This is a genomic window from Pseudooceanicola nanhaiensis, from assembly GCF_020171315.1.
Taxonomy (GTDB): Bacteria; Pseudomonadota; Alphaproteobacteria; order Rhodobacterales; family Rhodobacteraceae; genus Pseudooceanicola; species Pseudooceanicola nanhaiensis_A.
The window spans coordinates 56044-113092 of the sequence record NZ_JAIUZP010000011.1; the positions used below are offsets into that span (position 1 = coordinate 56044).

46 protein-coding genes (1 of these 46 cut by a window edge) are annotated in these 57049 nt (G+C 68.2%); 21 read left to right on the plus strand and 25 right to left on the minus strand.

The window, feature by feature from the left end; translation table 11 throughout:
* Positions 1-153: 153 nt before the first annotated feature.
* Together LCM32_RS17820 and LCM32_RS17825 are read right to left on the minus strand one after the other, a co-directional pair.
* Complete coding sequence (locus LCM32_RS17820) at positions 154-2454, minus strand: xanthine dehydrogenase family protein molybdopterin-binding subunit (RefSeq protein ID WP_224822447.1); 2301 nt, start codon at positions 2452-2454, stop codon at positions 154-156.
* Positions 2455-2658: 204 nt separating this feature from the next.
* Positions 2659-2964 carry a phasin family protein gene (locus LCM32_RS17825; protein WP_224822448.1) on the minus strand — a complete coding sequence of 102 codons (306 nt, stop codon included), beginning with the start codon at positions 2962-2964 and terminating at the stop codon, positions 2659-2661.
* 421 nt (positions 2965-3385) lie between these two features.
* On the opposite strand from LCM32_RS17825, the gene LCM32_RS17830 reads away from it, so the two are divergent.
* Genes LCM32_RS17830 through LCM32_RS17840 form a run of 3 tightly spaced genes read left to right on the plus strand, consistent with a single transcriptional unit; the run spans position 3386 to position 6624 of the window.
* On the plus strand, positions 3386-4777 hold the full coding sequence (locus LCM32_RS17830; RefSeq protein WP_224822449.1) for a bifunctional enoyl-CoA hydratase/phosphate acetyltransferase: 1392 nt from the start codon (positions 3386-3388) through the stop codon (positions 4775-4777).
* A complete protein-coding gene (locus LCM32_RS17835) occupies positions 4774-5937 on the plus strand; it encodes an acetate/propionate family kinase (RefSeq protein ID WP_224822450.1) in 1164 nt (387 codons plus the stop codon). The genes LCM32_RS17830 and LCM32_RS17835 overlap by 4 nt, the downstream gene beginning before the upstream one ends.
* Positions 5938-5994: 57 nt before the next feature.
* Positions 5995-6624 (plus strand): TetR/AcrR family transcriptional regulator, encoded by a 630-nt coding sequence (locus LCM32_RS17840; protein ID WP_224822451.1) that lies wholly within the window; start codon positions 5995-5997, stop codon positions 6622-6624.
* 15 nt (positions 6625-6639) lie between these two features.
* On the opposite strand, the gene LCM32_RS17845 is transcribed toward LCM32_RS17840, so the two are convergent.
* The 7 genes from LCM32_RS17845 to LCM32_RS17875 all read right to left on the minus strand — a co-directional run bounded on the left by LCM32_RS17845 (position 6640) and on the right by LCM32_RS17875 (position 14462).
* The gene (locus LCM32_RS17845) at positions 6640-7785 is read right to left on the minus strand and encodes an iron-containing alcohol dehydrogenase (protein WP_224822452.1); all 1146 of its coding nucleotides are present in this window, start codon (positions 7783-7785) and stop codon (positions 6640-6642) included.
* Positions 7782-9170 (minus strand): aldehyde dehydrogenase family protein, encoded by a 1389-nt coding sequence (locus tag LCM32_RS17850; RefSeq protein WP_224822453.1) that lies wholly within the window; start codon positions 9168-9170, stop codon positions 7782-7784. Before LCM32_RS17850 ends, LCM32_RS17845 begins: the two co-directional genes overlap by 4 nt.
* Positions 9171-9191: 21 nt before the next feature.
* The gene (locus LCM32_RS17855) at positions 9192-10556 is read right to left on the minus strand and encodes a glutamine synthetase family protein (protein WP_224822454.1); all 1365 of its coding nucleotides are present in this window, start codon (positions 10554-10556) and stop codon (positions 9192-9194) included.
* 86 nt (positions 10557-10642) lie between these two features.
* Entirely contained in the window at positions 10643-11677 is a 1035-nt protein-coding gene (gene dctP, locus LCM32_RS17860) for a TRAP transporter substrate-binding protein DctP (protein ID WP_224822528.1), read from the minus strand.
* Between the two features lie 97 nt (positions 11678-11774).
* The gene (locus tag LCM32_RS17865) at positions 11775-13109 is read right to left on the minus strand and encodes a TRAP transporter large permease (RefSeq protein ID WP_224822455.1); all 1335 of its coding nucleotides are present in this window, start codon (positions 13107-13109) and stop codon (positions 11775-11777) included.
* A complete protein-coding gene (locus LCM32_RS17870) occupies positions 13106-13660 on the minus strand; it encodes a TRAP transporter small permease subunit (protein ID WP_224822456.1) in 555 nt (184 codons plus the stop codon). Before LCM32_RS17870 ends, LCM32_RS17865 begins: the two co-directional genes overlap by 4 nt.
* Before the next feature lie 46 nt (positions 13661-13706).
* Positions 13707-14462, minus strand: a complete 756-nt coding sequence (locus LCM32_RS17875; protein ID WP_224822457.1) for a DeoR/GlpR family DNA-binding transcription regulator — start codon at positions 14460-14462, stop codon at positions 13707-13709.
* Between the two features lie 197 nt (positions 14463-14659).
* Here LCM32_RS17875 and LCM32_RS17880 point away from each other — a divergent pair, with 197 nt between their 5' ends.
* The 3 genes from LCM32_RS17880 (at position 14660) to LCM32_RS17890 (ending at position 18860) form a co-directional block, all read left to right on the plus strand.
* Positions 14660-16054, plus strand: a complete 1395-nt coding sequence (locus tag LCM32_RS17880) for an NAD(P)/FAD-dependent oxidoreductase (protein ID WP_224822458.1) — start codon at positions 14660-14662, stop codon at positions 16052-16054.
* Positions 16055-16227: 173 nt separating this feature from the next.
* Positions 16228-17430: an NAD(P)/FAD-dependent oxidoreductase gene (locus tag LCM32_RS17885; protein WP_263618231.1), complete on the plus strand. Its 1203-nt coding sequence runs from the start codon at positions 16228-16230 to the stop codon at positions 17428-17430.
* Positions 17427-18860: an FGGY family carbohydrate kinase gene (locus LCM32_RS17890; protein WP_224822459.1), complete on the plus strand. Its 1434-nt coding sequence runs from the start codon at positions 17427-17429 to the stop codon at positions 18858-18860. The genes LCM32_RS17885 and LCM32_RS17890 overlap by 4 nt, the downstream gene beginning before the upstream one ends.
* 79 nt (positions 18861-18939) lie before the next feature.
* Here the strand turns inward: LCM32_RS17890 and LCM32_RS17895 are convergent, their stop codons facing one another.
* Together LCM32_RS17895 and putA are read right to left on the minus strand one after the other, a co-directional pair.
* Complete coding sequence (locus tag LCM32_RS17895) at positions 18940-19779, minus strand: fumarylacetoacetate hydrolase family protein (protein WP_224822460.1); 840 nt, start codon at positions 19777-19779, stop codon at positions 18940-18942.
* Positions 19780-20062: 283 nt separating this feature from the next.
* On the minus strand, positions 20063-23500 hold the full coding sequence (putA, locus tag LCM32_RS17900) for a bifunctional proline dehydrogenase/L-glutamate gamma-semialdehyde dehydrogenase PutA (RefSeq protein WP_224822461.1): 3438 nt from the start codon (positions 23498-23500) through the stop codon (positions 20063-20065).
* A gap of 110 nt (positions 23501-23610) precedes the next feature.
* Between putA and LCM32_RS17905 the strand changes: the two genes are divergently transcribed.
* A complete protein-coding gene (locus LCM32_RS17905; RefSeq protein ID WP_224822462.1) occupies positions 23611-24102 on the plus strand; it encodes an Lrp/AsnC family transcriptional regulator in 492 nt (163 codons plus the stop codon).
* A 312-nt stretch (positions 24103-24414) separates the two neighbouring features.
* Positions 24415-26280 carry an ABC transporter ATP-binding protein gene (locus LCM32_RS17910; protein ID WP_224822463.1) on the plus strand — a complete coding sequence of 622 codons (1866 nt, stop codon included), beginning with the start codon at positions 24415-24417 and terminating at the stop codon, positions 26278-26280.
* A 120-nt stretch (positions 26281-26400) separates the two neighbouring features.
* Here the strand turns inward: LCM32_RS17910 and LCM32_RS17915 are convergent, their stop codons facing one another.
* Together LCM32_RS17915 and LCM32_RS17920 are read right to left on the minus strand one after the other, a co-directional pair.
* Entirely contained in the window at positions 26401-27135 is a 735-nt protein-coding gene (locus LCM32_RS17915; RefSeq protein WP_224822464.1) for a hypothetical protein, read from the minus strand.
* Complete coding sequence (locus tag LCM32_RS17920; protein WP_224822465.1) at positions 27132-28511, minus strand: hypothetical protein; 1380 nt, start codon at positions 28509-28511, stop codon at positions 27132-27134. Before LCM32_RS17920 ends, LCM32_RS17915 begins: the two co-directional genes overlap by 4 nt.
* A 481-nt stretch (positions 28512-28992) precedes the next feature.
* On the opposite strand from LCM32_RS17920, the gene LCM32_RS17925 reads away from it, so the two are divergent.
* The 4 genes from LCM32_RS17925 to LCM32_RS17940 all read left to right on the plus strand — a co-directional run bounded on the left by LCM32_RS17925 (position 28993) and on the right by LCM32_RS17940 (position 33529).
* Positions 28993-29853 carry a GAF domain-containing protein gene (locus tag LCM32_RS17925; protein WP_412070696.1) on the plus strand — a complete coding sequence of 287 codons (861 nt, stop codon included), beginning with the start codon at positions 28993-28995 and terminating at the stop codon, positions 29851-29853.
* Positions 29854-30032: 179 nt separating this feature from the next.
* A complete protein-coding gene (adh, locus tag LCM32_RS17930; protein ID WP_224822467.1) occupies positions 30033-31556 on the plus strand; it encodes an aldehyde dehydrogenase in 1524 nt (507 codons plus the stop codon).
* A gap of 281 nt (positions 31557-31837) precedes the next feature.
* On the plus strand, positions 31838-32203 hold the full coding sequence (locus LCM32_RS17935) for a DUF779 domain-containing protein (RefSeq protein WP_224822468.1): 366 nt from the start codon (positions 31838-31840) through the stop codon (positions 32201-32203).
* A gap of 300 nt (positions 32204-32503) precedes the next feature.
* Positions 32504-33529 carry a hypothetical protein gene (locus LCM32_RS17940; RefSeq protein ID WP_224822469.1) on the plus strand — a complete coding sequence of 342 codons (1026 nt, stop codon included), beginning with the start codon at positions 32504-32506 and terminating at the stop codon, positions 33527-33529.
* A 93-nt stretch (positions 33530-33622) separates the two neighbouring features.
* Here the strand turns inward: LCM32_RS17940 and LCM32_RS17945 are convergent, their stop codons facing one another.
* The 6 genes from LCM32_RS17945 to LCM32_RS17970 form a co-directional block, all read right to left on the minus strand.
* A complete protein-coding gene (locus tag LCM32_RS17945; protein WP_224822470.1) occupies positions 33623-35194 on the minus strand; it encodes an SPOR domain-containing protein in 1572 nt (523 codons plus the stop codon).
* A 78-nt stretch (positions 35195-35272) separates the two neighbouring features.
* Entirely contained in the window at positions 35273-35905 is a 633-nt protein-coding gene (upp, locus tag LCM32_RS17950; RefSeq protein ID WP_224822471.1) for a uracil phosphoribosyltransferase, read from the minus strand.
* A complete protein-coding gene (locus tag LCM32_RS17955; protein ID WP_224822472.1) occupies positions 35902-36882 on the minus strand; it encodes an adenosine deaminase in 981 nt (326 codons plus the stop codon). The genes upp and LCM32_RS17955 overlap by 4 nt, the downstream gene beginning before the upstream one ends.
* A 56-nt stretch (positions 36883-36938) precedes the next feature.
* A complete protein-coding gene (locus tag LCM32_RS17960; RefSeq protein WP_224822473.1) occupies positions 36939-38150 on the minus strand; it encodes a phosphopentomutase in 1212 nt (403 codons plus the stop codon).
* Positions 38150-39454 (minus strand): thymidine phosphorylase, encoded by a 1305-nt coding sequence (locus tag LCM32_RS17965; RefSeq protein WP_224822474.1) that lies wholly within the window; start codon positions 39452-39454, stop codon positions 38150-38152. Before LCM32_RS17965 ends, LCM32_RS17960 begins: the two co-directional genes overlap by 1 nt.
* Before the next feature lie 4 nt (positions 39455-39458).
* Positions 39459-39851 (minus strand): cytidine deaminase, encoded by a 393-nt coding sequence (locus LCM32_RS17970; protein WP_224822475.1) that lies wholly within the window; start codon positions 39849-39851, stop codon positions 39459-39461.
* A 286-nt stretch (positions 39852-40137) separates the two neighbouring features.
* On the opposite strand from LCM32_RS17970, the gene LCM32_RS17975 reads away from it, so the two are divergent.
* The 4 genes from LCM32_RS17975 to prpE all read left to right on the plus strand — a co-directional run bounded on the left by LCM32_RS17975 (position 40138) and on the right by prpE (position 47506).
* Positions 40138-42429 (plus strand): NADP-dependent malic enzyme, encoded by a 2292-nt coding sequence (locus tag LCM32_RS17975; RefSeq protein WP_224822476.1) that lies wholly within the window; start codon positions 40138-40140, stop codon positions 42427-42429.
* Between the two features lie 553 nt (positions 42430-42982).
* Complete coding sequence (rimK, locus tag LCM32_RS17980) at positions 42983-44377, plus strand: 30S ribosomal protein S6--L-glutamate ligase (protein ID WP_224822477.1); 1395 nt, start codon at positions 42983-42985, stop codon at positions 44375-44377.
* 248 nt (positions 44378-44625) lie between these two features.
* Complete coding sequence (locus LCM32_RS17985; RefSeq protein ID WP_224822478.1) at positions 44626-45396, plus strand: DUF4239 domain-containing protein; 771 nt, start codon at positions 44626-44628, stop codon at positions 45394-45396.
* Between the two features lie 199 nt (positions 45397-45595).
* Positions 45596-47506, plus strand: coding sequence for a propionate-CoA ligase PrpE (gene prpE / locus LCM32_RS17990; protein WP_224822479.1), 1911 nt, complete (start codon positions 45596-45598; stop codon positions 47504-47506).
* Positions 47507-48016: 510 nt separating this feature from the next.
* Here the strand turns inward: prpE and LCM32_RS17995 are convergent.
* The 3 genes from LCM32_RS17995 to LCM32_RS18005 form a co-directional block, all read right to left on the minus strand.
* Positions 48017-48214, minus strand: coding sequence for a CsbD family protein (locus LCM32_RS17995; RefSeq protein WP_224822480.1), 198 nt, complete (start codon positions 48212-48214; stop codon positions 48017-48019).
* A 95-nt stretch (positions 48215-48309) separates the two neighbouring features.
* The gene (locus LCM32_RS18000; RefSeq protein WP_224822481.1) at positions 48310-48789 is read right to left on the minus strand and encodes a GNAT family N-acetyltransferase; all 480 of its coding nucleotides are present in this window, start codon (positions 48787-48789) and stop codon (positions 48310-48312) included.
* Positions 48786-49547: an NAD kinase gene (locus tag LCM32_RS18005; protein ID WP_224822482.1), complete on the minus strand. Its 762-nt coding sequence runs from the start codon at positions 49545-49547 to the stop codon at positions 48786-48788. The genes LCM32_RS18000 and LCM32_RS18005 overlap by 4 nt, the downstream gene beginning before the upstream one ends.
* A 174-nt stretch (positions 49548-49721) precedes the next feature.
* Here LCM32_RS18005 and glyA point away from each other — a divergent pair, with 174 nt between their 5' ends.
* On the plus strand, positions 49722-51005 hold the full coding sequence (glyA, locus tag LCM32_RS18010; protein WP_224822483.1) for a serine hydroxymethyltransferase: 1284 nt from the start codon (positions 49722-49724) through the stop codon (positions 51003-51005).
* A 35-nt stretch (positions 51006-51040) separates the two neighbouring features.
* A complete protein-coding gene (locus LCM32_RS18015; protein WP_224822484.1) occupies positions 51041-51946 on the plus strand; it encodes a DUF817 domain-containing protein in 906 nt (301 codons plus the stop codon).
* Here LCM32_RS18015 and LCM32_RS18020 read toward each other — a convergent pair.
* The gene (locus tag LCM32_RS18020; RefSeq protein WP_224822485.1) at positions 51885-52259 is read right to left on the minus strand and encodes a hypothetical protein; all 375 of its coding nucleotides are present in this window, start codon (positions 52257-52259) and stop codon (positions 51885-51887) included. The two genes, LCM32_RS18015 and LCM32_RS18020, sit on opposite strands and share 62 nt — an antisense overlap.
* A gap of 122 nt (positions 52260-52381) precedes the next feature.
* On the opposite strand from LCM32_RS18020, the gene LCM32_RS18025 reads away from it, so the two are divergent.
* Complete coding sequence (locus tag LCM32_RS18025) at positions 52382-53140, plus strand: alpha/beta fold hydrolase (RefSeq protein WP_224822486.1); 759 nt, start codon at positions 52382-52384, stop codon at positions 53138-53140.
* Positions 53141-53143: 3 nt separating this feature from the next.
* Here LCM32_RS18025 and LCM32_RS18030 read toward each other — a convergent pair whose 3' ends face one another.
* Together LCM32_RS18030 and LCM32_RS18035 are read right to left on the minus strand one after the other, a co-directional pair.
* On the minus strand, positions 53144-53323 hold the full coding sequence (locus tag LCM32_RS18030; protein ID WP_224822487.1) for a CTP synthetase: 180 nt from the start codon (positions 53321-53323) through the stop codon (positions 53144-53146).
* A 106-nt stretch (positions 53324-53429) separates the two neighbouring features.
* Entirely contained in the window at positions 53430-54905 is a 1476-nt protein-coding gene (locus tag LCM32_RS18035; protein WP_224822488.1) for an amidase, read from the minus strand.
* A 358-nt stretch (positions 54906-55263) separates the two neighbouring features.
* Between LCM32_RS18035 and LCM32_RS18040 the strand changes: the two genes are divergently transcribed.
* Positions 55264-56400, plus strand: coding sequence for a M20/M25/M40 family metallo-hydrolase (locus LCM32_RS18040; protein ID WP_224822489.1), 1137 nt, complete (start codon positions 55264-55266; stop codon positions 56398-56400).
* Between the two features lie 81 nt (positions 56401-56481).
* On the plus strand, positions 56482-57049 hold the 5' portion of the coding sequence (locus tag LCM32_RS18045; protein ID WP_224822490.1) for a phosphotransferase. 494 nt of this gene lie beyond the right edge of the window; the window shows 568 of its 1062 coding nt (coding positions 1-568); its start codon is at positions 56482-56484; its stop codon lies off the right edge, out of view.

Below are 57049 nucleotides of genomic sequence, written 5' to 3' on the forward strand. Positions count from 1 at the left end.
CAATCGCCGGACACTATGCACGAAGGGCGGCGCCGTCCCGCGGGGTGGCGCGCGAGCGCCGCCCCATGGGGGCGGGTCGGCGCTGCCCGGCCTGACGGCCGGGCGGGACAGATCGAGAGGTCAGCAGGGCGCCGCAAGACGCCCCGCCCCACGTCAGCCCTTCGCGGCGTCCAGTGCGGCCCAGACCCGACCCGGGCTCGCGGGCATCGCGAAATCTTCGACGCCGCGCTGCGCGAGTGCATCGCAGACCGCCGACATGCCGGCCGCCATGCCGCCGACGGAGCCAGCCTCGCCCACGCCCTTCACCTTCAGAGGGTTCAGCGACGTCGGCACCTCGTGGAAGCCGCAGTTGAAGAGCGGCATGTCCTCGGCGCGCGGCATGGCGTAATCCATGAAGGTCCCGGTCAGCAGCTGCCCGTCGCCTTCGCCATAGCGCATCTCTTCCAGGAAGACCTGCCCCAGAGCCTGCACCGCGCCGCCGTGGATCTGCCCCTCGGCCAGCTGCGGGTTCAGCACGATGCCGATGTCCTCGATGGCGGAATAGCGGTCGAGGCGGGCCTGCCCGGTCTCGGGGTCGATCTCCACCTCGGCCACGTGGCAGCCGTTCGGGAAGGTCGGCCCGTCGGTCTCGAAGATACCGCGCCCGATCAGCTGCACGCCGCTCTCGGCGGCCAGCTTCGCGACCTCGGTCATCTCGATCTCGCGGTCGGTGCCGGCGATGCGGAAGGTGCCCGCGTCATACTCGATGTCGGCGGCATCCGCCTCCAGCGCGTCGCCCGCGATCTCCTTGGCCTGGGCGATCACCCGCGACACGCCGTCCTGCAGCGCGGAGCCGCCCAGGATCATCGCCGAGGAGCCGCCCATGCCCTTGCCGCGCTTCACCGTCTCGGTGTCGCCCTGCACGTAGCGGATGCGATCCGGGCTCAGCCCCAGCTCGGCGGCGGCGAGGTCGATCATCGCCGTCTCCAGGCCCTGCCCCGCCGAGAAGGCGCCCACGGCCACGGTCACCGTGCCGTCCGCGTTGAAAGAGATGTCGGTGGCATCATCGGACTTGCGCCCATAGGGCCCGCCCGAGGTCTCGACGCAGAGCGCGAGGCCGAAGCCGCGCAGCAGGCCCTTGGCCTCGCTCTCGGCCTTGCGGGCGGCAAAGCCCTCCGCGTCGGCCTTCTTCAGCCCGGCTTCGAGGATCGCGGGAAAATCGCCGCTGTCGTAATCGAAGATGAAGGGCGAGGTCCAAGGCATCTGCTCGGGCTGGATCAGGTTCCGGCGCCGCAGCTCGATCGGGTCGAGGCCCAGCTGCCGTGCGGCCTTGTCCACCAGCTGTTCGATGATGAAAGTCGCCTCGGGACGGCCCGCGCCACGGTAGGCGGTCACCGGCACGGTATTGGTCAGCACCAGCTCGATCCGGGCGGCGACGGAGGGGGTGCGATAGACCCCGGCGATGCCGCCGATGTTCAGGATCGCGGGCATCGAGCGGCCCGTGGCATAGGCGCCGATGTTCTGGAACACCTCGACCGAGAGCGCGGTGAAATTGCCCTCGGCATCCAGCCCGAGGCTGGCGTCGAAGACCATGTCGCGGCCACCCTCGTCGGAGATGAAATCCTCCGAGCGATCGGCGCGCCAGCGCACCGGCTGGCCCAGCATCTTGGCGGCCCAGAAGACCAGCATCTCCTCGCGGAGCGGCCCGTGCTTCATGCCGAAGGCCCCGCCCACGTCCTTGGCCACGACGCGGATGCTCTCCGGCTCCATGCCGAAGCAATTCGCGAGGTCGGCGCGCAGCGAAACCGGGTGCTGGTAGGAGGCATAGAGCGCCAGCCGCCCGCCCTCTTCCTCGTAGGCGAAGGCGTTGCGCGGCTCCATCGCCACGGCGGTCACGCGGCTGATCGGCAGGCGCAGCTGCACGACCTTGTCGGAGGCCTCCAGTGCAGCGGCGGTGGCATCCCAGTCGCCCCGGCCCCAGATCGCGCCGATGTTGCCCGGCCGTTCGTCATGGACCAGCGGCGCGCCCTCGGCGCGGGCGTCGGTGACATGCACCACGGCGTCCAGATCGTCGAAATCCACCTCGATTGCCTCGGCGGCATCCATGGCCTCGGCAAGGCTTTCGGCCACGATCATCGCCAGCGGCTCGCCGAGGTAGCGGATACGCTCCGAGACCAGCAGCGGACGCTCGGTCGCGGTGTACTTGGTCCCGTCCGGCCCCTCGACATTCAGCGGGGCCTGATAGGGCGCCACGCCATCGGCGACGAGGTCCGCCGCCGTGAAGATCGCCACAACGCCCGGCATCTCGCGGGCGTCCTCGACATTCAGCGTGGTGACGGTGCCGTTGGCGATGCTGGCGCGCAGGAAATAGGCCTTCAATGCGCCGGGCTGCGGCAGGTCGTCGGTGTAGCGACCCTGACCGGTGATCAGCCTGTCATCCTCGATTCGTCCGAGGCGGGGGGGCATTGCGGTCATGGGGCGTCTCCTGTCCTTGCGTCATCGGGCGGTGGCCCGGCGCGGCGAGGGAACAGGGGATCGGCGCAGGTTGCAAGAGGTGATCCTGCAATCCTGCCATTCATTCACGCCGTATAGCGCCGCACGCCCGTCCCGCGGGCAGCAGGACGGCGCCCGCCCCCCGGCCCCATGCGAAAGCGGGCCCGGTGGCGGGCCCGCGCAGGGTCAGATGACCTCTTCGAAGCCGATCTTGCGGCCGATCTCGACCAGTTTGCCCGCTTCGTCGTGATAGTCGTTCACGGCTTTCTTGTAGAATTCGAGCTGCGCCTGGTAGAGCTCTGCCGGCGTGCGGCAATGCAGCATCGTGTGGGTGAAATCCACGTCTTCCTTCATCCGCGCCGCGGTGAAGGTGGAGAGTTCCGACCCGAACTCCATCAATGTTTCAAAGAACTGCGCCGCTGGCCAGACCGGCATGTCTTTGCTGTCCATGAAGCCCGCAGGCTTGGCAGCGGTGGTTTTGGTGGCGCACATGGCACATCCCTTCAAACTAGTTACCCCGGCGGGAATCATAGCAGAGAGATAAAACGCCGATTTGACCGGGATCAATTTCCCGGCGCTTCCGGGACAAATCACCCCACGTTTGTCCGCTTACGCCCATTTCATCGGCGATTCTTTGCCAACGCGGTGTAAATTTCACCTGTGCATGAATAAAGACGCCCACGCCGATTGCGGTGCCCGATGCCCATCCCGGGCCGCGTTCTCCCCATCCTGAGCCGCCTCCCACGACCGTCCTGCCGAACTTCGCGGCACTGCGGCATGATCCAGCGCAAATTCGCCCGGTTCATGGACGGCTATGGTGTCACCGCAGCGTCACGTGACGGTAGCAGCTTGTCCGGCGAGACAGGCACGGGCTAGGCAGGTACCGTCGCGTAAAGGTCAGGAGTGTTGCACTATGATGATCGAGAACCGGACATTCGACGAGCTCGCCCCGGGGGATACGTCCCAGATCCGGCGGCTGTGCACCCAGGATGACCTGATCGCCTTTGCGAATGTCTCGGGCAACCATAACCCGCTGCACCTGCATGACTATGACGGGGACGGCGACGGCCTGCAGGAGGCCGTGGCCCCCGGCATGTTCCTGGGCTCGCTGATCTCGGCCGTTCTCGGCAACGTTTTGCCCGGGGCGGGCACCCGCTACCGTGCGCAGCAGTTCACCTTCCACGAACGCGCCCATGCGGGCGAGGAGCTGGTCTCGACCGTGACGGTCCTCTCCAAGGAGGCCGACACCGGAACCGTCACGCTGGAGACGACGATCCGCCGGGTCTCGGACGACGCGCTGATCCTCAGCGGAGAGGCCCTTGTCGAGGCGCCCAAGCGCAAGCTGCATTATTCCACCGTCGACCTGCCGGGCCTCATCGTCCAGCGCCACCGCCACTTCGAGGCGCTGCTGGCCAAGGCCGAACCCCTCCCCGCGCTGCGCACCGCCGTGGTTTGCCCGGAGGAGCCGAATTCCCTTGGCGGGGCCCTGCTGGGCCGCGATCACACGCTGATCGAGCCGATCCTCGTGGGCTGTGCCCGCAAGATTGCCGCCTGCGCCGAGGAGATGGGCCGCTCCCTCGACGGGATCGAGGTGATCGACCTGCCCGACCACCACGCCGCCGCCGAGAAGGGCGTGGCACTGGTGAACGAGGGCCGGGCCCATGCGGTGATGAAAGGGCACCTGCACACCGACGTCCTGCTGCGGGCCGCGCTCGACAAGGCCCATGGCCTGCGCACCGGGCGGCGGCTGACCCATGTCTTCGTGATGGATGTGCCGGGGCTCAACCATCCGCTGCTGGTCACCGATGCGGCGATCAACATCCAGCCCGACCTCAAGACCAAGGTCGACATCGTCCAGAACGCCATCGACCTCGCGCTGTCGCTGGGGATCGAACAGCCCAAGGTGGGCGTGCTCTCGGCGGTGGAGACAGTGAACCCCGACCTGCCCTCTTCCATCGACGCGGCGCTGCTCTCCAAGATGGCGGACCGGGGGCAGATCACCGGCGGGCTGGTGGACGGGCCGCTGGCGATGGACAACGCCGTGGATCTCGCCGCCGCGCGGACCAAGGGGATCACCTCCCCCGTGGCGGGCCGGGCCGAGGTGCTGGTCGTGCCCAACCTCGACGCGGGCAACATGCTGGCGAAACAGCTGACCTATATCTCCCACGCCGAGGGCGCGGGGCTGGTGCTGGGGGCCAAGGTGCCCTTCATCCTGAACTCCCGCGCCGATGACGACATGGCGCGCCTCGCCTCCTGCGCGGTGGCGGCGCTGCACCATGCCCGCATCTCCGGGGGCGGCGCATGAGCCACCTGCTGACGCTGAACGCGGGCTCCTCCTCGCTGAAGTTCGCGCTCTATGCCACGGCGACGGGCGACCCCGTCCCGCGCGCCGTCGGCAAGGTGGAAAGGATCGGCTCTGCCCCCGTCCTGTCGCTGAAGGACAGCGCCAGCGGGCGCAGCATCGCGAAGGAAGAGCGCATCGCCGCCACCAGCCACGCCGGCGCGCTGCAGGCCGCCCTTGCCGCGTTGGAGGGCGCCTATCCGAGCGCGAAAGTCCGCGCCGTGGGCCACCGCGTCGTCCATGGCGGGCGCAAGCATTCCGCCCCGGCCCTGCTGACGCCGGAGGTCATCACCGATCTCGACCGGCTTTCGCCCTTCGCGCCGCTGCACCAGCCGCACAACCTCGCCGGTGTCCGCGCCGCGGTGGAGGCCTTCCCGGAGGCGCTTCAGGTGGCCTGTTTCGACACCGCCTTCCACCGCTCGCATCCCTTCGTGAACGACACCTTCGCGCTGCCGAAGGAATATTACGACAAGGGCGTGCGCCGCTACGGCTTCCACGGGCTGAGCTACGACTACATCACCGGCGTGCTGGACGCGGAGTATCCCGACCTCCACGAGGGGCGCGTCGCCGTCGCCCACCTTGGCAACGGGGCGTCGCTCTGCGCGATCCGGCAGGGGCGGTCGCTGGCCTCGACCATGGGATTCTCGGCGCTGGACGGGCTGCCGATGGGCACACGCTCGGGCCAGCTCGATCCCGGCGTGGTGCTCTACATGCTCCAGCAGGAGAAGCTTTCGCCCGACCGGATCGCGGAAATCCTCTATACGAAATCGGGCCTTGCCGGAATTTCAGGCATCAGCCACGACATGCGCGACCTGCTCGACTCCGACAGTACGGATGCAAAGAACGCGGTGGATTACTTCACCTTCCGCATCCGGCGCGAACTGGGGGCCATGGCCGCCGCGCTGGAGGGGCTGGACGGCATCGTCTTCTGCGGCGGCATCGGGGAAAACGCGGCCCCCGTGCGGCAGATGATCTGCGATCCCATGGGCTGGCTGGGGGTTTCCGTCGATCCGAAGGCCAACGCTGCCAACGCGCGGGAGATCGGAACCGGCAAGATCCGCGTGCTCGTCATCCCCACGGATGAGGAGATCGTGATCGCACGCGCGGCAGCAGCACTTCTGTAGGGGCAATCACGTCCGCCCTGCGTTGACGCTGCCAAGACCCACCATATACTCCGCCGCATGACACGCCGCGCCGATGCCGTTAGAAACCGCGCCCGCCTGCTTCAGGCCGCGCATGAGGTCTTCCTGAACGAGGGGATCACCGCACCGCTGGATCATATCCGGCAGGTGGCCGGTGTCGGGCGCGCAACGCTCTACCGCAATTTCCCCGACAGGGGGGCGCTGGTGGAGGCGCTGCTCGAACGCTCCTTCCGGCGGATCGAGACGCTGGTCGAGGGGCGGCAGGATCCGCACGCCTTCTTCGATCTGCTGAGCGCGACGGTCAGCGAGATAGCCGACAATTGCACGCTCTACGATTTCTGGCGCGCCCAGACGGCTGAACCGCAGGCGGTGGAACGCCTGCAGGAGCGGCTGATGCGCTGCTTCGAGCCGCCGATCGGCGCCGCCAAGGGCGCGGGCCTGCTGCGCGAGGACATGACCGCCGCGGACATGGCGCTCGGCCTGCGGATGATCGGCTCGATGCTGAGCGGCCAGCCCCCCGAGGACCGCCCGGCGCAGGCCTGGCGCGCGGTGCACCTGATCATCCACGGCATGATCACCCCCGAAGGCGCCGAACAAGTGGGCCCCTGCCCGCAGCCCGGCGTGCTGATGCAAAACGGGGACGCCCAGAAGGACGCCCCCGCCGCCTGATCCCGTCTGCCGCGGTCAGATGACCGCTTCGAAGAGCGCCTTGGTGTTCTCGACCGTCATCGCAACCGGATTGCCGCCCACCGAGGGATCGGTCAGGGCCATTTCGGTCAGCAGGTCGATCTTGTCGGTTCCCACGCCAAGTGCCGAGAGCTTCGCCGGGATGCCCAGCATCTCGTTCAGCTCCACCACGCGGGCGCAGAAGCCCTCGTAGCCGCCCGCGATGCCCATGTAGGCCGCGGCCTTGTCCAGCCGGTCCTCGATCTCGGGCCGGTTGAAGTCGAGGCAGGCGGGCATGACGACGGCATTCGTGGTGCCGTGGTGCGTGTTGTAGAGCGCGCCGACCGGGTGGCTCAGCGCATGGATCACGCCGAGGCCCTTCTGGAAGGCCACCGCCCCCATCATCGCCGCCGACATCATATGCGCCCGCGCCTCAAGGTCCGTGCCATCGGCATAGGCCCGCGGCAGATACTCGTTCACCAGCCGCAGCCCTTCCAGTGCAACGCCCTGGCTCATCGGGTGGTAGAAGGGCGAGGAATAGGCCTCGAGGCAATGGGCGAAAGCATCCATGCCGGTGCCCGCGGTGATCATCCTGGGCATGCCCACCGTCAGCTCGGGGTCGCAGATCACGACCGCGGGCAGCATCTTGGGGTGGAAGATGATCTTCTTGTAATGGGTCTCGGAGTTGGTGAGCACCGTGGCGCGGCCCACTTCCGAGCCTGTCCCGGCGGTGGTGGGCACGGCGACGATGGGCGCGATCTTCGAGGCATCCGCGCGGGTCCACCAATCGCCGATGTCCTCGAAATCCCAGACCGGGCGGGTCTGGCCCGCCATGAAGGCAATCGTCTTGGCCAGGTCGAGGCCAGAGCCGCCGCCGAAGGCGATCACGCCATCATGGCCGCCGGCCTTGTAGGCCGCGATCCCGGCGGCGAGGTTGATCTCGGTCGGGTTCGGATCGACCTCGGCAAAGAGCGCGGCGCCAAGGCCCGCAGCCTCCATGATCGCCAGCGTGTCCTGCGTGATCGGCAGCGCGGCGAGGCCCTTGTCCGTCACCAGCAGGGGCTTGGAGATCCCCGCCTGCTTGCAGGCTTCGGGCAGTTCCTTGATCCGGCCTGCGCCGAACTTGATCGCCGTGGGATAGGACCAGTTTCCAACGAGGTTCATGCTTTCACCTTTCTGAAATGGTAGGAGCGCGGCCGGGTCAGGGCGTGGAAGCCCAGAACCGAGAGCGAGGCGCCCCGCCCGGTATCCTTGCAGCCGGTCCAGCACATGGCCGGATCGAGGTAATCGGCGCGGTTGAGGAAGACGGTGCCCGTCTCGATCCTGCGCCCCAGCGCCATGGCGCGGTCCACGTCCTGCGTCCAGAGCGAGGCCGTCAGCCCGTAGTCGCAATCGTTCATCAGGGCGAGTGCCTCGGCATCGTCCTTCACCGGCATGATGCCGACAACGGGGCCAAAGCTCTCTTCCTTCATGACGCGCATGTCGTGGGTCACATCGACGAGGATCTGCGGCATCAGGTAGGCGCCGCCGTCATCGGCCGGGAAATTGGCCGGGTCGATCAGCGGCTTGGCGCCCTGCGCCACCGCCTCGGCCACCTGTTCGCGCACCACCTTGGCAAACCGCGCGTTGGCCATCGGCCCCAGCGTCGTCGCCTGCTCCAGCGGGTTGCCCAGCGTCAGGGCGTTGACGAAGGCCACGGCCTTTTCGACGAAGGCATCGTAGAGGCTTTCGTGGACATAGATCCGCTCGATCCCGCAGCAGCACTGGCCCGCGTTGAACATCGCCCCGTCCAGCAGCGTGTCCACCGCCCAGTCGAGGTCCGCGTCCTCCATGACATAGCCCGGGTCTTTGCCGCCCAGCTCCAGCCCGACGCCGGTGAAGGTGCCCGCCGCCGCGCGTTCGATGGCCTTGCCGCCGCCGACCGAGCCTGTGAAGTTGATGAAGCCGAAGGCGCGTTCGCCGATCAGCGCCTCGGTCACGTCATGGGTGAGGAAGAGGTTCTGGAACAGCTCCGCCGGGACACCGCCCCGGGCAAAGGCCTTGGCCATCCGCTCGCCCACCAGAAGGGTCTGGGCGGAATGTTTCAGGATCACCGCATTGCCCGCGATCAGCGCGGGCGCGACGGCGTTGATCGCCGTCATGTAGGGGTAATTCCACGGCGCGATGACAAGGATCACCCCATGGGGGGCCCGTTCGATCCGGCGCTCGAACTTGTCCGAGCTTTCCACCACGAGGGGCGCCAGCGCCTCCTCGGCGACCGAGGCCATGTAGCCCGCCCGCTCGTTCATGCCGCCGAATTCGCCGCCGTAGCGCACGGGGCGGCCCATCTGCCAGGCCAGTTCCTCAACGGCCTCGGCGCTCTCCTCGTTCAGCGCGGCAAGGCCCGCCTCCACGATGGCGATCCGCTCTGCCAGCGGTTTCTCGGCCCACTCGGCCTGCGCGGTGGCGGCGCGGGCCACGGCGGCGCGCGCCTCGTCCAGCGGCATCGCCGGACGCTCCGCATAAACCCGCCCGTCAACGGGCGAGATACATTGGATCATGTCAGTCATGTCTTACGCTCCGGTAAAGGCTTACGCCTGTTCGAAACCGTGCCGGACTTCCCAGTCGGTCACGATACGGTCCCGCTCTTCGATCTCCCACAGGGCCGCGCGGTGGTAGTGTTCCACCACATCGTCGCCGAAGGCGTCACGCAGCATCTTGGAATTCCACAGCAATTCCGCCGCCTCGTCCATCGAGCGCGGCACCTCGCGCACCTTGTCGGCCTGGTAGACATCGCCATGGGTGGCGGGTTCCAGTTCCAGCCCGCGCTCCAGCCCGTCAAGGCCCGCGGCCAGCTGTGCCGCCAGCGCCAGGTAGGGGTTCAGGTCCGCGCCGCCGATGCGGCATTCCACCCGCACGCCCTTGGTCCGCTCGCCGCAGACGCGGAAGCCCGCGGTGCGGTTGTCGGTCGACCAGACCGCCTTGGTCGGCGCGAAGAGCCCGACGCAGAAGCGCTTGTAGCTGTTGGGATAGGGCGCGAGGAAATAGGTGATGTCGCGGGCATGTTCAAGCAGGCCGGCCATGTAGCTCTTCATGGTCGCGGACATGCCGTAGGTGTCTTCCATGTCGAGGAAGGCGGGCTGGCCGTCCTTCCAGAGCGACTGGTGCACATGGGAGGAATTGCCCGCCCGGTCGGTGTGATACTTCGCCATGAAGGTGACGGACCGCCCGTGCTTGTGGGCGATCTCCTTGGTGGCGTTCTTGGTGATCGTGTGCATGTCGGCGGTGTCGAGCGCGTCGGAATATTTGACGTTGATCTCTTCCTGCCCGACCTCGGCCTCGCCCTTGGTGTTCTCCACCAGAATACCGGCGCCGTAGAGCCCGTTGCGGATGTCGCGCATCACGCTCTCTTCCTTCGTGGTGCCGAAGATCGAGTAGTCGATGTTGTAGCGCCCGAAGGTCTGCATGTTCTGGTAATTGCCGTCGCGCATCGCGTCGAAGCTCTGCTCGAAGAGGAAGAACTCCAGCTCGGTGGCCATCATGACGTCGAAGCCCAAGGCCTTGGCGCGGGCCACCTGCTTTTTCAGGATCGCGCGCGGCGAGATCGGCACGGGTTCGTGGGTGTGGTGGTCCAGCAGGTCGCACATCACCATCGCGGTGCCCGGCAGCCAGGGCACCAGACGCAGCGTGCTGAGATCGGGCTTGTGCACGTAATCCCCATAGCCCGCCTCCCAGTTGGTGGACTTGAAGCCCTGCACCGTCGTCATTTCGAGGTCGGTGGCCAGCAGGTAGTTGCAGCCGTGGGTTTCCTCGTAGCCGCTGTTCACGAAATGCACCGCGTGGAAGCGTTTGCCCATCAGACGCCCCTGCATGTCCACGATGCAGGTCAGCACCGTGTCGATCTCGCCCGCGGCGACCATTTCCTTGAGCTTATCGAACGTCAGATTGGCAGGCATGTCCGTCTCTTCTTTGGAAAATCAGCGCCCTCGGGCGCGAAGTTGCGGTTGGGCCGGGCGGCGCGGTGCGCCCGGCCCGGAAGGCGTCAGCGGTAGGGATAGCCCGCTTTTTCCATGGTTGCAGCGTATTTCTTGAAGGCCTCGACGACCTTCGCGGGGCGCTCGCCCTGGGCCGCGATCTCGTCCCAGAAGGTTTCGGCGTCCTTGACCACGGTCGACCATTCTTCCGGCGGGATCGAGGTCAGTTCCATCTTCTCGCCCTCGACGCGCAGCTTGGCCTCGCCGCCCCAGTACCAGACCGCGCGGTAGTAATGCGACTGGTCGATGGTGATCTTGAACAGCTCCTGCAGGTGCGGGGGCACCTTGTTCCAGCTTTCGGTGTTTGCAAAATACGAACCAAACCACGCTCCGGTGACACTGTTGGTGAGGGCATAATTGCACAAATCAGCCCAACCGACCTCGTAGGCCTCGGTGAAGCCGCACCAGGCCACGCCGTCCAGCTCGCCGGTCTGAAGCGCCACCTCGACGTCGTCCCACGGCACGGTCACGGGGATCAGCCCGTATTGCGACAGGAAGCGCCCGGCGGTCGGCACGCCGAAGACGCGCTTGCCCTTCATGTCGGCGAGCGAGCGGATCGGGTCCTTGGTGAAGATGTGCAGCGGGTCCCAGGCCCCGGCGGAGAGCCAGGTCACGTTGTCGACCTCGGAATAGGCGTCTTCCCAGATTTCCTTAAGCCCGTAGTAGTTGAACAGCGCCGGCACATCGAGCGAGTAGCGCGTGGCGAAGGGGAAGTAGCCGCCGAAGACCGAGATATCGACCGGCGAGGCCATGGTGGCCTCATCCGACTGCACGGCGTCGATGGTGCCGTTCTGCATGGCGCGGAACAGCTCGCCCGTGGGCACCAGCTGGTCGGCGTAGTAGAGCTCGATCTCCATCTCGCCGTTCGCCGCCTCGTTGAAGGCGTCGATCTGCGGCTTGATGACATGGGCCCCCAGCGGCGCGCCGGAGTAGGTCTGCAGGCGCCACTTGATCGCGCCGGTCTGGGCGATCACGGCGGGGGCCGCCAGCGTGGCCGCGGCGCCGACGCCCGCGCCCTTCAGGAAGCGGCGGCGGGACGACAGGATCTTCTCGGACGGTGTGGGTTTGATCAAATCACTCATATCTCTCTCCTGGGGTTAAAGGGTGGCCTCTTGTCGGGCCTTTGGTGGAACGGGGGCCTCAGCGCCCCCGCACGTATTCCGGCAGCCACAGTGCGATCTGCGGGAAAATCATGACCAGTGCGATGGTCAGCGCCATCATCGCCACGAAGGGCCAGATGGAGCGGTAGATGTCGGGCAGCGTGATCTCTTTCGGTGCCATGGCCCGCATCAGGAACAGGTTATAGCCGAAGGGCGGCGTGATATAGGCGATCTGGCAGGTCATCGTGTAGAGCACGCCGAACCAGATCAACTGGTTGCCGAAGCCGAGATCCAGCAGCTTGACCAGCGGCACGTAGAGCGGCGCCACGATCACCAGCATCGCCGTGTCGTCGAGGAACATGCCCATGACGATGAAGCTGAGCTGCATCATGATGATCACCTGCCACGGCGTCAGTTCCCACCGGGTGATGAAGAGGTTCTCGATCGCGCGCACCGCGCCGATGCCGTCGAAGACCGCGCCAAAGGCCAGCGCTGCGAGGATCAGCCACAGGAACATGCAGGAGATCGCCAGCGTCTTGCGCGCCGTCTCGTGCATCATGCGGAAGGTCAGCCGCCCCTTCACTGCCGCCGCCAGCGTGGCCGCCGTGGCCCCCACGGCGGAGCTTTCCACCAGCGAGGTGATCCCCATGATGAAGAGCCCGGTCATGGCGAAGAAGATCAGGAAGGGAATGATGCCCGCGCGCAGCAGCTTCAGCTTCTCGCTGAGCGGCATGTTCATTTCCTCGTCCGAGACGGTCGGCGCGAGGCTGGGGTTCAGCTTGCAGCGCACCACGACGTAGACGAGGAACATCCCCGCCATCAGCAACCCCGGCAGCACGCCCGCCAGCCACAGCTGGCTGACCGGCTGGCGCGCGATCATCCCGTAAAGCACCATGACGACCGAGGGCGGCACGAGGATCCCCAGCGAGGACCCCCCCTGCACCACCCCGGTGATCAGTACCTTGTCATAGCCCCGGCGCAGCATCTCGGGCAGCGCGATGGTGGCCCCGATGGCCATGCCCGCCACCGACAGGCCGTTCATGGCCGAGATGATGACCATCAGAAAGATCGTCCCGATCGCCAGCCCGCCCCGGACCCGGCCGAACCAGACATGGAGCATCTTGTAGAGGTCTTCGGCGATGCCTGCCTCGCTCAGCACATAGCCCATGTAGATGAAGAGCGGCAGCGTCAGCATCGGGAACCAGTTGAAGAGCTTGAAGGCCGCCGAGAAGGGGATCTCGATCCCGCCGGTGCCATAGAGCAGCAGCACCGCCCCCGAGGCGACGAAGCCGATGGCCGCAAAGACCCGCTGCCCGGTGAGCAGCAGCACCATCATCGAGGCGAACATCAAAAGCGCGATGAGTTCATAGCTCATGCCACGTCCTCCTCGCCCATCTCGTTCGGGTCATGCTCATCCGTCAGCGGCGCACCGCGCAGGATCGCCCAGTACTTGAAGCAGAGCGAGACGGTCTGAAGCATCATCAGGATGATACAACCCACCATCAGCGACTTGATCGGGATCATCGAGGGGTTCCACATGGAGAACCGGCGCTCGTTGGTCTGGATCGCATATTCCAGCGAGGAGACCGCGCCCGTCAGCAGCACGCCGAGGTAGAACAGCAGGCAGATCATCGTGATCAGGTCGAGCCGCGCCTTCCCCGTCACCGAAAGCCGGTCATAGAGCAAGTCCATGCGGACGTGATCGTTGTCCTTCAGGGTCATTGCCCCGCCCAGGAAGTAGTAGCTTGCCAGCGTGAACTGCGCTGCCTCGATGCACCAGTGCAGCGGGATGTCGATGACATTGCGCGTCACCGCGTCCAGCAGCAGGATCCCCACCATGAGGAAGATGAGGTACATGGCCACGTAGCCCACGTATTGCGATAGGGTGTCCACCACCCGGACATAGGTCCTGATTGCCTTGGGCATCTGCCCGTACTCCCTGTTCTTTTTCCCCGCCCCCGTTGATCGGGGGTCAGAGCAGCTCCACCTTCGCCCGCGCCAGAGCGGCCGTGAAAGCCTCATCCGGTGTGACGTTGGTGATCAGCGTGTCGATTGCATCCAGTCTGCACAGCCGGAAGGCGGCGCGGCGGCCGATCTTGGCCCCGTTGGCCAGAACCACCACCCGTTCCGAGCGTGCCATCATCGCGCGGGCGACATGGGCCTCCTGCGCATCCGAATCCATGGCGCCGGTTTCGGCGTCCACCGCGGCCACCGTAATCACCGCCTGATCCGCCTGAAACCGGTCGATCTGGTCGATCACCATGGGCCCGACGGTCTGGGCATTGCCCGCGCCATAGGCCCCGCCCAGCAGGAAGACCTTCACGGTGCCCCCCGCCTGCCCCAGCACCTGCGCGACCCCCAGCGAATTGGTGATCACCGTCAGCCCCGGCACCTCGGCCAGCGCCCGCGCCCCGATCACCGTGGTCGATCCCGTGTCGACAAAGATCGTCTCGCCGGGCCGCACATGGGCGGCCAGCTTGCGACCGATCTCTTCCTTGCCGGCGGTGTCCTCTTCCATCCGCTCGGGCAGCGGCCCCTCGATATGGAGCCGCGGGCGCCGCGCGCCGCCGTGCATCTTCTGCAGCCGCCCCGCCTCGTCCAGCTGCGCGAGGTCGCGCCGGATCGTCTCGGCCGAGACCTCGAAGAGATCCGCAAGCGCCTCGACGGACATCTGCCCGGCCGCTGCGACGGCCTCGGCGATCCGCGAACGGCGCTCGGTTGGTTTCATCGGGGGGACCTCGGCGGGATCATGTGTGTGAAAACAATGGCCAGAGCAAATCCGAGGCCTCCCGCCCGTGTCAACATTTTTTCCGATCAATCGGTCAAAACCGCTGCGTCGTGCCGGCCACAATTGACCGAACGGGCAAAGCATGCCACAAAATCCACGACTTTACCCACGACCTATTCACCATTCTCTGGGGCAGCATGGCATTGGAACGCTACGATATCGCGGTAATCGGGGCCGGGGTGATCGGCTGCGCCATCGCCCGGGCCTTCACGCTGGACGGGGCCAAGGTCGTGGTGCTCGAAAAGGCAGCGGATGTGCTCGACGGGGCCTCCAAGGGCAACTCCGCCATCCTCCACACCGGGTTCGACGCGCCCGAGGGCTCGCTGGAACAGCGCTGCGTGGCCGAGGGCCATGCCGAATACCTCTCGATCCGCGAAGGTCTCGGCCTGCCGCTCGATCCCTGCGGCGCCCTCGTGCTGGCCTGGAACGCGGAGGAAGAGGCCCGCCTGCCCGCCCTGCTGGCCCAGGGCCATGCCAATGGCGTCAGGGATGCCACGCCCCTCACCGCCGCCCAGATCCGCAGCGAGGAGCCCAACCTCTCCCCCCGCCTGCGCGCCGGTTTCCGCGTCCCGGGCGAGTCGCTGATCGACCCGTGGTCCGCGCCCCATGCCTACCTGCTTCAGGCGCTGCTCAACGGCGCCACCCTGCTGCGCAACGCAGAGGTGACGGGCGGCCAGCACGACGGCACCGACTGGCACCTCGACACTGCCGCAGGCCCGCTGCGCGCCGGCCTCGTGATCAATGCCGCCGGCCTCTGGGGCGATCTCCTCGACGAGCGCCTCCTGGGCCAGCGCGATTTCACCATCCGCCCGCGCAAGGGCCAATTCGTGGTCTACGACAAATCCGCCGCCGCCCTCGCCCGCCACATCCTGCTGCCGGTGCCGACCGAGAAGACCAAGGGCATCGTCCTCTGCCGCACCGCCTTCGGCAATCTCCTCGTCGGCCCCACCGCCGAGGATCAGGAGGACCGCGTCACCGCCGCCCTCGTGCCCGACACCCTCGCCGCCCTGCGGGCGAAGGGCGAGGAGATCCTGCCCCGCCTGCGCGACCACGAGGTGACATCGCTCTACGCCGGCCTGCGCCCCGCGACGCAGTACAAGGAATACCGTATCAAGGCGCACCCCGACCGCGCGATGATCACCGTGGGCGGCATCCGCTCCACCGGCCTCTCCTCCGCCCTCGGCACCGCGAAACACGTCCGCGCCCTGGCCGAAACCCTCGGGCACCGCGCCGCCCCCCTCGCCGATCCGGTCACCCCGCGCCTGCCCAATATCTCCGCCACCGCGCCGCGCGATTGCCACGCCCCCGGCCACGATGGCCTGATCTGCCCCTGCGAAGAAGTCACCCGCCGCGAGGTGGAGGCCGCCCTCACAGGCCCCCTCGCCCCGAACACGCTCGCGGGCCTCAAGCGCCGCACCCGCGTCACCATGGGCCGCTGCCAGGGCTTCTACTGCTCAGCAGCCCTCGCCAGGCTCACCGAAGGCCGCCTCGCCCAGCCCATGACCGGCCCTACAGACCGGATGGAGGACTGAATGCCCCGCACACCTCCCCATCACGGCACCCGCGCCCATCATCCACTGTTCGAAAATATCCTCGGGGGGAGTCGCGCCCTGCGCGACGGGGGGCAGACAGCCCCCCTCTCCCGCCCGCCGCAGGCGCAGACCCCGCCCTCGCCAGCGTCCCCCCCTAACCCGCAGCCCACCCCATGACCCGGATCGCCATCATCGGCGCCGGCCCCACCGGCCTCTCCGCCGCCGCCACCCTTGCCTCCGCCGGCCATGCCGTCACCGTGATCGAGCGCGAGCCCGAACCGGGCGGCATCCCACGCCACTGCGGCCATTCCCCCTACGGGATGCGCGAATACCGCCGCCTGCTCTCGGGCCGCGCCTATGCCCGCCGCCTCGCCGCAACCGCCGCCACAGCAGGCGCGCAGATCCGCCTCTCGACCCATGTCACCGCACTCCATCCCGGCGGGCGGATCGACCTGCTCACGCCCGACGGCCCCGAGACGCTCACCCCCGACCGAGTGCTGCTCGCCATGGGCTGCCGGGAAAGCTCCCGCGCGGCGCGGATGATCGGCGGCACCAAGCCCGGCGGCGTGCTCAACACCGGCGCGCTGCAGGGCCTCGTCTACCTCGACCATCTCACGCCCTTCCGCCGCCCGGTGATCCTCGGGACCGAGATGGTCGCCTTCTCCGCCCTGCTCACCTGCCGCCACGCGGGCATCCGCCCCGTGGCCATGGTCGAGCCCGGTCCACGCCCCATTGCCCGCTTCCCGGCCGCCCTGCTGCCGAAGGCCCTCGGCGTGCCGCTCCTCACCCGGACGCAGGTCACCGCCATCGAGGGCGAGGACCGCGTCCGCGCGATCCACCTCGCCACGCCCAAGGGCGCACGGCGGATCGAGGCTGACGGGCTCATCCTCACCGGGCTCTTCCGGCCCGAAACGCAGTTGCTCCGCCCCGGCCCCGTCCTGCTCGACCCGGGCACCGGCGGGCCGCAGATTGACCAATACGGGCGCTGCTCCGATCCCGCCTATTTCGCGGCCGGCAACCTGCTGCGCGGGGTCGAGACGGCAGGCCACTGCTGGGCCGAGGGCCGCGCAGTGGCCCAGGCCGTCCTGGCCGACCTCGAAGGCCACCTGCCCGCGCCCGAAACCGGCTGCGCCCTGACCACCGGGGCACCGCTGCGCTATGTCCTGCCGCAGCGCATCGTCACCGGCGACCTGCCGCCCGCCTTCCCGCAGCTGTACCTGCGCCTTGCCGAGCCCGCGCGCGGCACCCTTCTGCTCACCGCGCCCGAAACGCAAGCCGCCCTCGGCCAGATCGACAGCCGCCCCGAACGGCGCCTCTCCCTGCCCCTGCCCGCGCCCTCTGTCGCAGCCGCCGAAGTCACCCTGAGGCAGCCATGACCCTACTGGCCATCGACCAGGGCACCACCTCGACCCGCGCGCTGCTGGCACAGCCGGACGGCCGCCTGCAGCTGCTGGCCAGCCACGCGCACCGCCAAGTCTACCCCGCGCCGGGCCACGTCGAACACAACCCCGAAGAGCTGATCGCCAATCTCGCCGCCTGCCTCGCTGCCGCGCCGCAGGACGTCACCGCCGTGGGCTTCGCCAACCAGGGCGAAAGCTGCCTCGCCTGGGACGGCGAAACCGGGCGTGCCGTCAGCCCGGTCATCGTCTGGCAGGACAGCCGCACCGCCCCGGAGACGGAGCGCCTGAAGGCCGAGGGCGCCGAGGCCCTGACGCTGGCCCGCGCGGGGCTTCCGCTTGATCCCTATTTCTCCGCCTCCAAGCTGGGCTGGATCCTGCGCCATATCCCCGAAGCGCAGGACCTCGCCGCCCGGGGCCGCCTGCGGCTCGGCACCACGGATGCCTTCTTCCGCGACCGGCTCACCGGGCGGTATGAGACCGACATCACCACCGCCTCGCGCACCTCGCTGATGACCCTCGACACCGGCCAGTGGGATGCGGATCTCTGCGCGCTCTTCGGCGTGCCGATGGAGCTGCTGCCACCGATCACGCCGTGCGCCGGGGCGTTCGGCACCGTGCAGACCGGCGCGGGCCCCCGGCCCCTGACCGCCAGCCTCGTGGACCAGCAGGCGGCGCTCTACGGCCATGGTTGCCGTGCGGCGGGGGATGCCAAGATCACCTTCGGCACCGGGGCCTTCGCCCTTGCGGTGACCGGAGAGGCACTTTGCCGCCCAGCCTCCGGCCCGGTCCCCACGATCGCGTGGCAGATCGCCGGGGCCGCTCCGACCTATGCGCTCGACGGTGGCGTCTACGCCGCCTCCTCGGCGGTGAACTGGGCGCGGGACATGCGGCTCTTCCAGACCTTCGACGCGATCGCCCGCTTCGAGGCGCCCTCCGCCATCGCCCGGGGCCTCGCCTTCGTGCCGGCGCTTGCGGGCCTCGCCTGCCCGCATTGGGACCGCGCGGCGCGCGGCGCATGGATGGGGCTCTCGCTCGACACATCCCCCGCCGACATGATGCAGGCGCTGCTGGAGGGCGTGGCCTTCCGTTCGGCCGAAGTGCTGGAGAGCATGGGCAATGCGGTGCCGCTGTCCGCCCCCGTCTCGATCGACGGCGGGATGAGCGCGAACCCCTATTTCTGCCAGTTTCTCTGCGATGCGCTCGGCCGCGAGATCCGCCTCTCGGACGAGGCAGAGCTGACCGCGCTCGGCACGGCAGCGATGGCGGCAGCGGGGGCCAGCCTGTCTCTGGAGGCCGCGCCGAAGGGCCGCCTGCTGCACCCGCGCGCCCTGCCAGACGGCGCTATGGCCCGATTCCGGGCCGCGCGGGAAGCGGTGCAGGCCTATGGCCACGCCGTAACGGGCTGAAAGGTTGCCCCCGGCCCGCTCAGGCCTCCGCCCGGGCGGTCGGAAACGCGCGGGCCGATGACCAGCCCGCGCCCGCGCCTCAGTCGGCGACGATTTCCTGCCGCTGCTGGCCGAGGCCCTCGATCCCCAGTTCTACCACGTCGCCCACCTTCAGGTAACGCGGCGGCTTCATCCCCATGCCCACGCCCGGGGGCGTGCCGGTGGAGATCACGTCGCCCGGCATCAGGGTCATGAACTGGCTCAGGTAGCTGACCACATGGGCCACGCCGTAGACCATCGTCGTGGTGGCGCCGTCCTGCATCGTCTCGCCGTTCACCGTCAGCCACATCTTGAGGGCCTGCGGATCGGCGACCTCGTCCTTGGTCACCAGCCAGGGCCCCAGCGGGGCGAAGTTGTCGCAGCTCTTGCCCTTGGTCCACTGGCCCGCGCGCTCGGTCTGGTAGGCGCGTTCGCTGACGTCGTTCGACACCGCATAGCCCGCGACATAGTCGAGCGCCTCGGCCTCCGAGACGTATTTCGCGGGCTTGCCGATGATCACCGCCAGCTCGACCTCCCAGTCCAGCTTCTCCGACCCGCGCGGCAGCGGCGTGGCATCGTTCGGCCCGCAGATCGCGGTCAGGCCCTTGAGGAAGAGCACCGGCTCGGGCGGGACCTGCATGCCCGCTTCCTCGGCGTGGTCGGCATAGTTGAGGCCGATGCAGAGGAACTTGGTGGTGCCCGCGACGCAGGCACCGATGCGGTCTGCGGCCAGTTCCGGCAGGCTCATCGGATCGAGCGCGGCAATCTTGGCCAACCCCTCGGGCGAGAGCACATCGCCCTTGATGTCCTCCACCACGCCGCTGAGATCGCGGATCGAGCCGTCTTCTGCGAGAATGGCCGGTTTTTCAGCCCCTTGCGGGCCGACACGCATCAATTTCATGGAAACCTCCCTGTTGGTCTTGCCCCTTTCCTAGCGGAAGCGCGGGGGAATGACAGCCCTTCATGGCGGTGTCAGCGGGGCGTCAGGGAGAACCGCCCCTGATCCCTTGCCCTTCGGCAGGGTCGCGCCCGTCCCGGGGCCGGAGGGCGTCTTGCAAAGGCTCCGGCAGAGCCTTTGAGCCCGCAGGGGGCGTCAGCCCCGGGGGCGCAAGGCGCGCCCGCCCAGGGGGCGGGACGGGCGCGGCCCGGGCGCGGGGCGCCCGGGCGGTGACTTTCGAGAGCGGTCAGCCCGCCAGCAGCTCGGCGTTGCCGCCTGCAGCGGCGGTGTTGATGCAGCAATGCCGCTCCAGCACCAGCCAGCGGGTGAAGTCGCGATCCGCCAGCAGCGGCACCAGCGCGCCGTCGCGGCCCGCGAGCGCGCGGCGGATGTCACCGGCCTCGGCCTGCCACGAAACGACCGCGGCGAGGTCGGGCAGCGCGGCCAGCACCTCTGCCGTCACCACGCCGTCGAGACCCAGGCCATAGCCCGGCGCCACGCCCACTGCGCGGCAGCCCAGACGGCGCGCCTGTGCGACCTGCTTGGCCACCGCCTCGGCCGTCGGCCCGAGGCAGAGCACGCGATCGCGGGCGAAGGTCCGCAGCGTGTTCTTCTCACCCGTGGGCCCCGGCAGCTCGACCTCTTCGAGGCAGGCCGTGGGCACCGGCAGTGCTGCGAAGGCGGCCTCGATCTCGGCGGCGGACACCTCACGCCCCGCAGGCGCGGGCAGCGCCGGGGCCTCCACCGCGCGGAAGCGGGTCAGGTAGCGCGGGCCGCCTGCCTTGGGGCCGGTGCCCGACAGCCCCTCGCCGCCAAAGGGCTGCGAGCCGACGATGGCACCGATCTGGTTCCGGTTCACATAGGCGTTGCCGACGCGGATGCGCGACGTGATATCCGCCACCCGGCCGCCGATCCGGCTGTGCAGCCCGAAGGTCAGGCCGTAGCCGCAGCCATTCACCGCCTCGACCACGCGGTCGAGGTCGCGCGCCTTGTAGGTGGCCACATGCAGGACCGGGCCGAAGATCTCCTCGGCGAGGTCCTCGATGCCGCCTACCTTGATCACGGCGGGGCCGACAAACGTCCCCTGCCCCGGCGCCGCGATCTGGCGCAGCAGTCGGCCCTCCTTGCGGGCGGCCTCCACATGGGCGTCGATCTTGGCCTTTGCGGCAGCGTCGATCACCGGGCCCACGTCGGTGGTGATCTGCGCCGGATCGCCGAGGCGCAGCTCGTCCATCGCGCCATAGAGCATTTCGAGGAAGCCCTCGGCGATGTCTTCCTGTAGGTAGAGCACCCGCAGCGCGGAGCAGCGCTGACCGGCGGACTGGAAGGAGGAGGCGATGATATCGGTGATCGCCTGTTCCGGCAGAGCCGTGGCATCGACGATCATCGCGTTGAGGCCGCCGGTCTCCGCGATCAGCGGCGCCCCTGCGGGCAGGCTGTCGGCCATGGTGCGGTGGATGCGCTGTGCCGTGGCGGTGGAGCCGGTGAAGCAGACGCCCGCGATGCGCGGATGCGCGGTGATCGCGCCGCCCACCTCGGCCCCGGTGCCGGGCAGCAGTTGCAGCACGTCGCCGGGCACGCCCGCCTCGTGCAGCAGCGCCACGGCGAAATCGGCGGTGAGGCAGGTGGCCTCTGCCGGTTTCGCCACGACCCCGTTGCCGGTGGCAAGGGCGGCCGAGATCTGGCCGGTGAAGATCGCCAGCGGGAAGTTCCACGGCGAGATACAGGCGAAGATGCCCGCAGGCGCCGCCTCCGACGCGGTCGCCTGAGCGGCGTAGTAGCGCAGGAAGTCGACCGCCTCGCGCAGCTCCGCCACGCCATCGGCCAGCACCTTGCCCGCCTCGCGCGACAGCAGGGCGAAGATCTCGGCCGCGTGCGCCTCGTAGAGGTCGGCGGCGCGGTTCAGGATCGCGGCGCGTTCGGCCACGGGCGTGTCGGACCAGTCGCGCGCCCGGTCACAGGCCGCCACGGCGGCTGCGGCGGACACACGGCGGACGCGGCCCACTTCGGCCCCGGTGGCGGGGTTGATCACGGGATGCTCTTCGCCGCCCTCGGGGCCTGCGACGTATTGCTTGGTGGCGAAGGGCTCCATCGCCACGGCAAGGCCTGCCAGCTCTGCCGGATCGTCGAGGTCGAAACCCTTGGAGTTCGGACGCTCGGGCGCGAACAGCCCCTCGGGCAGGTCGATCGCCGGGTTGTGCGGGGCGGCAAGCCAGCCCTCGACGGCAAGGAAGGGATCGGCGGCGATCTCTTCCGGCGCGACGTTTTCATCGGCGATCTGGTGCACGAAGGAGGAGTTCGCCCCGTTCTCCAGAAGGCGCCGCACGAGATAGGCCAGCAGGTCGCGGTAGGAGCCGACGGGCGCGTAGATCCGGCAGCGGGTGCCTTCCGCCTTGCGCACCAGCGCGTGCAGTTCCTCGCCCATGCCATGCAGGCGCTGGAACTCGAACACGTCCTTGGAGGGCGCCATTTCGAGGATCGCGGCCATGGTATGGGCGTTGTGGGTGGCGAACTGCGGATAGATCCGGTCCGTCAGCTCCAGCAGCTTGGCCGCATTGCAGATGTAGCTGACATCGGTCGAGGCCTTCTGCGTGTAGACCGGGAAGCCCTCCAGCCCCTCGACCTGCGCGCGCTTGATCTCGGCGTCCCAGTAGGCGCCCTTCACCAGACGGACCATGATCTTGCGGTCCAGACGCCCGGCCAGCCCGTAGAGCCAGTCGATCACCTCGCCGGCGCGCAGGCCATAGGCCTGCACCACCACGCCGAAGCCGTCCCAGCCCGCCAGTTCGGGATCGGCCATGACGGCGGCGATCACGTCCAGCGACAGCTCCAGCCGTGCGGCCTCCTCGGCGTCGATGTTGAGCCCGATGCCCGCGGCCTTGGCCTGACGGGCGAGGTCCCGGGTGCGCGCCACGAGGTCGACCATCACGCGGTCGGCCTGCGCGGTCTCGTAGCGCGGGAAGAGCGCCGAGAGCTTGATCGAGATGCCCGGGTTGGCGCGGATGTCATCGCCCTTTGCCCGGCTCGCCAGATGGGCGATGGCCTTGGCATAGGCGGCGATGTAGCGCTGCGCGTCGGCCTCGGTCAGGGCGGCCTCGCCCAGCATGTCGTAGGAATGGGTGACGCCCTTGGCCTCCAGCGTCGCGGCCCGCTTGGTGGCGCCCTCGATGGTCTCGCCCAGCACGAACTGGCGGCCTGCGGCCTCCATCACCTGCCCCACGGCCTTGCGGATCGCAGGCTCGCCCACGCGCTTGACCGCGCGGTGCAGCGCGCCCGAGAGCGGCCCGGTGGAGCCTTCGCCCAGAACCTTGCCCGCCGTGGTCAGCGCCAGCGTCGAGGCGTTCACCATCCAGCTGCCGGAGTGACCGAGATGCCCGGCCCAGTCATGGCGGGCGATCTTGTCCTGGATCAGCGCGTCGCGGGTGTGGCTGTCGGGCACGCGCAGCAGCGCCTCGGCCAGCGACATCAGCGCGACGCCCTCTTCGGTCGAAAGGCCGTATTCGGCAAGGAAGAGCTCCATCATCCCCGGGCCGCCGGAGCCGCGCAGGTCGCGCACCATCTGGGTGGCGCGGGTCGAGATGCGCGCGCGCAGGGCGGCATCGACCGTGGTCGCGCGCAGCAGGGCGGCGAGGGCGGCGGCCTCATCGGGCAGCGGGGAAAGCGGGGCTTGGAAAGGCGCGGTCATGGAGGGCTCCATCGGTGAGAGGGGCATTTGTCTCTAGTATCGCAGATTGCAGACTTCCATTTTCTCCGAAAATCGTCAAATCATGGTCGATACGACCTTTGTGAGGCCTCATGGCAGAGAAAGTGACAGACCCTTGGGTCGCCCGCAGTGATCTTGACGCATTGGACCGCAGGATTCTCGACGCGCTGAGCCACAATGCGCGGATCACCGTGACCGATCTGGCCGCCGCGGTGGGCCTGTCCAAGACACCCTGCGCCGCGCGCATCAGGCGGCTGGAGTCGGAGGGCTATATCCTCGGCTACCGGGCGCAGCTCGACCCGGTGAAGCTGGGGCTGGAGAACGTCGCCTTCGTGGAGGTGAAGCTGCGCGACACGACGGAACGCGCCCTGAAGGAGTTCAACGCCGCCGTGGCCCGCCTGCCCGAGGTGGAGCAATGCCACATGATCGCGGGGGGCTTCGACTACCTCGTGAAGATCCGCACGCGGGACATCACCGCCTACCGGCGTTTCCTCGGTGAGCAGCTTTCCGCCTTGCCCCATGTGGCGCAAACTTCGACCTACATGGCGATGGAGAGCGTCAAGGACGCTGCGATGACGGCCTGAGACGCCCTTTTTTCACGTGAATGTGACGCTATCGGCCAGCATGTCGCAGTCCGCGCCATGGACAGTGCGCCGCGCAGACCCCAAGTAGGCGGACGCTTTCAAGGGTGGCCGCAGCGTCGGACAACCTATTGTTGTGCGTATCAGGATCGGCCTGTTATCCTCTCTCCACAGGTAGCAGGCCCCCTTCTTGCGTCGCCAGCGCTCCGCACGCCAGCCAGCGAGACGGTTCCGACAACCGCCCCGAGGCCCCCGGGCCGAAGCGCACGCCCCATCCCCAGCCCCGCCTCCCCGGGGCAATGAGACGACCTAGAGATGACTGAGACACCCGACAGGGCCGCATCCGCCGGCCCCGCACCCGATCCCGTTCTGACCCCCAAGCCCGACGCCGCCGCGGCCAAGCCCGCGCGCGCCAGCCTCAAGGAAGAGCGCAACAAGAGCTTCGTGCGGCGGCTCGTGTTGACCGGTTTGAGGGCGCAGGCCAGCACCTATGCGATTGCCATCCTCGCGATGGCCGTGGCCGCCGCGGGCTCGGCCCTGACGGCCTGGGTGATGGAAGGCATCGTCGACGCCATGAGCGACAGCGGCAACCGGCGGCGGGTGTTCTACGTCGCAATGGCCGTGGCCGCGATCTTTACCGTGAAGGGCATCGCGACCTACGTGCAGACGGTCTTCATGACCCGCGCGGGCAATCGGCTGGTCGCCATGCTGCAGATGAAGTTCTTCGACCGGCTGCTGGCGCAGAGCGTGAGCTTCTTCAACGTCAACGAATCCTCCAACCTGCTGCTGCACACGACCCGCAGCGCGCAGAACGCGCGACAGATGATCGACCTTGTCGTGACCTCCTTCGTGCGCGACCTGCTGACGCTGATCGGGCTGATCTTCGTCATGTTCTGGCAGCAACCCCTGCTGACCGTCGTCTCGATGGTGGGCGGGCCCATCGTCCTGCTCGGCGTGCGGACGATCCTCAAGAAGGTGCGCACCATCGTCGAGAAGGAGACCGCCTCGCTGACAGAGATCGTGAAGGTGACGCAGGAGACGGCGAAGGGCTTCCAGATCATCAAGCTCTTCGGGCTGGAGCCGCAGATGTCGCGCCACATGGATGGTGCCGTCCGGCAGGTGGAGAAGCGCTCCAACGCCGTGGCGCGGCTGAATGCCATCACCTCGCCCCTGATCGAGACGCTCTCGGGCCTCGTCATCGCCGCCGTGGTGCTGATCAGCGCGATCGACTTCGTCGATGGCCAGCCGACCACGCCGGGGCAGCTGATGTCCTTCATCACCGCGCTGCTGATGGCCTATGAACCGGCCAAGCGGCTGACCCGGATGCGGGTGCGGATCGAAGGCCTGATCGTGCCGCTGCGGATGATGTTCGACCTGATCGACCAGCCGCTGACCGTCGAGGACCCGGAGGACGAGCGCGCCCTGCCCGCAGGCCCCGGCGCGGTGGAGATGAAGGACGTGCATTTCGGCTACCGCGACAAGACGCCGGTGTTGAACGGGATCGACCTGACCTTCCCGGCGGGCCAGACCACGGCGCTTGTCGGCGCCTCGGGCAGCGGCAAGTCGACGATCCTGAACCTGCTGATGCGGCTCTACGACCCCACCGCAGGGGTGGTCAGCGTCGATGGGCTGGACCTGCGCGATGTCACGGCCAAGTCGCTGCACAAGCGGCTGTCCTACGTCGGGCAGGATACCTTCCTCTTCTCCACCACGGTGATGAACAACCTCCGCCTCGCGCGCCCCGGCGCCACCGAGGACGAGGTCATCGCCGCCGCGAAGGAGGCCAACGCGCATGACTTCATCACCGCGCTGCCACAGGGCTACTACACCGAGGTCGGCGAGAACGGGGCCTTCCTCTCGGGCGGGCAGCGTCAGCGGCTGGCGATCGCGCGGGCCTTCCTGCGCGGCGGCAGCATCCTGCTGCTGGACGAGGCCACCAGCGCGCTCGACGCCAATTCGGAGCGGTTGATCAAGGAGGCGCTCGCCCGGATCAGCAAGGACACGACGACGATCGTGATCGCGCACCGGCTCTCGACCGTGATGGAGGCGGACCAGATCCACGTGATCGACGCGGGCCGCGTGGTGCAATCCGGCAGTCCGAAGGACCTGCTCGACCGGCCCGGCCCGTTCCGGGCGCTCTTCGACCAGCAGTTCGGCGGCATCGCCCACGGTCAGGGCTGAGCCCCCCTGCGGGCCGCCCCCGCCCGCGCAGCGAAACGTTGTCCCAAAGGCCCGCCATCCGTGCGGGCCTTTGTCTTGAGGGCCGCCCGACAGGCGGGCTTGGCCGCTGCGGGCCGCCGCTCAGGACGTCACGAGGTCATAGCGCGCCATCTCTTCGCGGCTGAGGATGTAGATCGACTGCGGCGGGGTCGCGAGGCCCGGGGCCATCAGCATCGGGTCCACGCCCATCTCCTCGAGGTATTCCATCACCTCGCCCTGCCCGCGCTGGATGTCCTGCACTGCGAGGAAGGCGGGCAGCAGGGTATTCTCGCCATAGTAATGCTGGTGCAGGCCGATGCGGGCGCCCTGCTCTGCCTGCCGCTCGGTCCCGGCCGCAAAGATGTAGGGACAGGCCGAGAGGCAGACATCGCCTGCGCGCATCGCGGTGGCCTTGCCCGCCTGCCGCAGGGCGCGGCCCAGCTCCATCGCGTCGCGGACCGAGCCGCCGGGCGAATGCAGCAGGATCGTCCCTGCCTCGGAGGCCGCGATCTGCTTGGCGATCCGCGCCCCGTCCCCCGGTTCGATCTTGCCAGTCAGCAGCGCGGTGTCGTCGTCGATCCGTTCGAGGATCAGCCGCTCCGGCATCGGGCCGGTCTCGACACCCGGGCCTGCGGGCAGGGTCGGATCATAGCGGCGGGTCTGGTCGCCGGGCCGCGTGGGCCGGTCGAACTCCGGCGCGGCGGGCCCGCGCGACGGCAGGACGAAATCGCGCCCCACGTCGCCGAGGAAGAGGAAGGCCGCGATCACCAGCTGCACCGCCAGCACGCCGGTCAGCATCCGGCGGATCGGGCGCAGCTTCTCCTGATCGCTGATCATGCCGTGCCCCCGGCAGAGGGATCGTGCGGCGTGGTCGTCCGCTCGCTGGAGGTCTCCGTGTCGGACCCTGACGGGGCCTGGGCCTCCTCCGCCGTCTGGTCTGCGCGGTGCCCGGATGAGGCAGGCCCCACCGGCGCCACGCCCCTGCCAACGCTGGTCGCCTCGGTCGCCAGAAACGCCCGGTCCACGTCACGCGCCGCATGGAGCGCTGCACGCAGTTCCGCGATCGTCATCGTGTCCTCGATCGGTGCGCCCTCGCGGCCATGGCGGATGGCGCCCTGCGTGATGGCCACGATCAGCACCAGCACCGCGGGCAGCAAGTCGATGGCGATGGCCCCGGCCCAGCTGGGAATGAAGTTGCCCGCATAGAGGATCACCGCATCGGCGGCAGAGACCGGCGTATAGGTCGTTTCGGCAGGCGGCGGCATGGCAAGCACCTCTGCCGCCGCGCTGCGCAGGGTCTCGGCCCGCTGCGCCAACACCTCCAGCACCGAGGTGATCGTGGCCGACTGGTCAGTGCGGTTCGCCTCGGTGCGCCCGTCCAGCTCCGGCAGCACCACCGAGGCCGAGAGGTCCTGCGCTGCACGCTCCACCAGCTGCGCCACGGAAAGCTGCCGCAGCCGCGTGATGATCCCCGCCAGCTGCACCGCCTGTTCCGAGAATTCGACCGAGCGCGCCTCGACCGGGCCCGGCTCCACCGTCAGCGCGCGCATCCGCGACAGCAGCGCATTGCCCTCAACGAAGGCGCTGTTGATCGCAGGTTCCTGCGCCGCGATCTGGCTTTCCAGCGCCGTCAGCTCTGCCGATTTCTGCCGCAGCACCCGGAAGACCGCGCCCCGCCCGGCAAGGCCCGACAGCGTACCCGCCGCTTCCTGTTCGGACAGGTCCTCGAAGCTTTGCCGCACCCGGGCCACGTCACGCTCCAGCCCCTGCGCCGAAATCGCGATCTCGTGGGCGCGTTCCAGCGAGGCCTGATAGTCCTGCACCGTCTCCGCCAGATGCTGCTCCACCGCCGCCGCGCCCGCCAGCGCCGCCGCGTTCAGCCAGGACGACATGGCGACGATGGCGAGGCTGCCCAGCCCCATGGCGCCCAAGAGCCCCATGCGCGAACGCGCGGTGCGCATCGCCGGGAAGAGCCGCATCATGTAGGACCAGAAGACGAAGATGCCGGTGGAGACCGCGATGGAATAGGCGATCGCCGCAAAGGCCGTCATCGCCCCGTCCCCATCCAGCAGCGAGGAGACACCGAGGTAGGTGTAGATGCCCGATGCCACCGAGAGGACGCCCAGCGCGGCCCCGGTAAAGCTGTCGAGCCAGCCAAGGTGGCCCTCCAGTTCGCGCGCCATGCGGGCGCCGCGGTCGCTCGTATTGGTCATAGGTCCCCCCGGGTGGCCTGAAAGCTAGAAAAATAGGGGGTACGGCCCCCAGCACCAGTGTCACAGGACATATTCACGGTATGTTCATGCCCTTGTGACAGGCCCCGCCCTGCCTCGACGGCATGCCGCGGGGGCACGACAGGGTCACACCACGGCAGAGAGCCCCGCGAAGTCAGGGGCTTGCGCGGCGCACCGGCCCGGTCCCGCCGCTGCGCCGCGGTGCAGGATGGCCCGCTTGCCAGACGGAAGCGCCGGGACTAGCATCGCCCTTACCCTGCTGGAGGAGCGGGGACAGGTCTCCGAAGTCCCCGGCGCCATGTCGGCAGGACTTAAGAGGCGAGAGCATGACGCCCTGACGCGGAGGAGGACGCCCGTGCAATTTGGTGCCCAGACCGGCCGGCATATCGACCGGGTTTACGAGACCGCGCAGTCGAAATCTGCCGCGGCCCGCTCGCGGCTGGCCGCCTCCTGGCGGCGCTCGCTGGAGAAACACGGGCTCGACCCCGGGGAACGCCGCGCCCCCGGACGGGTGGAGGCGACCTCGCTGGGGGACCGGCGTGCGGCGCTCGGAGATTTCCTGCAACTCGCCACCCCGCGTCTGGATCAGCTGTTCCAGCTTGTCGGCGGATCGGGCTGCGGCGTGCTGCTGACGGATGCGCAGGGCGTCGTGCTGGAAACCCGCTGCCGCGAGGCCGATGCCCCGGTGTTCCGCGAATGGGGCCTCTGGGAAGGCGCCGACTGGAGCGAGGCCGCGGAAGGCACCAACGGGATCGGGACCTGCCTTGCCGAGCGGCGGCAGGTGGTCATCCACCGCGAAGATCATTTCTATGCCCGCAACACCGCGATGTCCTGCCTCGACGCGCCGATCCACGGGCCCGACGGGCGGCTGCTGGCCGCGCTCGATGTCTCCTCGGCCCGGGCCGACCAGACGGAGGGGTTCAACCGGCTGATCGCGGCCACCGTCGCCCAGACCGCCCGCCAGATCGAAGGCGATTTCTTCCGCGCGGCCTTCCCGCGGGCCCGCATCGTCGCGGCCGAGGGGGAAAGCGCGGAGGGCGCCGCCCTGCTGGCGGTGGACAAGGACGACCTCGTCATCGGGGCCACGCGCGAGGCGCGCCGCGCGTTCGGGCTGGACGCCGAGGGGCGGATCAAGCCCCGCCCTGCCTCTGACCTGCTGGGCCGCGACGGCGCGGAGACCGGCCTCGACCGGGCCGAACGGGCCGCCATTGTGCGGGCGCTCGCCCGGGCCGATGGCAATGTCTCGGCTGCCGCGCGGGCGCTTGGCATGGGGCGCGCCACGCTCTATCGCCGCATGAACCGCCTCGGCATCGGCGAGGGCTGAGCGGCCCGAACCGCCGCCCGCCCCGCCAGACCCGCATCGAAGCCGCCAAAAGTGTCTCACCGCTGAGACAGGGGCGAGATACTCCCGGTTTGGGTGTAGTGATCTCTTAAGACAGCCGCGTCATCCTCTTTACGTGTTCCGGACACAGCGTCCGGACCTCGTCATTTGGGAGGAAGACCATGAACGAGATGACGCAGACCGCAGGCACGCAGTTCGCCTCGCCCTTCAAGCAGCGCTATGACAACTTCATCGGCGGCAAGTTCGTTGCCCCGAAAGCCGGGCGCTACTTCGACAACACCACGCCGATCACCGGCGCCAAGATTTGCGAGATCGCCCGCTCCGACGCGGATGACATCAACCTCGCCCTCGACGCGGCCCATGCCGCCAAGGACGCATGGGGTGCTACCGCCCCCGCCGCCCGCGCCGCCGTCCTGCTGCAGATCGCGGACCGCCTGGAGGCCAACCTCGAACTTCTCGCCACCTGCGAGACCTGGGACAACGGCAAGGCAATCCGCGAGACGATGGCCGCCGACCTGCCGCTGGCCGTCGACCACTTCCGCTACTTCGCCGGTGTCCTGCGCGGACAGGAAGGCACCATGTCGGAGATCGACGCCGACACCGTCGCCTACCACTACCATGAGCCGCTCGGCGTGGTCGGCCAGATCATCCCGTGGAACTTCCCGCTGCTGATGGCCGCATGGAAGATGGCCCCGGCGCTTGCCGCCGGCAACTGCATCGTGCTGAAACCGGCCGAGCAGACGCCCGCCACGATCATGGTCTTTGCCGAACTGGTGGCCGACATCCTGCCCGCAGGCGTGCTGAACATCGTGAACGGCTTCGGGCTGGAGGCAGGCAAGCCGCTGGCGCAGAGCCCACGCATCGCCAAGATCGCCTTCACCGGCGAAACCTCGACCGGCCGCCTGATCATGCAATACGCGACCGAGAACCTGATCCCGGTCACGCTGGAACTGGGGGGCAAGTCGCCCAACATCTTCCACAAGGACGTGGCCAACGAGGATGACGCCTTCTTCGACAAGGCGATCGAGGGCTTCGTGCTCTTCGCGCTGAACCAGGGCGAGGTCTGCACCTGCCCGTCCCGCGCGCTGATCCACGAATCGATCTACGACCGCTTCATGGAGCGGGCCGTTGCGCGCACCAATGCCATCAAGATGGGCGACCCGCGGGTGGCCGAGACGATGATGGGCGCGCAGGCCTCGGAAGAGCAGCAGCAGAAGATCCTCTCCTACCTCGACATCGGGCGTCAGGAAGGCGCGGAAGTGCTGACCGGCGGCGCGGCGGCGGACCTCGGCGGCGACCTCGCGGGCGGCTACTACGTGCAGCCGACGATCCTGCGCGGCCACAACAAGATGCGCGTCTTCCAGGAGGAAATCTTCGGGCCCGTCGTCTCGGTCACGACCTTCAAGGACGAGGACGAGGCGCTCGCCATCGCCAATGACACGCTCTACGGCCTCGGCGCCGGTGTCTGGTCGCGCGACATGAACACCTGCTACCGCTTCGGCCGCGCCATTCAGGCCGGGCGCGTCTGGGTGAACAACTACCACGCCTACCCGGCCCATGCGGCCTTCGGCGGGTACAAGCAGTCCGGGATCGGGCGGGAGACCCACAAGATGATGCTGGATCACTACCAGCAGACCAAGAACATGCTGGTCTCCTACAACCCGAACAAGCTGGGCTTCTTCTGAGCCCGGCCGCCTGATGGCGGGGCCGCCCCCCGGCCCCGTCCCTTTACACCGGCCACCCTGCCGCCCGCCCCTTGCGTCCCTCCCGGCGCGGGGGCGGTGCCTGCCTGCCGGACCTGTCCTCCTCCCCGGTCGCTGACCCCGGGACCCGGCAGGCGGCGCGGCGCGGACGGCCCAGCCCCTCCGGTGCACCGGAGGGGCGCCATTTCACGAAACGCCGTCCCGCAAGGTCACGGCAACTTTTCTCAACGACACCACTCACGTCCCGCAACCGGAGAGCCCCGATGTCAGAGCCAGAGCGCGTCACCGCCACCGAGGCGGCCCTGCGTCTCATCGCCGAGATTGAGGCCGAGCATGGCGAGATCCTGTTTCACCAGTCGGGCGGCTGCTGTGACGGATCGGCGCCGATGTGCTTTCCGGCCGGCGAGTTCCGGCCCGGCGCCAGCGATGTGCTGCTGGGCCGGATCGCCGGTGTGCCGGTCTATATCTCCGGGCCTCAGTTCGAGGTCTGGAAACACACCCAGCTGATCCTCGACGCTGCCCCCGGGCGCGGTGGGGTCTTCAGCCTCGACAACAACCGCGGTCAGAGGTTCCTGACCAGGTCCCGCGTGTTCGGTCCGGATGAGTTGGCAGCCCTGACCAAGGCTTAACCCAGCTCACATCTCCCTCCTCCGGGCCGACGACCGGCGCGGCGTCTTTTCCAGAGTCCTCCTGACGGGAAAAGGCGCCGCGCTCCCGGTCCTGACCCGGCCTGCGGTGCGGCGGGCCCTAACCCAGCTCCCGCCTGCCACAAACCACTCAGCCCGAAACCGCCCTGCCCCAAACCGCCCCATCCGCGGCCTGCTTCCCCGATTGTACGCCCCGCGCGGACCGTGTTACTGTCTCCGCAAAACACCAAAGAGCAGGCCACAGCTGACGGCCGCAAAGCCAGGCGGATACGGGCCCCACCCATGACGGCGCTTAACCAATACCAGCGGCTGGAAGCCTCCGGCCTGTGGCGCGACGGCCCCGAGGCGCAGCGCCGGGATGTGATCGTGTCGATTGGCGATGCGACGCTGGTGATCACCGACATGCGCGATCAGGCCCTGACCCATTGGTCCCTGCCCGCCGTCGTGCGCGCCAACCCGGGCAAGCTGCCCGCGATCTACCACCCCGACGGCGATCCCGGCGAGACCCTCGAACTGGCCGAGGGCGAGGCCGACATGATCGAGGCGATCGAGACCGTCCGGCAGGCGATCGAGCGTCGGCGTCCCAAGCCGGGGCGGCTGCGCGCGGTGATGGCCGGGGCCACGGCGGTGGCTGTCGTCGCGCTCGGGGTGTTCTGGCTGCCGGGGGCGGTGAAGGAGCATGCGCTGTCGGTCGTGCCGCAGGTGAAGCGCGACACGGTCGGGCGCAACCTGCTGGCGGCGATCCAGCGCGTGTCCGGCCCGCCCTGCGGCGACGGCCAGGGGCCCCAGGCGCTGGCCAAGATGGCGGCCCGCCTGCCCGGGCGCGATGGCGCACCGCAGCTTGTCGTCCTGCGGCAGGGCATCCCCGATGCGACCCACCTGCCGGGCAACATCATCCTGCTGAACCGCTCGGTGATCGAGGACTACGAAGAGCCCGACGTGGCCGCGGGCTATGTCATCGCCGAACATCTGCGCGCCCGGTCCCATGATCCGCTGCGCGACCTGCTCGACTATGCCGGGCCGCTCGCCTCCTTCAACCTGCTGCTGCGCGGCAAGGTGGGCGACGGACGGCTTGAGAAATACGCCGAGCATCTGCTGACCACCGCGCCCCATCCGCTGAGCGACGATGTGCTTCTGGCGGGTTTCACCGCATGGGGCGTGGCGGCCGCCCCCTATGCCTATGCGCTGGATGTGACCGGCGAGAAGACCCTGCACCTGATCGAGGCCGATCCCTTCCCCGCAGGCGCGCCCGACCCGGTGCTGCCCGATGCGGACTGGCTGCGGCTTCAGGCGATCTGCGGCGCCTGACACAGGCCCCTGCCCTCTCCCTGCACAAACGAAAACGCCGCCCCGGAGGGCGGCGTTCGTGTGTCAGGTCAGCGCGCCGTCTGCGCCCCGGCCTCAGCGGCGGGTGAAGGCATCCGAGAAGCCCGCCCGACGCGCGCTTTGCAGCGCCGAGGTCAGCTGCCCCTGCGAGGCGAAGGGCCCGGCCAGCACGATCTGGTAGCTCCGGCCGCCCTTGGTATAGCCCGCGGTGCGCACCGGCAGCCCGAGGGACTGCAACCGCGCTACGCTGCGGCTGGCATTGGCGGGCTGGCCGAAGGTCCCGACCTGCACGTAGCGATGGGCGGCGGGGGCCGTGGCCACCGCGGCTGCGGCGGGCTGGGTCTGCACCGTCCGGCGCACCGGCTGTGCCGTGACCGGCGCCGCCTTCACCGTCGCGCCCGAGGTCGAGAGATAGGCCGCCCGGCTCTGCTGTTCCATGCTGGTGTAGGGATAGGCGAGGCCCGGATACTGCGCCGTGACATCGCGCCCGGTGGGCCGGTGGATCAGGCGGCGGGGCAGATCGCGCGTCCAGATCAGATCGGTCTGCGCAATCCCGTTGAAGGTCATCTCGGCCCGGTGCTTGTTCAGCCGGTCATCGTCCCAGGCCGCGCGGTAGCCCTTGGGCGTCGACATGCCCTGCACCGCGTTGGCGCGTTCCTCGTAAACGTGGCGCGGAACGACGCGGACGTAGGGCCCGACCTCGCCGCGCACCACGACACGCCCCGGCACAGCGCCGGAGGGCACGCCGGTCCGGCTGTAGAGCACGGTGCCCTGCGTATTGGCCGAAGTGGTCACGGTGCGCGGGGCACTGTTGGCCACGACCGTCGCCGCCGGCACGCGGCCGGTATAGGTCACCTGCGCGGCCTTGGGCGCAACGCTGGGCGCGGCATAGGTCGTGGGCGCGGGAACGGTTGCGGGGGCGGCCTGCGGGGTGCGCACCACGTAGCGCGTGGGCGGGTTCGGGGCGGGCCCGCTGTAGGCCACCTGCGGGGCTTTCGGTGCCACGGTGCCGGTGCGGTAGACAGGCGCAGGCGCCGCCGTCACGGGCACGGCCAGACCGGTCGTACGCATGGGCGCGGCCAGCGGCGCAGGCGTGTCGTTGGGCCCGGCAAAGACGGTGGGCCCGGGCGCCGGAGAAGGACTTGCGCGTTGCACGGTGGTGACCGGGGCAGCGCTGGCCGTGCGGACCGGCGCGGCAGCGGGGGCCATGACGACCGGCGCGGCACTGGCAACCGGGGCCGCGGGCGCCGGGCGCACGCTGCGCGGCGCAGGGGCTGCAACGACCTGCGGCTGCTGCACGGCGACCGGCGCAGGGGCCGCGTTTTCCGGCGCGGCGGCCTCGATGGTGACGGCCTTTTCAGTCGACATGGCGGGCGCCATGGCGGTCTGGCTGGCGGTGTCACCCAACGAAGGCTTGAACCCGCAGACCTGTTCGCGGTTGCGCGCCATGCGCGGCACCCATGTCACCGCCCCGTCGATCCCGGCACGGATGAAGACGCAGCCTTCGCTGTCGACATACTGGTTGCCCGAAAAACTCGACGGCGGATATTCCGCCGGCGCGAGGTTCGTGGTCAGGGATTGGGCAGTGGCAGCACCCGTCCCGAGAAGCGCCGCGAGGGCGGCGGTGGTAAAGACTTTGTTCAGCATCAATAACCCCCCACAGGTTACGCCGAACTCTGCCCGAGTTGCGGCCGCGAGTAAAGCGGCCGCTCCGGGGGGTGACCCTTATTTTGTGCCGAACATGCGGTCGCCCGCATCCCCTAGCCCCGGGACGATGTATCCGTGCTCGTTCAGTTTTTCGTCCAGCGCCGCCGTGACGATGGGCACATCGGGGTGGGCTTCCTTCATGCGGGCCACGCCCTCGGGGGCGGCCAGCAGGCAGAGGAAGCGGATGTTGGTGGCCCCGGCCTCCTTCAGCAGGTCGATGGCCGCGACGGAGGAATTGCCCGTGGCCAGCATCGGATCGACGGCGATGACAAGGCGATCGTCCAGCGATTCCGGCACCTTGAAGTAATACTGGATCGGTTGCAGCGTCTTCTCGTCCCGGTAGAGGCCGACGAAGCCGACCCGCGCCGCCGGGATCAGTTCCAGCACGCCGTCCATCAGGCCATTGCCGGCCCGCAGGATCGAGATCAGCGCCAGCTTCTTGCCGTCCAGCGTGGGGGCCTCCATCTCGCACATGGGCGTTTCGATGGTCTTGGTGGTCATCGGCAGTTCGCTGGTGACTTCATAGGCGAGCAGTTGGCTGATCTCGCGCAGCAGGCGGCGGAAGGAGGCGGTCGAGGTCTCCTTCTGGCGCATGATCGTCAGCTTGTGCTGCACGAGGGGGTGTTTCACGATGGTCAGATGCTCGGTCATGATGTCTCCAGTCGCTTGGCGATACGTGTCTTGGTGGCCTCGTCACAGAAGGCCGCGTCGAGGGAGGTCCGGGCGATCTGGTCAAAGATCTCCTCGTCCCAGCCGAAGGTGCGGTTGAGCGCCTCGTATTCGCGGCTCATCGTGGTGTGGAAGAAGGGCGGGTCATCGGTGGATACGGTGACTTTCACGCCGCGTTCGCGCAAGCGTTCGATGGGATGGGCCGACCATTTCGAATAGACCCCCAGCGTCACGTTGGAGCCGGGGCAGACCTCCAGCACCACGCCGTTCTCTGCCAGCTCATCCACCAGCGCGAGGTCCTCGATGGCCCGCACGCCGTGGCCGATGCGTTCGACCTTCAGGTCGCGCAGGGCCTCGCGCACCGATTGCGGCCCGCCCCATTCGCCCGCATGGGCGGTCAGCCGCAGCCCGGCCTCGCGCGCCATGTCGAAGCTGTAGGCGAAATCGCCCGGCCGACCCTTGTTCTCATCCCCCGCGATGCCGAAGCCCACGAGCCAGTCGCCCGCCGTCTCGGCCGCACAGAGCGCCGAGGCCTTGGCCTTCTCGGGGCCGAAGTGGCGGATGCAGGTGACGATCCCGCGCAGGGTGATGCCGAGGTCGCGCTCCGCCCGGTCGGCGGCCTCCTGCATCGCGTGCAGGTATTCGCGCCACGCGCCCACGTCGCTGCCACCGCAGAAATCGGGCGACAGGAACGTCTCGCAATAGACGACGCCCTGTTCGGCGCTCTCTTCCAGCACCGCGCGGGTCAGCCGGGCATAATCGTCGGGCGTCTTGAGGACCTGCGTCGCGGCTTCGTAGACCTCGAGGAAATGCACGAAGTCGGTGTACTTGTAGGTGCCGTCCTCAGCAAAGACGCCGGTGAGGTTGATGGATTTCTCCTGCCCCATGCGGCGGATCAGCTCCGGCGGGGCGGCGCCTTCGAGGTGCAGGTGCAGTTCGACCTTGGGCAGTTCTTTCATCGCTGGACCTTCTTCCTCCCGCTCCCGTTCCGCACGGCTCATACCCCGGCGCGCGCTCACAGGAAACGCCTCCCCGGTCCCTCTGCCGCAACGCCAAGATGCGCCGCGATGCTGGCCGCCACGTCGGCAAAGGCGACGATGCCGGGGCTGCCCGGCGCGGCGCCTGCCACCAGCACCGGCACCCGCTCACGGGTGTGGTCGGTGCCGGGCCAGGTGGGATCGTTGCCATGGTCGGCGGTGATCACCAGCAGGTCACCCGGGCGCAGCTTGTCCAGCATCCGGCCCACGCCTGCGTCGAACCATTCCAGCGCGCGGGCATAGCCCGAAACGTCGCGGCGGTGGCCATAGAGGCTGTCGAACTCGACGAAATTGGCGAACGTCAGGCTCCCCTCCTCTGCCGTGTCGATCAGCCCCTCCAGCGCGGTCATCAGCTGGGCATCCGTGCCCTTGGCCACGTCGTCGATGCCCTGCATCGAGAAGATGTCGCCGATCTTGCCCACCGCGTGGACCTTGCCGCCCGCCACCTGCACCCAGTCGCAGAGCGTGGGCGCGGGCGGGGCCACGGCATAGTCATGCCGGTTGCCGGTGCGGGTAAAGCCCGCCGCGACGCTGCCCACGAAGGGGCGCGCGATGACCCGGCCGATCTTCATCTTATGCAAAGTGGGGGCCACCGCTTTGCAAAGATCCAGCAAAGCCTCGAGGCCAAAGCTCTCCTCATGCGCCGCGATCTGGAACACGCTGTCGGCGGAGGTGTAGCAGATCGGCCAGCCGCTCTGCATGTGCTCCGCCCCCAGCCGGTTGATGATCTCGGTCCCCGAGGCATGGCAATTGCCGAGGATGCCCTTGGTCCCCGCCGCGCGGCAGACCTCGGCGATCAGATCAGGCGGGAAGGAGTTTTCCTTGTCGGTGAAATAGCCCCAGTCCCAGGGCACCGGCACGCCTGCCAGTTCCCAGTGGCCCGAGGGCGTGTCCTTGCCGCGGCTTTCCTCCTGCGCGACGGCCCAGAGGCCCGTGGGCTCTGCCGCCAGCCCCGGCGTCAGCGCGCCCGAGGCCAGGCGGATCGCGGCGCCAAGGCCCATGGCATCCATGTGCGGCACCTTCAGCGGCCCGCTGCGGCCCTCCTCGGCCCGGCCCGCGGCACAGGCCTGCGCGATATGGGCCAGCGTGTTGGCGCCGGTGTCCGGCAGGGCGTCATTGAAAAAGCGGTCGGCGTCGGGGGCGCCGCCACAGCCGACGCTGTCGATCACGGCAAGAAAGGCGCGCGACATCAGCCGATCCTCCCAAGGACAAGCGGCGGCGGGGTCACCGGCCCCGGGCCGAGGGTGACGGCGGCCTGCACGGCGCGCACGGCGGCATCGGCGGCGTCGGTGCGGCTGGCGTGGATGCGGGCGATGGCCTCGCCCTTCGCGACCGCGGTGCCGAGCGGCAGGATATCGGCGATGCCCACCGCCGGGTCGATGCGGTCGCTTTCCACCTGACGCCCCCCGCCAAGCGCGACCACGGCCAGCCCCAGCGCCTCGCCGTCCATGGCACTCACGATGCCGGAGGCAGGCGCGGGCACCTCGCGGATCACGTTGGCCTCGGGCAGGAAGCGGTCATATTGCTCGATGAACTGCACCGGCCCGCCCATGGCGGCGACCATGCGGCCGAAGTGATCGGCAGCGGCCCCGCTTTCCAGCGCCTCGCGCAGCTTTGCCTCGGCCGCCGTCGTATCCGCGGCCAGCCCGCCCTGCGCCAGAAGCGCCCCGCCGAGGGTTACGGTCAACTCCGCCAGCGGGCCGCCGACCTGCCGGGTCAGCACGCGCAGCGCCTCGCGGACCTCCAGCGCATTGCCGAGCGCAGGCGCCAGCGGTTGGTTCATGTCAGAGAGCACCGCACAGGTCGGGCACCCGGCGGCATTGGCGGTGGAAACCAGCGCCTCGGCCAGCGCCCGCGCCTCCGCTTCGGTCTTCATGAAGGCGCCGGAGCCGAGCTTAACATCCAGCACCAGCCCCTCCAGCCCGGCGGCGAGTTTCTTCGACAGGATCGAGGCTGTGATCAGGTCGAGGCTCTCGACCGTGCCCGTCACGTCGCGGATCGCGTAGAGCCGCTTGTCCGCCGGGGCCACGTCGGCGGAGGCCGAAACGATGGCGCAGCCCGCACGGGCGACCACGTCGCGGAACCGCGCCTCGGAGAGCGCCGTCTCGACGCCGGGAATCGCCTCCATCTTGTCGAGCGTGCCGCCGGTATGGCCCAGCCCCCGGCCCGAGATCATCGGCACATAGGCCCCGCAGGCCGCCAGCGCCGGGGCCAGCACGAGGCTGACGCAATCCCCCACCCCGCCGGTGGAATGCTTGTCGAGCACCGGCCCGGGCAGGTCCCAGTCGAGCCGCCGCCCGCTGTCGCGCATCGCCAGCGTCAAGGCCACGCGGCTCTCCTCCCCCAGCCCCTTGAGCAGCACCGCCATGGCAAAGGCCCCGGCCTGCGCATCGCTGACCGCCCCGTCGGCAAGGCCACGGGCGAACCATGCGAGGGCCTCGGGCCCCGGCGCGCGGCCATCACGGACGGCGGAGATCAGGCTGCGGGCGTCCATGGTGTCAGGTGCGCTCCATATGCGAGGCGTCGAAGCGGCCCGGCAGCACCTCGGCCAGCGTCATGACCGTCTCGGCACCGTCGGTGGTGCACATGGTCAGCTTGACCTCGGCCTTGCCGAATTCCACCAGCTTCTGGCGGCAGCCGCCGCAGGGCGGCACCGGCGTGGGGCTGTCGGCAATGACCAGCGCCTCGGTGAACTCGGTCTCGCCGGCGGCGACCATGGCGGCGATGGCGCCTGCCTCGGCGCAGGTGCCCTCCGGGTAGGCCACGTTCTCGACGTTGCAGCCGACGTAGATCGTGCCCGAGGCCCCGCGCAGCGCCGCGCCGACCTTGAACTTGGAATAGGGAACATAGGCGTTTTCACGCACCTTTTCGGCGGCCTCTCGCAGGTCCATGGGACAGCTCCGTCAGGGAATGGGAGTCCATCCTTCCGCCGCGGCCGCCCCAATGCAAGCGTGAAACCCCGGCGCGGGCGCGCCCGCGCCCTGTCACCGAACGTAAACACGGGCAGGGTATGGCGGGGAAACCGGCAGCCGCGCCCCGAAGAGGCCCGCCCCATTCCGGCACGGGTGGCGGAAACCGGCGCCCGGCGGCGGATGCTGCCCTGCAGCGCGCAGGGCATCTTTCACCCGCCCGAAAAAAGGTTTAATGCTAAACCATTCCGATCGAGGGGAGAGCACCATGTCCACCGGCCCTAAAGACACCCTGCGTCAGGCGGCCCTGAATTACCACGAGTTTCCCAAGCCCGGGAAGCTGGAGGTACGCGCCACCAAACCGCTGGCCAACGGCCGCGACCTGTCGCTGGCGTACTCGCCGGGTGTCGCCGAGGCCTGCCTTGAAATCAAGGAGGATGCGGTCAACGCCTCGCGCTATACCGCGCGCGGCAACCTCGTCGCCGTGATCTCGAACGGGACCGCCGTTCTGGGCCTCGGCAACATCGGCGCGCTGGCCTCCAAGCCGGTGATGGAGGGCAAGGCGGTGCTCTTCAAGAAATTCGCCAACATCGACTGCTTCGATATCGAGGTGGACGAGACCGACCCCGAGAAGCTGGCCGACATCGTCTGCGCCCTCGCCCCCACCTTCGGGGCAGTGAACCTCGAGGACATCAAGGCCCCCGACTGCTTCATCGTCGAGAAGCTGTGCCGCGAGCGGATGAACATCCCCGTCTTCCATGATGACCAGCACGGCACCGCGATTGTCGTGGGCGCCGCGGCCACCAACGCGCTGCGCGTGGCGAGCAAGAACTTCGAAGACATCAAGATCGTCTCGACCGGCGGCGGCGCGGCGGGCATCGCCTGCCTCAACATGCTGCTCAAGCTGGGCGTGAAACGCGAGAATGTCTGGCTCTGCGACATTCACGGCCTCGTCTACGAGGGCCGCGAAGAGGACATGAACCCGCAGAAGGCCTTCTATGCGCAGGCCTCTGACAAACGCACGCTGGACGAGGTGATCGACGGCGCGGACCTGTTCCTCGGACTCTCCGGCCCGAATGTGCTGAAGCCCGAGATGGTGGCGAAGATGGCCAAGCGGCCGATCATCTTCGCGCTCGCCAACCCCACGCCCGAGATCATGCCCGAGATGGCCCGCGAGGTCGCGCCCGATGCGATCATCGCCACCGGGCGGTCGGACTTCCCGAACCAGGTGAACAACGTTCTCTGCTTCCCCTTCATCTTCCGGGGCGCGCTGGACGTGGGCGCGACCGAGATCAACGACGCCATGCAGATCGCCTGCATCGAGGGCATCGCCCAGCTGGCGCGCGAGACGACCTCGGCCGAGGCGGCGGCGGCCTACCAAGGCGAACAGCTGACCTTTGGCGCGGACTACCTGATTCCCAAGCCCTTCGACCCGCGGCTCTCGGGCATCGTCTCGGTCGCCGTGGCCAAGGCGGCGATGGAAAGCGGCGTGGCCACGCGCCCGCTGGAGGATATCGCGGCCTACAAGGCCAAGCTGAACTCCTCGGTCTTCAAGTCGGCCCTGCTGATGCGCCCGGTCTTCGAGGCCGCCTCCTCCACCTCGCGGCGGATCGTCTTTGCCGAGGGCGAGGACGAACGCGTGCTGCGCGCCGCGCAGGCCATGCTGGAAGAAACCACCGAGCAGCCGATCCTCATCGGCCGCCCCGACGTGCTGGAGGCGCGTTGTGAACGCGCCGGGCTCAAGATCCGTCCGGGCCGCGACTTCCACGTGGTCAACCCCGAGAACGACCCGCGCTATCGCGACTACTGGGGCACCTACCACGAGATCATGGCGCGGCGCGGCGTGACGCCGGATCTGGCCAAAGCCGTGATGCGGACGAACACCACTGCGATCGGCGCCGTCATGGTGCACCGCGACGAGGCCGACAGCCTGATCTGCGGCACCTTCGGCGAATACCGCTGGCACCTGAAGTACGTGACCGAGATTCTCGGCACCCAGAAGGCAGGCGGCGACCTGCACCCGGTGGGGGCGCTCTCGCTGATGATCCTCGAGGATGGCCCGCTGTTCCTCGCGGACACCCATGTCCATGCCGTGCCCACCTCCGCCGAGCTGGCCGAGGTGGTGATCGGGGCCGCGCGCCACGTGAAGCGCTTCGGGATCACGCCCAATATCGCGCTCTGCGGCCGGTCGCAGTTCGGCAACCAGGACACCGACACCGCCCGCCGCCTGCGCGGCGCGATCGAGATCCTCGACGCCGAGCCGCGCGATTTCTGCTATGAGGGCGAGATGAACGTGGACACGGCGCTGGACGCTGCCCTGCGCGAGACCGTGCTGCCCGGCAACCGGATGAAGGGCGCGGCCAACGTGCTGGTCTTTGCCCAGGCCGATGCCGCGTCGGGTGTGCGCAACATCCTGAAAATGAAGGGCGGCGGTCTGGAAGTCGGCCCGATCCTCATGGGCATGGGCAACCGCGCCCATATCGTGACCAACGCCATCACCTCGCGCGGGCTGCTCAACATGTCGGCCATCGCCGGCACGCCGGTGGCGCACTACGGCTGAGGCTGTCGCCATTTTCTGCGCAGAAAACGGTCCGGAATTTTTGAAAATTCCGGGCAGCGTGGCGGCGGGCGGCGATCCCGTCAGAGATCACCGCTCCCTTGCCGGGGGGCGGTGAAAATTCTTGAGAAAGAATTTTCCTAAGAATTTTTCTTAAAATTCTTAGGCGCGCAGGGATGGTGCCTCTGCCCATTCAACCCGCCCGGGGATGAGACCGGGGCGGGCGCCCCCTCTCTCCGTGAGATCAGCCCGCCCCCTTCCCCCTCGCGTGTGGCGTCCTGCGGGCACCTCAGCGACAGCGAGGGCCGCGCTGATACGCACGCACCGGCAGCCCTTTCGGCGGCGGTCCCATGGCCTGCCCCCGTTGCCCCCCTGTTGCCCTCCTGTTGCCCTCCGGGCCACGCGGCCCTGTCGTAGCTGTCGCTTCGGCAAGGGGCAGCCGGGCGGAAAATCCCCGATTGCACAGGGCAACGCGCCCCCCTATGTGCACCTGTCACACTGGCCGGATAGAGCCGTGCAGAAGAGCGCCCGCCAGAGAGGCGCGAAAGGAAACGAGATGTCGCAATTCACGCTCGGATGGGAAGAATGGCTGGCCCTGCCCGGCCTCGGCCTGCCCGCGATCCATGCCAAGGTCGACACCGGCGCCCGGACCTCGGCGCTGCATGCCTTCGCCATCGAGCCCTTCGGCCCGGCGGACAAGCCCATGGTGCGCTTTGCGATCCATCCCGATCCCCATGACCCCGAGCTGGAGATCATCTGCTCCGCCCCCCTGAAGGACCGGCGCGAGGTGACCTCCTCCAACGGCGAGACCGAGCTGCGCTTCGTGATCGAGACCGAGGTCGCCATGGGCGGGCGCAGCTGGCCCATCGAGGTGACGCTGACCGACCGGGGCTCCATGGCCTACCGGATGCTGCTCGGGCGTTCTGCCCTGGCGGAGGACATGGTGGTGACGCCGAGCCAGAGCTTCTGCCAGCCGGAGCTTTCCTTCGGCGAATACCGCGACATGCCGCGCCACAAGCGCCACCGCCGCGCCCTGCGGCTGGCCGTGCTGACGCGCGAGCCGCGCAACTACTCCACCCGCCGCCTGATCGAGGCGGCAGAGGCGCGCGGCCACACGATGGAAGTGATCGACACCACCCGGTGCTACATGAACATCCACGCCGTGGGCGGCGAGGTGCATTACGACGGGCGCCGCCTGCCCCACTACGACGCGGTGATCCCGCGCATCGGGGCCTCGATCACCAACTACGGCACCGCCGTGGTGCGGCAGTTCGAATCGATGGGCACCTATTGCCTCGCGGGCTCCGAGGGGATCACCGTCTCGCGCGACAAGCTCCATGCCCACCAGGTGCTGGCACGGCACAGGATCGGCACGCCGACCACCGCCTTCGCCCGCAGCCCGAAGGATTCGGGCAACGTGATCTCGCTCGTCGGGGGCGCGCCGCTGGTGCTGAAGCTGCTGGAGAGCACGCAGGGCAAGGGCGTCGTGCTGGCCGAGACCCAGAAGGCGGCGGAGAGCGTGATCTCGGCCTTCCAGGGGCTGAAGGCGGATTTCCTTGTCCAGAACTTCGTCAAGGAAGCCGCGGGCGAGGACATCCGCTGCCTCGTGGTGGGCGGCAAGGTCGTGGCCGCCATGCGCCGCCGGGGCCAGCCGGACGAATTCCGTTCGAACCTGCACCAGGGCGGGACGGCGGAATACGTGCGCATCAGCAAGGAAGAGCGCGACACGGCACAGCGCGCGGCGCGGGCCATGAAACTGGACGCGGCCGGCGTGGACCTTCTGCGCGGGCAGGACGGGCCGAAGGTGCTGGAGGTGAACTCCTCCCCCGGGCTGGAGGGGATCGAGGCCGTTTCGAAGAAGGACATCGCCGGGCTGATCATCCAGCATATCGAGGGCAAGGTGGCGCCCAAGGCCCCGCGCCGCAGCCGGACAGCGCCGCGCAAGGGCTGAGTCCCAGACATCGCCCCAATCATCGGACAGGACACCCGCCGCGCCCCGGCGGGTGTTTGCTTTCGCGCCCGCCCCTGCGCGGATGAGGTCCCCACCCGACGCCGGAACGCATTACACAAGATAGATATTTACAGCGCAGCGGGCGTCAGCCCATCATCACCGCGGCCCCGTTTCAGGGCCGGGGCCCCTGCCCCGCATTTGCAAGACAAGGGGCGCATGCGCCGCCCCGCATTTCGAGAAGGTGACAGATGGCGGCAATCGGCATTGCCCTGCTCTTCGTGGCGGGCACCATCCTCATCGCCTGGAGCGTCTATTTCGCGACGCGGGCGCTGGTGGGCAAGACCTTCGGCAGCGACACGGAGGCCCTCGCCTCCTCGGTGATCTTCCGGGTCTCGGCCCTGCACGGGCTGATCCTCGCCCTTGTCTTTGCGCAGGAACTGCTGGACTACAACGAGTTGCAGCGCGTCGTCCTGCAGGAGGCCACCGCGGTGGCCGACATCTACAATGACGTGCGCCGCTATGGCGGGGAGGAGATGGCCCCAGTACAGACCGCACTGTCGGACTACCTGCGGGTGGTGAGCGGGCCGGAATGGGCCTCGCTCAGCGAGACGCAGCGCCTCACCGGCGAGGGCTGGCGGATCTGGGACGACATCTATGGCCGCCTGCTGGACCTGCCGCCCGACACGCCGCGCCATGCGGCCCTGCGCGATCACATGCTGCACAAGGTCCAGACCATGGCCGCCCTGCGTCAGGAACGCGAGGCCACGGCGCTGCATGGGATCAGCCCGCTGTTCTGGTTCGCGGCGCTTGCGGGCGTGGTGCTGGTGACGATCCCCTATTTCATCTTTGCCCCCAGTCGGCTGCACCTCGTGCTGCTGAGCATCTATGGCGGGTTCACCGGATTCGTGATGTACGTGATCTTTGCCTTCTCCGATCCCTTCGGCGGGCCGGGCGCACTGGATCCCGCCCCCTTCACCCGGCTTCTGGAGACCGAGATCGGACAGCCCGCCCCATCGTGAGGGAGCGCGCGGGGGCCTCAAAGTCGGTAAATTTATTAACCGTGCCTTTTCAGACCTGTAAACACCCTGCACAAATCTCGATGTTAGCGCCGAAGGGCGGCAGAAGGGCGCAGTCTGGCCACTTGCGCGGTGCGAAACCCCGCGCCTAACAAGGTGTGATAGAGTGTTTCGTGTTCACGTGGGATGGAGGAGGACCGCGATGACGACCTACGCTGACGTCTATGACAGCTGGAAGGCCGACCCGGAGAAATTCTGGATGGAGGCCGCCGAGGGGATCAGCTGGTACCAGAAGCCGAGCAAGGCGCTCTTCGACGAGGGTGCGCCGCTTTACGAGTGGTTCTCGGACGGGATGGTGAATGCCTGCTACAACGCCGTGGACCGCCACGTCGAAGCCGGCCGCGGCCCGCAGGTTGCCATCATCCACGACAGCCCGGTGACCGGCGTCACCCAGAAGATCACCTATTCCGCCCTGCGGAACCGCGTTGCCACGCTGGCCGGCGCCCTTCGTGCCAAGGGCATCGGCAAGGGCGACCGCGTCATCATCTACATGCCCATGGTCCCCGAAGCGCTGGAGGCGATGCTGGCCTGTGCCCGTCTGGGCGCCGTGCACTCGGTCGTCTTCGGGGGCTTTGCCGCTCATGAGCTGGCGGTGCGGATCGACGATGCCAAGCCCAAGTGCATCATTGCCGCCTCCTGCGGGATCGAGCCGGGCCGCGTGGTCCACTACAAGCCCCTGCTGGACGGCGCGCTGGAGCAATCCACCCACCAGCCCGATTTCTGCGTGATCTTCCAGCGCGAACAGGAAGTGGCCGAGATCGTGGAAGGCCGCGACTACGGCTGGCACTCGTTCCAGTACGGGGTGGAGCCCGCCGAGTGCGTGCCCGTCGAGGGCAACCACCCGGCCTATATCCTCTATACCTCCGGCACGACCGGCCAGCCCAAGGGCGTGGTACGCCACACGGCGGGCCATATCGTGGCGCTGAACTGGACGATGAAGAACATCTACAATGTGGATCAGGGCGACAGCTTCTGGGCCGCATCGGACGTGGGCTGGGTCGTGGGGCACAGCTACATCTGCTACGGGCCGCTGCTGGCGGGCTGTTCCACCATCGTCTTCGAGGGCAAGCCCATCGGCACGCCCGATGCGGGCACCTTCTGGCGCATCATCTCGGACTACAAGGTAAAGAGCTTCTTCACCGCCCCCACCGCCTTCCGCGCGGTGAAGCGCGAGGACCCGAAGGGCGAGTTCGTCAAGAAATACGACCTCTCCTGCCTCAAGCAGGTCTACCTCGCAGGGGAACGGGCGGACCCGGACACGATCCTCTGGGCGCAGGACCAGCTGGGCGTGCCGGTGATCGACCACTGGTGGCAGACCGAGACCGGCTGGGCCATCGCGGCCAACCCCATGGGGATCGAGCCGCTGCCGGTGAAGGTGGGCTCCCCGTCCGTGCCGATGCCGGGCTACGATGTGCAGGTGCTGGACGAGGCCGGGCATCCGGTCGCCCCCGGTCAACTGGGCGCCATCGCCATCAAGCTGCCGCTGCCGCCGGGCACGCTGCCGACGCTCTGGAACGCCGAGGCGCGGTTCAAGAAGAGTTATCTGGAGCATTTCCCGGGCTACTACGAGACCGGGGACGCCGGGATGATCGACGAGGACGGCTACCTCTACATCATGGCGCGCACCGATGACGTGATCAACGTGGCGGGCCACCGGCTCTCCACCGGCGCGATGGAGGAGGTTCTGGCCTCCCATCCTGATGTGGCGGAATGCGCGGTGATCGGCGTGGCGGATACGCTGAAGGGGCAGATGCCGCTCGGCTTCCTGTGTCTGAACGCGGGCTGCAACAAGCCCCACGGCGACGTGGTGAAGGAAGTGGTCAAGCTGGTGCGCGATCAGATCGGCCCGGTGGCCGCCTTCAAGCTGGCCGTGGTGGTGGACCGCCTACCCAAGACGCGCTCGGGCAAGATCCTGCGGGCGACGATGGTCAAGATCGCGGATGGCGCGGAGTTCAAGATCCCCGCCACGATCGACGATCCGGCGATCCTGGATGAAATCCGCGAGGCACTGCGGACGCTGGGCTATGCCGGGGGCGAACCGGCGCACGCCTGAGGCGAGGCTTGAGTGGGACCCGGCAGTCGACTGACGGGTCGCGCGAGGAAATTGAGGGGCGTCCGGCTGGATCGGGCGCCCTGTTTCGTTTGCCCTGTTTCGTTTTCGGGGGAGCAAGGCTGTTTTGGCGGGGGCAAGGCCGCGAGGCCGCCTCTCGGCTCGAATTGGTCTCTTCGCGAAAATGCCCTCCCCTGCAGACAGCCTCCCACTATCCGGATTGCGATTAGGGCAGCGCCGTCCCGCGGGGAGGCGCAATAGCGCCGGTCGCCATTGGTGCGCCATTGGTTCGAGCACCAATGGCGACGGGGGGCGGGTCGGCGCTGCCCGGCCTATCGGCCGGGCGGGACAGTGCGAGAGGGCAGTTTTGCCCGATGGAGAGTGGGGGCCTGCGTGAAATCCTCTGGCGCAGCGCTGGAACACAATGACGCGAACTGTGCCGCAACAAAGCCCCCTCCCCCAAAAGGAAAGGGCGGCCCGCTGGCCGCCCTGTTCCCAATCCGTCACCGTCGCTCAGTAGCGCCCGGCGAAATCGTCCACCTGGCGTTCCGCCTCGTCCTTGGCGATGCCATAGCGTTCCTGCAGCTTGCCGACGAGCTGCTCGCGCTTGCCGTTCACCACGTCCATGTCGTCATTCGTCAGCTTGCCCCAGTTCTCCAGAGCGTTGCCTTTGAGTTGCTTCCAGTTGCCTTCGATACGGTCCCAATTCATCACAGGGTCTCCTTCTTCGATTGCTCTGCCAGCCTCTTTGCCGGCTCGTGTGAACAACCGCGAAGCCCCTGCCCCGGTTCCCGTAAAAGTGGCGTTCAGAGCGGACGGCGCCACATCTCGCCGATGAGGTCCACGCCGAAGGAATGATGCGGCGCCACCTCCTGCAGCTCGAACCCGCGGGCGCCGTAGATGCGCCGTGCGCCGGTCAGGCAGTCCTGCGTCCAGAGCTCCATTTCGCGGTAGCCCGCCGCCTTCGCGAAGGCGATGCAGGCCTCCACCAGCGCACTGCCCACGCCTTTGCCGCGGGCAAAGCTCTCCACGTGCAGCAGGCGCAGTTTGGCCACGCCCTCGGCCCCGGCCATGCAGAAGACCGCGCCCGCGCGCTGCCCCTCCACCTCGGCGATCCAGCCGCGCTCGCGCGCAGGGTCCAGCGTCTCGGCGAAATCCGCGAGGATGCGCAGGACCAGCGCCTCGTATTCGCCGTTCCAGCCATATTCCGCGGCATAGATCGCGGACTGGCGGTCGATGACCCAGCCCATGTCGCCGGGGGCCAGCTCTCTCAGGGTGACACTCACAGGAACTGCTCGCTGATCAGGCGCTCCTCCAGCCCGTGACCGGGATCGAAGAGGATGCGGTGGGTGACCGTCGGGTCGGAATGGATCTCGACCCGCACCACGTTGCGGACCGAGCGGCTGTCGGCATCGGCCATGACCGGGCGCTTCTCGTGCTCCAGCACCTCGAAGGTGACATGGGCCCGCTTGGGCAGCAGTGCCCCGCGCCAGCGGCGGGGCCGGAACGGCGCGATCGCCGTCAGGGCCAGCACATCCGAGCCGATCGGCAGGATCGGCCCGTGGGCGGAATAATTGTAGGCGGTGGAGCCCGCGGGGGTGGAGAGCAGCGCCCCGTCGCAGACCAGCTCTTCCATCCGCATCTTTCCATCCACGTGGATGCGAAGCTTGGCCGCCTGCGGCCCCTGCCGCAGCAGCGAGACCTCGTTGATCGCCAGCGCCCGGTGCTCCTTGCCGTCGGCGCGCGTCGCGGTCATGGCGAGCGGGTTCACCAGCGCCTCCTCGGCGCGGCCCAGCCGGTCGATCAGCCCGTCCTCGTGATAGGCGTTCATCAGGAAGCCGACGGTGCCCCGGTTCATGCCATAGACCGGCGCCCCCAGCGACTGGGTCCGGTGCAGCGTGGCCAGCATGAAACCGTCGCCGCCAAGGGCCACGATCACGTCGGCCTCGGATTCGGGCACGTCCCCGTAGCGCGCCACCAGCGCAGTACGCGCCGAGCGCGCAAGCGGCCCGCGGCTGGCGGCGAAGGCGATCTTCAGGCTCATCCCGTCCCACTCTTCTTCTGGTCTTTCCGTCATTTAGAAGCACAGGACGCCCCGAATGACCAGTCATGGCCGCTTTGCGGGTGCGCTGTGCCGTTTTCGCCCCTTTCCGTGGCGACCGCTTTTCTGTAAACCGCGCCCATCTTAACGCCCCGACTGCCATTCGGAGATGCAGACATGAAAGACGCAGGCTTCTTCACCACCCCGCTCGAAGAGCGCGATCCCGAGATCTTCGGCGCCATCCGCGACGAGCTGGGTCGCCAGCGGGACGAGATCGAGCTGATCGCCTCGGAAAACATCGTTTCCGCCGCCGTTCTGGAAGCGCAGGGCTCGGTCCTGACCAACAAATACGCCGAAGGCTACCCGGGCAAGCGCTACTACGGTGGTTGCCAGTACGTCGACGTGGCCGAAACCCTGGCCATCGAGCGCGCGAAAGAGCTGTTCAACTGCAAGTTCGCAAACGTGCAGCCGAACTCCGGCAGCCAGATGAACCAGGCTGTCTTCCTCGCGCTGCTGCAGCCGGGCGACACCTTCATGGGCCTCGACCTGAACTCGGGTGGTCACCTGACCCACGGCTCGCCGGTCAACATGTCGGGCAAGTGGTTCAACGTCGTCTCCTACGGCGTGCGCCAGCAGGACGAGATGCTCGACATGGACGCGATCCGCGAGAGCGCGCGCGAGCACAAGCCCAAGCTGATCGTCGCCGGCGGCACCGCCTACTCCCGGATCTGGGACTGGGCCGAGTTCCGCGCCATCGCCGATGAAGTGGGCGCCTACCTGATGGTCGACATGGCCCACATCGCGGGCCTCGTGGCCGGCGGCGTGCACCCCTCGCCGATCCCCCACGCCCATGTCGTGACCACCACCACCCACAAGTCGCTGCGCGGCCCCCGTGGCGGCATGATCCTGTGCAACGACGCGGACATCGCCAAGAAGATCAACTCGGCCGTGTTCCCCGGCCTGCAGGGCGGCCCGCTGATGCATGTCATCGCCGCCAAGGCCGTGGCCTTCGGTGAAGCGCTCAAGCCCGAGTTCCAGGACTACGCGGTTCAGGTCGTCGCCAACGCGAAGGCCATGGCAGACCAGCTGATGAAGGGCGGGATCAACGTCGTCTCCGGCGGCACCGACAACCACCTCTGCCTCGCCGACCTGCGTCCCAAGGGCGTGACCGGCAAGGCCGCAGAGGCCGCCCTGGGCCGTGCGCACATCACCTGCAACAAGAACGGTGTGCCCTTCGACCCCGAGAAGCCCTTCGTGACCTCCGGCATCCGTCTGGGCGCCCCGGCCGGCACCACCCGCGGCTTCGGCGAGGATGAGTTCCGCCAGATCGCGGACTGGATCGTCGAAGTGGTCGATGGCCTTGCGGCCAACGGTGAAGAGGGCAACGACGAGGTCGAGGCCAAGGTCCGCGGCGAAGTCGCAGCGCTCTGCGCCCGCTTCCCGCTCTACCCCGAAATGTAAGGTGCAGGCGGGGGCTCCGGCCCCCGCCCCCTGACATGGCCTCTGACCTGGCACGGGATCTTCCCATCGAAGCACGGGCCGAAGCATGGCTTTCGGCCCGCCTGCCCGGATCCCTCGGGGTCTGGGTTCTTTTCGTCGTGAAGCAGCTCTGGGCTTGTCTCTTCGGCCTGTCGATCCTCGCGGCGATCATCCTCTCCAAGGCGATCTGGCAGGCCGACTGGCCGATCTGGCGCTATGACGCGCTGGTGGTCTTTGCGGTGGCCATGCAGGGGCTGATGCTGGCGCTCAAGCTCGAGTCCAAGCACGAGGCGCTGGTCATCCTGATCTTCCACATCACCGGCACGGTGATGGAGCTTTTCAAGACAAGCGCAGGCTCATGGGCCTATCCGGAGGCGGGCTATCTCAAGATCGGAATGGTGCCGCTCTTCACCGGGTTCATGTATGCCTCTGTCGGCAGCTACATGGCGCGGGCGATCCGGCTCTTCGACATCCGCTTTGCCCCCTACCCGCCGTTCTGGACCACGGTCCTGCTGGCCACCGCGATCTACGTGAACTTCTACAGCCACCACTTCCTGCCCGACGCGCGGGTCGTGCTCTTCGCGGGCACGGTGCTGCTCTTCTGGCGCACAAGGGTGCACATGCGGCTGGGGGGCTCGGGCGAGGTGACGATCCGCCTGCCGCTGGCGGCGCTGGCCACGGCCTTCGGCCTCTGGATCGCCGAGAACATCGGCACCTTCACCGGCACATGGCTCTACCACGGCCAGAGCCCGTGGGATCGGGTCCGGCTGGGCACGATGGGATCGTGGTACCTGCTGATCTACGTGGCCTTCGTGACGGTGACGCTGGTCTACCGCGACATGCTGCTGCGCGAACCGCTGGTCAAAGCCAGCCGCGCCAGCGGGCCACGACAAGACAGATCGCCAGGAACAGCAGCAGATTGAACGCGACGGAGCCGAGCACCTCGAGGATCATGCCAATGCGGCGGTCCTTGGGGTCGATCGTCTCCAGTGCACGGGTGAGCCGGCCAAAGGCCTTGTCCACACCCGCCGGGTCGATCTGCACCGCCAGCTTGGGATTGCCCATCAGACCCTCGGCCGCGACAAGTTCCGCCCCTGCCTTGCGGGCATAGCGCGGCAGGCGGCGCCCCGCCTTGCGCAGCGCGGGGGACAGCTCCTCCGCCTGCACCGACAATTGCGTGTGAAACAGCTTCAGCACACGCGCCTTGCGGGTGTGAAACGCATTGGTGTCAATCACTTGTCGCTCCTTCTGCGGGCTCAGGTTAGACCCGCCGCGCAGCCGCCACAAGGCCCCCTGCCGACCCATGCAGGCGCATCGGCCCCTCTGGCGGCGGGCCGGGCGCTGCGCTATGCAGGGGCATGCTGAACACGATCCTCCACGGTGAGCCCACCGAGAACCCCACCCTCGTCATCGTTCACGGCCTCTTCGGCTCTGGCCGGAACTGGGGCGTGATCGCCAAGCGCCTGTCGGAAGACCGGCAGGTGATCGCCGTGGACCAGCGCAACCACGGGTATTCGCCGTGGTTCGACGCCCATGACTACGAACACATGGCCGCCGACATCGCCGAGGTGATCGAACAGGGCCCGGGCCGCGCCGACGTGCTGGGCCATTCCATGGGCGGCAAGGCCGCCATGGTGCTGGCCCTGACGCGGCCCGAACTGGTGAACCGGCTGGTGATCGCGGATGTGGCGCCCGTGGCCTACAGCCACGACCAGAACCAGAACATCGACGCCATGCGCTCGGTCGACCTGTCGAAGGTCGAGCGGCGCTCGGACGCGATGGCGCAACTGGCCGAGGTGCTGGACGACGCCACCCTGCCCTCGTTCTTCACGCAGTCGCTCGACGTGCCCGAGAAACGCTGGCGGTTGAACCTCGACGTGCTGGAACGCGAGATGCCCAAGATCATCGGCTTCCCCGAGGTGGGCAGCCCCTTCGGCGGGCCGACGCTCTTCCTGTCAGGGGCCAACAGCTCCTACGTGAAGCCCGAGTACCGGGACCGGATCAAGGCGCTCTTCCCCAAGGCGCGCTTCGCCAAGATCCCCGGCGCGGGCCATTGGCTCCACGCCGAGAAACCGCGCGAGTTCGAGCAGACCGTGGGCGCCTTCCTGCGGGCCTGAGCCCTACTCCACCATCTTCTTCGCGACGAACCACGACACCGGCAGTGCCAGCACGAAGCCGGTCGCGGCGGCGGCGAGGATCGGCACCAGCGTGTCATAGCCCGCCACGAGGACGGCAATCACCGCCGTCCCGGCCAGCGTGGTCGAGATGAGAGAGAAGAGGATCGAGGCAAGGCGCATCATCGTCAGGGTCTCCTGTCACAGGGTCCCCAGACACATAGCGATTCCAGAATGCGACTTCCTTGATCTGTGTCAGCCCGGCGCCGCTGGGGACGCCGGGCTGCATGTTTCAGAGGTTGGTCACATGCACCGCAGGCCGGTCGCCCATGCACCACTTGCCCTCGATGGCGCGTTCGACCTGCGCCGCCAGTTGCAGCAGCAGCCCGTCGTTGCCCTGTGCCGCCTGCGCCTGAATGCCGAGCGGCAAGCCATTGGCGTGTTTCGCCAGCGGCATCGACAGGCCGGGCGTGCCGCAGAGGTTGTTCAGCGGCGTATAGGCGAAGAAACCCCAGAGGTTGCCGAACCAGTCCAGCGCCGAGGGGTTCTCGGTGATGGTCAGGTATTCGGTGGTGCCGATGGGGGGCGTCTCGCGGGCCGTGGTGGGCGTCAGGATGATGTCCCAGTCCTCGTAGAAGGCCCCGAAGGCGCGCGAGGTCTCGTTGAAGGCCAGCTCCATGTCGGCGCGTTCGGTGTAGCCTGCGTTGATGCCCTGCTCCCAGATGCGGATGTTCATCGGCTCGATCAGGTCGGCGGGCGGCGAGTCGAGGCCACGGGCCCGCAGCATCCGGTTCACCGTCTGGGCAAAGTTGGTGATGTAGCAGGTGGTCTGCGCGGCATAGGCCTTTTCGAAGTCGACCTTGGGCGTGACCCATTCCACGTGGTGGCCCAGCGTGGCGAGGAAGGCCGCGACGCGCTCCAACTCCGCCGCGATATGGGGCGTGGCGCTGTAGGGCCCCCATTCGTGCGAGACGGCGATGCGCAGCGGCTTGGGGTCGCTCTCCACCAGTGTCAGGAAGGGCGTGTCGGGGTGCCAGTAGGGCATGAACTCGCCCGGCGCGCCGCCCCGGCAGGTATCGACGAAGGCCGCGGTGTCGCGGACCGAGCGGCTGATGCAGCCCTGGGTCGAAACGACGGAGGCGAAATCCGAGGAATAGGGCGAGATCGAGAAGGTCCCGCGCGAGGATTTCAGCCCGATCGCGCCGCAGGTGCCCGCCGGGATGCGGATCGAGCCGCCCCCGTCCGTGCCGTGCGCAATCGGCAGCACGCCCGCGCCCACCATGACGGCAGAACCGGCGGAGGAACCGCAGCTGGTGAAATCCGTGTCCCACGGGTTGCGGGTGACATACATCGCCGGGTTCTCGGCCGAAGAGCAGCATCCGAATTCCGGCGTCGTGGTGCGCCCGATGATGTTGAGCCCCGCGGCCTTCATCTTGGTGACGAGGAAACTGTCGCTGGCCGGCCGGTTGCCCTGCATGAAGAAGGAGCCCTGTTCCTGAAGCCGTCCGCCCAGCGTGGGGCCAAGATCCTTCAGCAGGAAGGGCAGCCCGGCAAAGACGCCCTCCGGGTCCGCGCCGTTGACGGTGGCATCGGCCACCGCGTCGTCGAAGACCTCGACCACGCCGCAGATCGCTTCGTTGACGCCGCTGATTCCCGCCGCGACCTGCGCCGCCAGCTCCTCCGCCGAGACCTCGCCGGCCTTCACCTTCTGGGCTAGACCGATGCCATCGTGGCTGAACCACTCTTCCCAGCTCATCGTCAGCGTCATGAATTATCCTTTATGATACAGAGGCTTATCTCGTGAAATCAGGCGCTTGCCGCGGCCTGCGAGGGCGGTGTCCCGTGAACGCTAGGCCGATTGTCGACAATGGTCAATTCGCTCTTCACCGGGATTTTCGCAGCCCCGCAGGCTCTGCCTAATCGCAGGGCAATCGCTTCGCCAGCCGGGACTCGACGATGTGGCGCGGCGCGAATGCGCAGATTGAGGATTGACGACAATTGTCAAAGTGCCGTCTTTTTGACGGAGATGCGGGCCAGCCCGACGCTTGTCCGATGGCCGCATCGCCCGAATGCCCGGTCCCGGCGATCCTGCCCCGGACCGCACCATCCGCACACGGAGACGCCCGATGACCCTTCCCGATCTTCCCTTCGATGCGCAGCAGATCGTCGCCGGGCTGAAGCCCTGGATCGAATGCGAGAGCCCCACCTACGATCCCGCGGCGCTGGCCCGGATGATGGACCTCGTGGCCTTCGAATGCGCCGCCATCGGCGCCTCGGTCGAGATCATCCCGGGCCGCATGGGCTGTGGCCCCTCGGTGCGCGCGAAGATGCCCCACAAGGATCTGGGCAAGCCCGGCATCCTCGTCTCCGGCCACATGGACACGGTGCACCCCATCGGCACGCTGGCCAAGAACCCGTTCCGGGTGGAGGGCGACAAGGCCTATGGCCCCGGCATTCAGGACATGAAATCCGGCAATTACATCGCGCTGGAGGCGATGCGCCAGATCGCCCGCGCCGGGCTGGAAACGCCCCTGCCCGTCACTTTCCTCTTCACCCCCGACGAAGAGATCGGCTCGCCCGCCACGCGGGAACTGATCGAGGGCGAGGCGCTGAAGAACAAGTATTTCCTCTGCCCCGAGCCCGCGCATCTGAACAACGCCGTCACCACCGGCCGCTATGCGATCGCCCGGTTCGAGATCACCTGCTCCGGCAAGCCCAGCCATGCGGGCGCCAACGTGAAGGGCGGCATCTCGGCGGTGCGCGAACTGGCGCACCGGATCATCGAGATCGAGGCCATGACCACCGAGGATTGCACCTTCTCCTGCAATGACGTGACCTCGGGCCAATGGGTGAACTGCGTGCCCAGCTTTGCCCGGGCGCAGGTGCTGTCCATGGCGAAGAAGCAGGAAGACCTCGATGCGGGCGAGGCCGCGATGCTGGCGCTTGCGGGCACCCGCAACGGGGTGGAGTTCACCGTGAAGACCACCGTCGTGCGCCCCGTGTGGGAGAACGAGCAGCCCGAGACAATGGCGCTCTACGAGATCGCCAAGGGGCTGGCCGCCGAGATCGGGATGGAGCTGCCCTATGTCTCCTCCGGCGGCGGGTCGGATGCGAACTTCTCGGGCGCGCTGCGCATTCCCTCGCTCTGCTCCCTCGGCGTCTCCGGCGCGGGCCTGCACACGCTGGAGGAGCATATCGACATCGCCAGCATCGTGCCCCGCACCCGCCTGCTGGCCGGGCTCTTCATGACGCTCGAAGGCTGAGCCCCCCTGAGCCCACCCCTGAGCCCACGCGCAGACCGGCGGCCCGGACCGGGCCGCCCGACAAGACCTCCCGGAGGCCGAATGACACCGACCCAGATGCAGGGTGCCGAGATCGACATTGGCGCACTGTCCACCCCCTTCACGCCGATGACCGCCGAGGAGGCCGCCGAGGTCGCCCGCGACCTCTATGGGCTGGAGGGCGATCTGAAACGCTTTGCGACCGAGAAGGACGATACCTTCCGGCTGCGCACGCCTTCGGGCGCCTATGTCCTGAAAATCGCCAACCCGGGCGAGAGCGCCGAGGAACTGGACCTCCAGATCAAGGTGCTGCGCCATATCGAGCGGACCGACCCCGGCCTGCCGGTGCCGCGCATCTTCGCGGACCGCGACGGGAACGATCAGCCGATCATCCTCGACCGGACGGGTGCTGCGCGACGGGTGCGGCTGATGAGCTTCCTCGACGGGACGCTCCTCGACACGACGGAGCCGCTGGCGGCGGAACTGCCGGTGATCGGGCGCATGTGCGCGCGGCTGCGGCTGGCGATGGCCGGGTTTTCGCATCCCGGTGCGCAACGGGTCGTGGCATGGGACGTGCGGCAGCTGCCCGGCCTCGGCACGCTGCTGGCGGATGTGAAGGACCCGGGCCAGA

What these genes read in the sequence shown, in the direction of transcription:
- LCM32_RS17820 (WP_224822447.1), bottom strand. Translation starts at nt 2,454, where the DNA reads ATGACCGCAATGCCCCCCCGCCTCGGACGAATCGAGGATGACAGGCTG.
- LCM32_RS17825 (WP_224822448.1), bottom strand. Translation starts at nt 2,964, where the DNA reads ATGTGCGCCACCAAAACCACCGCTGCCAAGCCTGCGGGCTTCATGGAC.
- LCM32_RS17830 (WP_224822449.1), top strand. Translation starts at nt 3,386, where the DNA reads ATGATGATCGAGAACCGGACATTCGACGAGCTCGCCCCGGGGGATACG.
- LCM32_RS17835 (WP_224822450.1), top strand. Translation starts at nt 4,774, where the DNA reads ATGAGCCACCTGCTGACGCTGAACGCGGGCTCCTCCTCGCTGAAGTTC.
- LCM32_RS17840 (WP_224822451.1), top strand. Translation starts at nt 5,995, where the DNA reads ATGACACGCCGCGCCGATGCCGTTAGAAACCGCGCCCGCCTGCTTCAG.
- LCM32_RS17845 (WP_224822452.1), bottom strand. Translation starts at nt 7,785, where the DNA reads ATGAACCTCGTTGGAAACTGGTCCTATCCCACGGCGATCAAGTTCGGC.
- LCM32_RS17850 (WP_224822453.1), bottom strand. Translation starts at nt 9,170, where the DNA reads ATGACTGACATGATCCAATGTATCTCGCCCGTTGACGGGCGGGTTTAT.
- LCM32_RS17855 (WP_224822454.1), bottom strand. Translation starts at nt 10,556, where the DNA reads ATGCCTGCCAATCTGACGTTCGATAAGCTCAAGGAAATGGTCGCCGCG.
- LCM32_RS17865 (WP_224822455.1), bottom strand. Translation starts at nt 13,109, where the DNA reads ATGAGCTATGAACTCATCGCGCTTTTGATGTTCGCCTCGATGATGGTG.
- LCM32_RS17870 (WP_224822456.1), bottom strand. Translation starts at nt 13,660, where the DNA reads ATGCCCAAGGCAATCAGGACCTATGTCCGGGTGGTGGACACCCTATCG.
- LCM32_RS17875 (WP_224822457.1), bottom strand. Translation starts at nt 14,462, where the DNA reads ATGAAACCAACCGAGCGCCGTTCGCGGATCGCCGAGGCCGTCGCAGCG.
- LCM32_RS17880 (WP_224822458.1), top strand. Translation starts at nt 14,660, where the DNA reads ATGGCATTGGAACGCTACGATATCGCGGTAATCGGGGCCGGGGTGATC.
- LCM32_RS17885 (WP_263618231.1), top strand. Translation starts at nt 16,228, where the DNA reads ATGACCCGGATCGCCATCATCGGCGCCGGCCCCACCGGCCTCTCCGCC.
- LCM32_RS17890 (WP_224822459.1), top strand. Translation starts at nt 17,427, where the DNA reads ATGACCCTACTGGCCATCGACCAGGGCACCACCTCGACCCGCGCGCTG.
- LCM32_RS17895 (WP_224822460.1), bottom strand. Translation starts at nt 19,779, where the DNA reads ATGAAATTGATGCGTGTCGGCCCGCAAGGGGCTGAAAAACCGGCCATT.
- putA (WP_224822461.1), bottom strand. Translation starts at nt 23,500, where the DNA reads ATGACCGCGCCTTTCCAAGCCCCGCTTTCCCCGCTGCCCGATGAGGCC.
- LCM32_RS17905 (WP_224822462.1), top strand. Translation starts at nt 23,611, where the DNA reads ATGGCAGAGAAAGTGACAGACCCTTGGGTCGCCCGCAGTGATCTTGAC.
- LCM32_RS17910 (WP_224822463.1), top strand. Translation starts at nt 24,415, where the DNA reads ATGACTGAGACACCCGACAGGGCCGCATCCGCCGGCCCCGCACCCGAT.
- LCM32_RS17915 (WP_224822464.1), bottom strand. Translation starts at nt 27,135, where the DNA reads ATGATCAGCGATCAGGAGAAGCTGCGCCCGATCCGCCGGATGCTGACC.
- LCM32_RS17920 (WP_224822465.1), bottom strand. Translation starts at nt 28,511, where the DNA reads ATGACCAATACGAGCGACCGCGGCGCCCGCATGGCGCGCGAACTGGAG.
- adh (WP_224822467.1), top strand. Translation starts at nt 30,033, where the DNA reads ATGAACGAGATGACGCAGACCGCAGGCACGCAGTTCGCCTCGCCCTTC.
- LCM32_RS17935 (WP_224822468.1), top strand. Translation starts at nt 31,838, where the DNA reads ATGTCAGAGCCAGAGCGCGTCACCGCCACCGAGGCGGCCCTGCGTCTC.
- LCM32_RS17940 (WP_224822469.1), top strand. Translation starts at nt 32,504, where the DNA reads ATGACGGCGCTTAACCAATACCAGCGGCTGGAAGCCTCCGGCCTGTGG.
- LCM32_RS17945 (WP_224822470.1), bottom strand. Translation starts at nt 35,194, where the DNA reads ATGCTGAACAAAGTCTTTACCACCGCCGCCCTCGCGGCGCTTCTCGGG.
- upp (WP_224822471.1), bottom strand. Translation starts at nt 35,905, where the DNA reads ATGACCGAGCATCTGACCATCGTGAAACACCCCCTCGTGCAGCACAAG.
- LCM32_RS17955 (WP_224822472.1), bottom strand. Translation starts at nt 36,882, where the DNA reads ATGAAAGAACTGCCCAAGGTCGAACTGCACCTGCACCTCGAAGGCGCC.
- LCM32_RS17960 (WP_224822473.1), bottom strand. Translation starts at nt 38,150, where the DNA reads ATGTCGCGCGCCTTTCTTGCCGTGATCGACAGCGTCGGCTGTGGCGGC.
- LCM32_RS17965 (WP_224822474.1), bottom strand. Translation starts at nt 39,454, where the DNA reads ATGGACGCCCGCAGCCTGATCTCCGCCGTCCGTGATGGCCGCGCGCCG.
- LCM32_RS17970 (WP_224822475.1), bottom strand. Translation starts at nt 39,851, where the DNA reads ATGGACCTGCGAGAGGCCGCCGAAAAGGTGCGTGAAAACGCCTATGTT.
- LCM32_RS17975 (WP_224822476.1), top strand. Translation starts at nt 40,138, where the DNA reads ATGTCCACCGGCCCTAAAGACACCCTGCGTCAGGCGGCCCTGAATTAC.
- rimK (WP_224822477.1), top strand. Translation starts at nt 42,983, where the DNA reads ATGTCGCAATTCACGCTCGGATGGGAAGAATGGCTGGCCCTGCCCGGC.
- LCM32_RS17985 (WP_224822478.1), top strand. Translation starts at nt 44,626, where the DNA reads ATGGCGGCAATCGGCATTGCCCTGCTCTTCGTGGCGGGCACCATCCTC.
- prpE (WP_224822479.1), top strand. Translation starts at nt 45,596, where the DNA reads ATGACGACCTACGCTGACGTCTATGACAGCTGGAAGGCCGACCCGGAG.
- LCM32_RS17995 (WP_224822480.1), bottom strand. Translation starts at nt 48,214, where the DNA reads ATGAATTGGGACCGTATCGAAGGCAACTGGAAGCAACTCAAAGGCAAC.
- LCM32_RS18005 (WP_224822482.1), bottom strand. Translation starts at nt 49,547, where the DNA reads ATGAGCCTGAAGATCGCCTTCGCCGCCAGCCGCGGGCCGCTTGCGCGC.
- glyA (WP_224822483.1), top strand. Translation starts at nt 49,722, where the DNA reads ATGAAAGACGCAGGCTTCTTCACCACCCCGCTCGAAGAGCGCGATCCC.
- LCM32_RS18015 (WP_224822484.1), top strand. Translation starts at nt 51,041, where the DNA reads ATGGCCTCTGACCTGGCACGGGATCTTCCCATCGAAGCACGGGCCGAA.
- LCM32_RS18025 (WP_224822486.1), top strand. Translation starts at nt 52,382, where the DNA reads ATGCTGAACACGATCCTCCACGGTGAGCCCACCGAGAACCCCACCCTC.
- LCM32_RS18030 (WP_224822487.1), bottom strand. Translation starts at nt 53,323, where the DNA reads ATGATGCGCCTTGCCTCGATCCTCTTCTCTCTCATCTCGACCACGCTG.
- LCM32_RS18035 (WP_224822488.1), bottom strand. Translation starts at nt 54,905, where the DNA reads ATGACGCTGACGATGAGCTGGGAAGAGTGGTTCAGCCACGATGGCATC.
- LCM32_RS18040 (WP_224822489.1), top strand. Translation starts at nt 55,264, where the DNA reads ATGACCCTTCCCGATCTTCCCTTCGATGCGCAGCAGATCGTCGCCGGG.